Annotated in this window: 52 protein-coding genes and 1 pseudogene (2 of these 53 only partly in view); 37 read left to right on the plus strand and 16 right to left on the minus strand. The window is 73.5% G+C overall.

Annotation, left to right across the window (positions count from 1 at the left end):
- A protein-coding gene (locus AC07GB_RS08505; RefSeq protein WP_478842892.1) for an alpha/beta hydrolase crosses the window boundary here: on the minus strand, nt 1–695 show its start. The gene continues 892 nt to the left of window position 1, outside the view; only the first 695 of its 1,587 coding nucleotides appear in the window; the start codon lies at nt 693–695; its stop codon lies off the left edge, out of view.
- Nucleotides 696–838: 143 nt separating this feature from the next.
- Nucleotides 839–1,885, minus strand: coding sequence for an Rv2578c family radical SAM protein (locus AC07GB_RS08510; RefSeq protein WP_478842894.1), 1,047 nt, complete (start codon nt 1,883–1,885; stop codon nt 839–841).
- A gap of 157 nt (nt 1,886–2,042) precedes the next feature.
- On the opposite strand from AC07GB_RS08510, the gene AC07GB_RS08515 reads away from it, so the two are divergent.
- The 4 genes from AC07GB_RS08515 (at nt 2,043) to AC07GB_RS08530 (ending at nt 9,019) form a co-directional block, all read left to right on the plus strand.
- Entirely contained in the window at nt 2,043–2,486 is a 444-nt protein-coding gene (locus AC07GB_RS08515) for an SRPBCC family protein (RefSeq protein ID WP_478842896.1), read from the plus strand.
- A gap of 394 nt (nt 2,487–2,880) precedes the next feature.
- Complete coding sequence (locus tag AC07GB_RS08520; protein WP_478842898.1) at nt 2,881–5,298, plus strand: MFS transporter; 2,418 nt, start codon at nt 2,881–2,883, stop codon at nt 5,296–5,298.
- A gap of 299 nt (nt 5,299–5,597) precedes the next feature.
- The gene (locus AC07GB_RS08525; protein ID WP_478842900.1) at nt 5,598–8,045 is read left to right on the plus strand and encodes a SpoIIE family protein phosphatase; all 2,448 of its coding nucleotides are present in this window, start codon (nt 5,598–5,600) and stop codon (nt 8,043–8,045) included.
- A gap of 218 nt (nt 8,046–8,263) precedes the next feature.
- Nucleotides 8,264–9,019, plus strand: coding sequence for a class I SAM-dependent methyltransferase (locus AC07GB_RS08530; RefSeq protein ID WP_478842902.1), 756 nt, complete (start codon nt 8,264–8,266; stop codon nt 9,017–9,019).
- A 131-nt stretch (nt 9,020–9,150) separates the two neighbouring features.
- Here AC07GB_RS08530 and AC07GB_RS08535 read toward each other — a convergent pair.
- A pseudogene (locus tag AC07GB_RS08535) lies at nt 9,151–9,630 on the minus strand (DsbA family protein); the annotation flags it as partial.
- Nucleotides 9,631–9,773: 143 nt separating this feature from the next.
- Nucleotides 9,774–10,691, minus strand: coding sequence for a LysR family transcriptional regulator (locus AC07GB_RS08540; RefSeq protein WP_478842904.1), 918 nt, complete (start codon nt 10,689–10,691; stop codon nt 9,774–9,776).
- Between the two features lie 1,230 nt (nt 10,692–11,921).
- On the opposite strand from AC07GB_RS08540, the gene AC07GB_RS08545 reads away from it, so the two are divergent.
- Together AC07GB_RS08545 and AC07GB_RS08550 are read left to right on the plus strand one after the other, a co-directional pair.
- Complete coding sequence (locus AC07GB_RS08545; RefSeq protein WP_478842906.1) at nt 11,922–12,359, plus strand: hypothetical protein; 438 nt, start codon at nt 11,922–11,924, stop codon at nt 12,357–12,359.
- Nucleotides 12,360–12,729: 370 nt separating this feature from the next.
- Nucleotides 12,730–12,867: a hypothetical protein gene (locus AC07GB_RS08550; protein WP_478842908.1), complete on the plus strand. Its 138-nt coding sequence runs from the start codon at nt 12,730–12,732 to the stop codon at nt 12,865–12,867.
- A gap of 50 nt (nt 12,868–12,917) precedes the next feature.
- Here the strand turns inward: AC07GB_RS08550 and AC07GB_RS08555 are convergent, their stop codons facing one another.
- From AC07GB_RS08555 to AC07GB_RS08565, 3 genes are all read right to left on the minus strand, one after another.
- The gene (locus AC07GB_RS08555) at nt 12,918–14,573 is read right to left on the minus strand and encodes an FMN-binding glutamate synthase family protein (protein ID WP_478842910.1); all 1,656 of its coding nucleotides are present in this window, start codon (nt 14,571–14,573) and stop codon (nt 12,918–12,920) included.
- A gap of 145 nt (nt 14,574–14,718) precedes the next feature.
- The gene (locus AC07GB_RS08560) at nt 14,719–15,066 is read right to left on the minus strand and encodes a hypothetical protein (protein ID WP_478842912.1); all 348 of its coding nucleotides are present in this window, start codon (nt 15,064–15,066) and stop codon (nt 14,719–14,721) included.
- Nucleotides 15,067–15,190: 124 nt separating this feature from the next.
- Nucleotides 15,191–16,366 (minus strand): hypothetical protein, encoded by a 1,176-nt coding sequence (locus AC07GB_RS08565; RefSeq protein WP_478842914.1) that lies wholly within the window; start codon nt 16,364–16,366, stop codon nt 15,191–15,193.
- Nucleotides 16,367–16,906: 540 nt separating this feature from the next.
- On the opposite strand from AC07GB_RS08565, the gene AC07GB_RS08570 reads away from it, so the two are divergent.
- The 9 genes from AC07GB_RS08570 to AC07GB_RS08610 all read left to right on the plus strand — a co-directional run bounded on the left by AC07GB_RS08570 (nt 16,907) and on the right by AC07GB_RS08610 (nt 28,098).
- Nucleotides 16,907–17,749 carry a M55 family metallopeptidase gene (locus AC07GB_RS08570; protein WP_478842916.1) on the plus strand — a complete coding sequence of 281 codons (843 nt, stop codon included), beginning with the start codon at nt 16,907–16,909 and terminating at the stop codon, nt 17,747–17,749.
- Nucleotides 17,742–19,067 carry a M20/M25/M40 family metallo-hydrolase gene (locus tag AC07GB_RS08575; protein WP_478842918.1) on the plus strand — a complete coding sequence of 442 codons (1,326 nt, stop codon included), beginning with the start codon at nt 17,742–17,744 and terminating at the stop codon, nt 19,065–19,067. The genes AC07GB_RS08570 and AC07GB_RS08575 overlap by 8 nt, the downstream gene beginning before the upstream one ends.
- A gap of 67 nt (nt 19,068–19,134) precedes the next feature.
- On the plus strand, nt 19,135–21,135 hold the full coding sequence (locus tag AC07GB_RS08580) for a S9 family peptidase (RefSeq protein ID WP_478843290.1): 2,001 nt from the start codon (nt 19,135–19,137) through the stop codon (nt 21,133–21,135).
- Nucleotides 21,132–22,085, plus strand: a complete 954-nt coding sequence (locus AC07GB_RS08585) for a S66 peptidase family protein (RefSeq protein ID WP_478842920.1) — start codon at nt 21,132–21,134, stop codon at nt 22,083–22,085. The genes AC07GB_RS08580 and AC07GB_RS08585 overlap by 4 nt, the downstream gene beginning before the upstream one ends.
- A gap of 214 nt (nt 22,086–22,299) precedes the next feature.
- The gene (locus AC07GB_RS08590; protein WP_478843292.1) at nt 22,300–24,120 is read left to right on the plus strand and encodes a CocE/NonD family hydrolase; all 1,821 of its coding nucleotides are present in this window, start codon (nt 22,300–22,302) and stop codon (nt 24,118–24,120) included.
- A gap of 128 nt (nt 24,121–24,248) precedes the next feature.
- Nucleotides 24,249–24,491 carry a LapA family protein gene (locus AC07GB_RS08595; protein WP_478842922.1) on the plus strand — a complete coding sequence of 81 codons (243 nt, stop codon included), beginning with the start codon at nt 24,249–24,251 and terminating at the stop codon, nt 24,489–24,491.
- A gap of 27 nt (nt 24,492–24,518) precedes the next feature.
- On the plus strand, nt 24,519–25,109 hold the full coding sequence (locus AC07GB_RS08600) for a GNAT family N-acetyltransferase (protein ID WP_478842924.1): 591 nt from the start codon (nt 24,519–24,521) through the stop codon (nt 25,107–25,109).
- 58 nt (nt 25,110–25,167) lie between these two features.
- Entirely contained in the window at nt 25,168–26,064 is an 897-nt protein-coding gene (locus AC07GB_RS08605; protein ID WP_478842926.1) for an arginase family protein, read from the plus strand.
- Between the two features lie 96 nt (nt 26,065–26,160).
- Nucleotides 26,161–28,098 carry a DUF5107 domain-containing protein gene (locus tag AC07GB_RS08610; RefSeq protein WP_478842928.1) on the plus strand — a complete coding sequence of 646 codons (1,938 nt, stop codon included), beginning with the start codon at nt 26,161–26,163 and terminating at the stop codon, nt 28,096–28,098.
- Between the two features lie 397 nt (nt 28,099–28,495).
- On the opposite strand, the gene AC07GB_RS08615 is transcribed toward AC07GB_RS08610, so the two are convergent.
- The gene (locus AC07GB_RS08615; RefSeq protein ID WP_478842930.1) at nt 28,496–28,843 is read right to left on the minus strand and encodes a VOC family protein; all 348 of its coding nucleotides are present in this window, start codon (nt 28,841–28,843) and stop codon (nt 28,496–28,498) included.
- Between the two features lie 113 nt (nt 28,844–28,956).
- Here AC07GB_RS08615 and AC07GB_RS08620 point away from each other — a divergent pair, with 113 nt between their 5' ends.
- On the plus strand, nt 28,957–29,511 hold the full coding sequence (locus AC07GB_RS08620) for a phage holin family protein (RefSeq protein WP_478842932.1): 555 nt from the start codon (nt 28,957–28,959) through the stop codon (nt 29,509–29,511).
- 8 nt (nt 29,512–29,519) lie between these two features.
- The gene (locus AC07GB_RS08625; protein WP_478842933.1) at nt 29,520–30,599 is read left to right on the plus strand and encodes an SDR family oxidoreductase; all 1,080 of its coding nucleotides are present in this window, start codon (nt 29,520–29,522) and stop codon (nt 30,597–30,599) included.
- Here the strand turns inward: AC07GB_RS08625 and AC07GB_RS08630 are convergent.
- On the minus strand, nt 30,558–31,118 hold the full coding sequence (locus AC07GB_RS08630; RefSeq protein WP_478842935.1) for a hypothetical protein: 561 nt from the start codon (nt 31,116–31,118) through the stop codon (nt 30,558–30,560). The genes AC07GB_RS08625 and AC07GB_RS08630 overlap by 42 nt on opposite strands.
- 29 nt (nt 31,119–31,147) lie before the next feature.
- Nucleotides 31,148–32,275, minus strand: a complete 1,128-nt coding sequence (locus tag AC07GB_RS08635; RefSeq protein WP_478842937.1) for an enolase C-terminal domain-like protein — start codon at nt 32,273–32,275, stop codon at nt 31,148–31,150.
- A gap of 285 nt (nt 32,276–32,560) precedes the next feature.
- Between AC07GB_RS08635 and AC07GB_RS08640 the strand changes: the two genes are divergently transcribed.
- The 13 genes from AC07GB_RS08640 to AC07GB_RS08700 all read left to right on the plus strand — a co-directional run bounded on the left by AC07GB_RS08640 (nt 32,561) and on the right by AC07GB_RS08700 (nt 42,442).
- Nucleotides 32,561–33,940, plus strand: a complete 1,380-nt coding sequence (locus AC07GB_RS08640; protein ID WP_478842939.1) for an NAD(P)/FAD-dependent oxidoreductase — start codon at nt 32,561–32,563, stop codon at nt 33,938–33,940.
- Between the two features lie 6 nt (nt 33,941–33,946).
- A complete protein-coding gene (locus AC07GB_RS08645) occupies nt 33,947–35,818 on the plus strand; it encodes a transketolase (RefSeq protein ID WP_478842941.1) in 1,872 nt (623 codons plus the stop codon).
- Between the two features lie 13 nt (nt 35,819–35,831).
- Nucleotides 35,832–36,782: a non-homologous end-joining DNA ligase gene (ligD, locus tag AC07GB_RS08650; protein WP_478842943.1), complete on the plus strand. Its 951-nt coding sequence runs from the start codon at nt 35,832–35,834 to the stop codon at nt 36,780–36,782.
- A 56-nt stretch (nt 36,783–36,838) separates the two neighbouring features.
- The gene (locus AC07GB_RS08655) at nt 36,839–37,159 is read left to right on the plus strand and encodes a gas vesicle protein GvpO (RefSeq protein WP_478842945.1); all 321 of its coding nucleotides are present in this window, start codon (nt 36,839–36,841) and stop codon (nt 37,157–37,159) included.
- A 67-nt stretch (nt 37,160–37,226) separates the two neighbouring features.
- Entirely contained in the window at nt 37,227–37,658 is a 432-nt protein-coding gene (locus tag AC07GB_RS08660; protein WP_478842947.1) for a gas vesicle structural protein GvpA, read from the plus strand.
- On the plus strand, nt 37,655–38,413 hold the full coding sequence (locus tag AC07GB_RS08665) for a GvpL/GvpF family gas vesicle protein (RefSeq protein ID WP_478842949.1): 759 nt from the start codon (nt 37,655–37,657) through the stop codon (nt 38,411–38,413). Before AC07GB_RS08660 ends, AC07GB_RS08665 begins: the two co-directional genes overlap by 4 nt.
- A gap of 9 nt (nt 38,414–38,422) precedes the next feature.
- A complete protein-coding gene (locus AC07GB_RS08670) occupies nt 38,423–38,704 on the plus strand; it encodes a gas vesicle protein GvpG (RefSeq protein ID WP_478842951.1) in 282 nt (93 codons plus the stop codon).
- A complete protein-coding gene (locus AC07GB_RS08675) occupies nt 38,701–39,411 on the plus strand; it encodes a DNA primase (RefSeq protein WP_478842953.1) in 711 nt (236 codons plus the stop codon). Before AC07GB_RS08670 ends, AC07GB_RS08675 begins: the two co-directional genes overlap by 4 nt.
- Nucleotides 39,404–40,597 (plus strand): SRPBCC family protein, encoded by a 1,194-nt coding sequence (locus AC07GB_RS08680; RefSeq protein ID WP_478842955.1) that lies wholly within the window; start codon nt 39,404–39,406, stop codon nt 40,595–40,597. The genes AC07GB_RS08675 and AC07GB_RS08680 overlap by 8 nt, the downstream gene beginning before the upstream one ends.
- The gene (locus tag AC07GB_RS08685; protein ID WP_478842957.1) at nt 40,594–40,992 is read left to right on the plus strand and encodes a gas vesicle protein; all 399 of its coding nucleotides are present in this window, start codon (nt 40,594–40,596) and stop codon (nt 40,990–40,992) included. The genes AC07GB_RS08680 and AC07GB_RS08685 overlap by 4 nt, the downstream gene beginning before the upstream one ends.
- A gap of 58 nt (nt 40,993–41,050) precedes the next feature.
- Nucleotides 41,051–41,896 carry a GvpL/GvpF family gas vesicle protein gene (locus AC07GB_RS08690; RefSeq protein WP_478842959.1) on the plus strand — a complete coding sequence of 282 codons (846 nt, stop codon included), beginning with the start codon at nt 41,051–41,053 and terminating at the stop codon, nt 41,894–41,896.
- Entirely contained in the window at nt 41,893–42,165 is a 273-nt protein-coding gene (locus AC07GB_RS08695; RefSeq protein WP_478842961.1) for a gas vesicle protein, read from the plus strand. Before AC07GB_RS08690 ends, AC07GB_RS08695 begins: the two co-directional genes overlap by 4 nt.
- A gap of 13 nt (nt 42,166–42,178) precedes the next feature.
- A complete protein-coding gene (locus AC07GB_RS08700; protein ID WP_150513831.1) occupies nt 42,179–42,442 on the plus strand; it encodes a gas vesicle protein K in 264 nt (87 codons plus the stop codon).
- A 23-nt stretch (nt 42,443–42,465) separates the two neighbouring features.
- Here AC07GB_RS08700 and AC07GB_RS08705 read toward each other — a convergent pair whose 3' ends face one another.
- From AC07GB_RS08705 to AC07GB_RS08715, 3 genes are all read right to left on the minus strand, one after another.
- Nucleotides 42,466–42,642 (minus strand): DUF5670 family protein, encoded by a 177-nt coding sequence (locus tag AC07GB_RS08705; RefSeq protein ID WP_478842963.1) that lies wholly within the window; start codon nt 42,640–42,642, stop codon nt 42,466–42,468.
- Between the two features lie 72 nt (nt 42,643–42,714).
- Nucleotides 42,715–43,563 carry a class I SAM-dependent methyltransferase gene (locus AC07GB_RS08710; RefSeq protein WP_478842965.1) on the minus strand — a complete coding sequence of 283 codons (849 nt, stop codon included), beginning with the start codon at nt 43,561–43,563 and terminating at the stop codon, nt 42,715–42,717.
- 97 nt (nt 43,564–43,660) lie between these two features.
- Complete coding sequence (locus tag AC07GB_RS08715) at nt 43,661–45,148, minus strand: phosphatase PAP2 family protein (protein ID WP_478842967.1); 1,488 nt, start codon at nt 45,146–45,148, stop codon at nt 43,661–43,663.
- Nucleotides 45,149–45,353: 205 nt separating this feature from the next.
- On the opposite strand from AC07GB_RS08715, the gene AC07GB_RS08720 reads away from it, so the two are divergent.
- From AC07GB_RS08720 to AC07GB_RS08730, 3 genes are all read left to right on the plus strand, one after another.
- Nucleotides 45,354–46,982 carry an ABC-F family ATP-binding cassette domain-containing protein gene (locus tag AC07GB_RS08720; protein WP_478842969.1) on the plus strand — a complete coding sequence of 543 codons (1,629 nt, stop codon included), beginning with the start codon at nt 45,354–45,356 and terminating at the stop codon, nt 46,980–46,982.
- A gap of 52 nt (nt 46,983–47,034) precedes the next feature.
- On the plus strand, nt 47,035–47,997 hold the full coding sequence (locus AC07GB_RS08725) for an AraC family transcriptional regulator (protein WP_478842970.1): 963 nt from the start codon (nt 47,035–47,037) through the stop codon (nt 47,995–47,997).
- A 439-nt stretch (nt 47,998–48,436) separates the two neighbouring features.
- Complete coding sequence (locus AC07GB_RS08730) at nt 48,437–49,018, plus strand: TIGR03086 family metal-binding protein (protein ID WP_478842971.1); 582 nt, start codon at nt 48,437–48,439, stop codon at nt 49,016–49,018.
- A 13-nt stretch (nt 49,019–49,031) separates the two neighbouring features.
- On the opposite strand, the gene AC07GB_RS08735 is transcribed toward AC07GB_RS08730, so the two are convergent.
- Together AC07GB_RS08735 and AC07GB_RS08740 are read right to left on the minus strand one after the other, a co-directional pair.
- Nucleotides 49,032–51,149 carry a catalase gene (locus tag AC07GB_RS08735; RefSeq protein ID WP_478842973.1) on the minus strand — a complete coding sequence of 706 codons (2,118 nt, stop codon included), beginning with the start codon at nt 51,147–51,149 and terminating at the stop codon, nt 49,032–49,034.
- Nucleotides 51,150–51,258: 109 nt separating this feature from the next.
- Complete coding sequence (locus AC07GB_RS08740) at nt 51,259–51,696, minus strand: CBS domain-containing protein (protein WP_478842975.1); 438 nt, start codon at nt 51,694–51,696, stop codon at nt 51,259–51,261.
- A gap of 188 nt (nt 51,697–51,884) precedes the next feature.
- Here AC07GB_RS08740 and AC07GB_RS08745 point away from each other — a divergent pair, with 188 nt between their 5' ends.
- The 4 genes from AC07GB_RS08745 (at nt 51,885) to AC07GB_RS08760 (ending at nt 56,524) form a co-directional block, all read left to right on the plus strand.
- A complete protein-coding gene (locus tag AC07GB_RS08745) occupies nt 51,885–52,034 on the plus strand; it encodes a hypothetical protein (RefSeq protein WP_170316535.1) in 150 nt (49 codons plus the stop codon).
- Nucleotides 52,035–52,273: 239 nt separating this feature from the next.
- The gene (locus tag AC07GB_RS08750; RefSeq protein ID WP_478842977.1) at nt 52,274–54,514 is read left to right on the plus strand and encodes an MMPL family transporter; all 2,241 of its coding nucleotides are present in this window, start codon (nt 52,274–52,276) and stop codon (nt 54,512–54,514) included.
- 7 nt (nt 54,515–54,521) lie between these two features.
- Complete coding sequence (locus AC07GB_RS08755; RefSeq protein WP_478842979.1) at nt 54,522–55,838, plus strand: sensor histidine kinase; 1,317 nt, start codon at nt 54,522–54,524, stop codon at nt 55,836–55,838.
- Nucleotides 55,835–56,524 (plus strand): response regulator transcription factor, encoded by a 690-nt coding sequence (locus AC07GB_RS08760; RefSeq protein WP_478842981.1) that lies wholly within the window; start codon nt 55,835–55,837, stop codon nt 56,522–56,524. Before AC07GB_RS08755 ends, AC07GB_RS08760 begins: the two co-directional genes overlap by 4 nt.
- 6 nt (nt 56,525–56,530) lie before the next feature.
- On the opposite strand, the gene AC07GB_RS08765 is transcribed toward AC07GB_RS08760, so the two are convergent.
- On the minus strand, nt 56,531–56,689 hold the final stretch of the coding sequence (locus AC07GB_RS08765; RefSeq protein ID WP_478843294.1) for an FAD-dependent monooxygenase. 1,020 nt of this gene lie beyond the right edge of the window; 159 of the gene's 1,179 nt are visible here — the last part of the coding sequence; the start codon falls outside the window, past its right edge; the stop codon is at nt 56,531–56,533.

Raw genomic sequence — 56,689 nt, forward strand, 5'->3', positions numbered from 1 at the left:
CGTACGCGGTCGGGGAACAGCCGCGCGTGGACGGCGCCCAGATAGGTGCCGTACGAGTACCCGAAGTAGTTGATCTTCCGGGCGCCGAGCGCCGCACGGATGGCGTCGATGTCCTTGGCGGCGCTGACCGTGTCGATGTACGGCAGGACGTCGGCGTGCTTCTTCGCGCAGGCCTTGGCGAACGCTCGCACGCGGTGCAGGTTCGCGCTCTCCAGGGCGGGCGTCGCCGGCACCGAGTCGGGCCGGACCGGGGCGGCGTGCCCGGGGCGGCAGTTGAGGGCCGGGGTGCTGCGGCCGACGCCGCGCGGGTCGAAGCCGACGACGTCGTACTGTGCGGCCACCTTCTTCGGCAGGGACGCGGCGACGGATCCGGCCATCGTCAGGCCGCTGCCGCCGGGGCCGCCGGGGTTGACCAGGAGGGGCCCCTGGTACGTCTTCGCGGTGTGCCGCACGCGGGAGAGGGCGAGCGTGATCTGCCGCCCGTGCCGGTGGTCGTGGTCGAGGGGCACCTTCAGGGACGCGCACTCCAGGCGCGGGTGGTCGGGCGTCGCGCACTTCTTCCACACGAGGGTCTTCGGCGGGTGCGGGGTGCGCGGCGCGGTCCGGGTGTCGGCACCCGCGGCGGCGGGCACCGCCGCGACGAGGCCGGCCACCAGGGCGGCGACACCGCACAGAGAGACGGCGCTTCTTCTCATCGAGCCTCCCGGGACGGAGGGTTCGGGGCCGTGCGGCCACGGCCCCCGCCGCATGGTCCCGGAATCCATGCCCGGAAGAGGGTGTTCTGACAAGAAATGACCTGAAAGGAGCACGGTGGGAACGGGTGCTCACCACCTGCCGGTCACAGCAGCGTGAGCTGCGTGGCACCCGGTGCGGACGGGGCCTCCTGGGGCGCCTCCCGTGGCGTGCGGATGCGGCGCGCGGCACCCGCGCGCGTGGGGCCGATGCCGAACTCCTCGGCCAGCTCATGCACGTGGCGGGTGATCCGGCGCTGGTACCACTTGGGTGCGTAGGCGCCCTCTGCGTAGAGCCGTTCGTAGCGCCGCACCAGATGGGGGTGGTGGTGCCCCAGCCACTCCATGAACCACTCGCGTGCGCCGGGGCGCAGATGCAGCACGAGCGGGGTGACCGATGTCGCCCCGGCCTCGGCGACGGCCCGCACCGTGGCGCGCAGCTGGTCCGGGTGGTCGCCGAGGAAGGGGATCACCGGCGCCATCAGGACGCCGCAGCCGATGCCGTGCTCGGTGAGCGTGCGCACGACCTCCAGGCGCCGCGCGGGCGCGGGCGTGCCTGGCTCGACGGTGCGCCACAGGGTGTCGTCGAGGAAGCCGACGGACACCGAGATGCCGACGTCCGTGACGGCGGCGGCCTGCCGCAGCAGGTCGAGGTCGCGCAGGATCAGCGTGCCCTTGGTGAGGATCGAGAAGGGGTTCGCGTGCTCGCGCAGGGCCTCGATGATGCCCGGCATCAGGCGGTAGCGGCCCTCCGCGCGCTGGTAGCAGTCGACGTTCGTGCCCATCGCGATGTGATCGCCGTGCCAGCGGGGCGAGGCGAGCTGGCGGCGCAGGAGGTCGGGCGCGTTCACCTTCACGACGATCTGGCTGTCGAAGCCGAGCCCGGTATCGAGGTCCAGATAGCTGTGCGTCTTGCGCGCGAAGCAGTACACGCACGCGTGCGTGCAGCCGCGGTAGGGGTTGACCGTCCACTCGAAGGGCATGCGCGAGGCCCCGGGCACACGGTTCACGATCGTCCTGGCCCGGATCTCGTGGAAGGTGATCCCCCGGAACTCGGGCGTGTCGAAGGTCCGTGTGGTCACCGCGTCCGCGCCGAACAGCGCGGCGTCCGCGGTGCCCCGGCGCGGCCCGTCGGACAGGTTCTCCCAGCGCATGACGCCTCCTCGGTAGCACTGACCACAGAATAGAACACATGTTCCCTTGATCGTGCGAACGTCATCCCCGAGCTGAGGGGGACCCGATTTGGGGCGCCGCCGCACGGGGTGGTTGGGTGACGGTCGAACCCTTGAGACACCAACGGGAGGAAGTGTCATGGCGCAGGTCGAGGCGACCACGGAGCGGATCATCACGGCGCGGCCGGAGGACGTCTTCGATGCGCTCGCCGACTACAGCGGCACGCGCGAGAAGGTCCTGTCCGAGCACTTCAGCGAGTACGAGGTGCGCGAGGGCGGCGACGGCGAGGGCACCCTCGTCCACTGGAAGCTCCAGGCCACCAGCAAGCGCGTGCGTGACTGCCTGCTCGAGGTGAGCGAGCCCACCGACGGCGAGCTGGTCGAGAAGGACCGCAACTCGTCCATGGTCACCACCTGGCGCGTGACCCCTGCGGGCGAGGGCAAGGCGCGCGTGGTCGTCACCACGGTGTGGAACGGCGCGGGCGGCATCGGCGGCTTCTTCGAGAAGACCTTCGCCCCCAAGGGCCTCGCCCGCATCTACGACGCCGTCCTCGACAAGCTCGCCGCCGAGGTCGAGAAGTAGCCGAAGGCGTCACCGGCCGGGGCCCCGACGAGCCGTCCGGGCCGCGCGGCCGGGGTTGAGGAGCGGTGGCGAGAAATCGCCTCACCCGGCACGGGGGGTGGGGGGGGGGGGGGGGGGGGGGGGGGGGGGGGGGAAGACACCCCCCCCCCCCCGCCCCCAGCCCCCCCCCCCCCCCCCCCTCCCCCCCCCCCCCCCAACTCCCGTTTAAGCCATCAGGGTTGTTCGCACGCTCACCGTTTCGGGTGGTTTCCCGCGCGGGCCGGTCGTGCGCCGTAGGGCTCCCACCGGCGCTTACGTGCGCCGGTGCACCTCTCGGGGGGACTCGTCGCGCTTGCTCGCAGTTGTCGCGTAATGCGAGAAATGGGCGGCGCAGGCGTGACGAGGGGAGCATCAGGTGGGTGGGACGACGCTGGCGATGAGCGCGGAGCACGGCGAACGGAAGGCCACCCGGGCCCCGGAGGCCGGCGCGGCACAGGAGCCACCTCCCCCGGAGGTCTGGGGGCCGCCCCCGCGGGAGCTGAGCCCCTCCCGGGTCCGCATGGTCTTCTTCGCCCTGATGCTGGCCCTGCTGCTCGCAGCGCTTGAGCAGATGATCGTGGCCACGGCCCTGCCGAAGATCGTCGGCGAGCTGCACGGCCTGGACCGGATGTCGTGGGCGATCACGGCCTATCTGCTCACGTCCACCGTCGGCCTGCCTATCTACGGCAAGCTCGGCGACCTCTTCGGGCGCAAGGGCGTCTTCCAGTTCGCGATCGTCGTCTTCGTGATCGGCTCCGCGCTCGCGGGCTGGTCGCGGACCATGGACCAGCTCATCGCCTTCCGCGCCCTCCAGGGCGTCGGCGCGGGCGGCCTGATGATCGGCGTCCAGGCGATCATGGCGGACATCGTGCCCCCACGCGCGCGGGGCCGCTACATGGGCGTGATCGGGGCCGCCTTCGGGCTCGCGTCCGTAGCCGGCCCGCTGCTCGGCGGGTTCTTCACCGACCACGTCTCCTGGCGCTGGTGCTTCTACTTCAACGTGCCGTTCGGCCTGGTCACCCTGGTCGTCGTCGCGCTCGTGCTCAAGCTTCCCAAACCTGCCGCCCGGGGGCGCCTCGACGTACTCGGCGCGCTGCTGCTCACGGCGGCGTCCACCTGCCTGGTGCTCCTGACGAGCTGGGGCGGCACCGAGCACGCCTGGGGCTCGCGCGTCATCCTGGGGCTCGCCGCCGGCGCGGTCGTGACGACCGTGCTCTTCCTGGTGGTCGAACGGTTCGCGGCAGAACCGATCATCCCGCTCCGCCTGTTCCGTGATTCTGTCTTCAACATCACGGGTCTTGTAGGGCTCGTCGTGGGAATCGCCCTCTTCGGAGCGGCCAGTTACCTGCCGACGTTCCTCCAGATGGTCGACGGCGCGAGCGCCACGGAATCCGGGCTCCTCATGCTGCCGATGATGGGGGGCGTCGTCGGCGCGTCGATCGTCGCCGGGCAGCTCATCAGCCACACCGGGCGCTACCGGATCTACCCCATCCTCGGCGGCGTCCTGTCGGTGATCGGCATGTACTTGCTCTCACGCCTGGAGGCCGACACGCCCCGGCTGCACTACAGCGTCTGGATGGCCGTCCTCGGCGCCGGTGTCGGCCTGGTCATGCCCGTGCTGGTCCTCGCCGTGCAGAACACCGTACGGCCCGCCGACCTCGGCACCGCCACCAGCGCCAACAACTACTTCCGGCAGATCGGCGGCAGCGTCGGCGCCGCCGTGTTCGGCACGCTCTTCGCGAACCGGCTCACCGACGCGCTGGCCGACCGGCTGCCCGACACCGCCGGCCTGCCGGACCCCGAGTCGATCACCCCGCAGGTCGTCCACGTGATGCCCGCCCACCTGCGCGAGGGCTACATCCAGGCGTACGCCGACGCGATGCCCCGGATCTTCCTCTACCTGGTGCCGGTGCTCGTCCTCGGCCTGCTGTTCGCCTTCTTCCTCAAGGAGACACCCCTGTTGTCCAGTGCCGCGTCCACCAACGCCTCCCTCGCCGAGCCCCCGGTCATCCCCGAGGCCCGCTCCCCGTACGTCGCGGGCGTGCCCGTCTGCGGGACCGTGCAGCACCCCGACGGCACCGTCGTGCCCCGCGCCGCCCTGACGCTCATCGACGTCGCGGGCCAGCAGATCGGCCGGGGCGCGAGCGGCGACGACGGGCGGTACGCGCTCGCCACCCCCGGGTCCGGATCGTTCGTGCTGATCGCGGCGGCGGGCGGGCACCAGCCGCAGGCCGTCACCGTGACCGTCGGCGAGCGGCCGGTGGAGCTGGACGTCGTCCTCGGCGGCGCCGGGCGGCTCGCCGGGACCGTGCGCACGGCTGACGGCACGCCCGTACGGGACGCCGCCGTGACCCTGACCGACGTCCGCGGTGACGTCGTCGCCACGGCCCGCAGCGGACGCGAGGGCGGCTATGTGATCACGGAGCTGGTGGCCGGTGAGTACACCCTCGCCGCGAGCGCCCCCGCCTTCCGGCCGGCGGCCCTGCCGGTCAGCGTCCAGGCCTCCCGGGAGACCCGCCAGGACATCGAGCTGGCCGGCGGCGCCGTGCTGCGCGGGACCGTGCGGGCCACCGGCGGACGGCCCGTGGAGGACGCGCGCGTGACGCTCCTCGACGCCGCGGGCAACGTCGTCGACACGCTCACCACCAGCGTGGACGGCACCTTCCGGTTCGTCGACCTGTCGTCCGGCGAGTACACCGTGATCGCGGCGGGCTACCCGCCGGTCGCGACGGTGCTTCAGGTCGCCGGGGGCGGCCGGACGGAGCGGGACCTGCAATTGGGCCACGAGGACTGACCGGCCGAGGGGGGGGCGGCCGGGCCGCCCGGATCGAGAGGGCCCAGCGGACCGAGCGGCGGGACCGGGCCGAGCGGCGGGACCGGGCCGAGCGGCGGGACCGGGGCGACCGACGGGTCCGCGCCGACCGGCGGGGCCGGACCGAGCGGCGGGACCGGGCCGAGCGGACCGAAAGGATCGGACAGTATCGCTCCCCGGGCGGTCAATTCGCGCAAGGCAGCGCGTGACAACCCGTACCGGCCGTACGGTGGTTGAGGGGCGGTGCAGATCTTGCCGCGCCGTGGGAAGGAGCCTTGGCCATGGAGCGTGGGACCCCGGACGGCGGACCCGCGACGCACAGCGTCGCGTCCGGCCGCATCCCCCTGGCCGTCGTCGTGATCGACGGCGCCGGACTCGTCTCCCACTGGAGCGTCGGCGCACGCCGCCTGTTCGGCTACGCCAAGGACGACGCGGTGGGGCATCCGGCGGGCGACCTGCTGCCCGTGTCCGGCGCGCTGCCGCCGCAGGACGGCACGCGCTACGGCACGTACGACGCCTTGGGACCGGACCTGGGGAACTCCCTGGACGGGCACATCTCCTACCCGGCCGCGGGCCGCGCCCGGCTGACGCCGTCGGCGAGCGGCGGCGGCCGCGGCGAGCGCGTGGACGTGCTGTGGTGGGCCTATCCGCTGGTCGGCCCGGGCCCGGAGCGGATGCTCGTGCTCGCGGCGGACGCGGCCCGGCTCGCCCGGGGCGACGGCGTGGACCGCGCCCATGTGGAGCGCATAGCGCCCGGGTTCGCGCTGCACACCGACTTCCCCGGGGCGGACGACCTCGCGGAGCGGCTCCCGGAGATCCTGCCCAGCATGAGCGTGTCCGAGAGCGCCCGCATCGTCTCGCAGATCCTGGAACTGGGCTATCCGGTACTCGAATTCAGCCAGCACGACCGGGTGCCCGTCACGCCCGACTGGGGCGTGCCGCGCCGGACCGAGCGCCAGGCGCGCAAGCAGCGCGCGGCGGAGGCGGCAGCCGCCGGGCTTGCGCCGGGCTCGGAGAGCGCCGACGACGCCGACGACGCCGAAGACCTGGAGTACGCGGCGGTCCGCGAGCACCTGGAGTTCCTGAACGAGGTGAGCGCGCGCATCGGCTCCTCGCTCGACCTGGCCCGCACCATCCAGGAAGTCAGCAAGGCGGTCGTGCCGCGCTTCACCGACGTCGCGGGCACGTATCTGCGCGAGCAGGTCGTCGCGGGAGAGGGCTTCCCCGAAGGCGTGCCGGACGAGACCACGCTGTGGCACCGCGTCGCCGTGGAGCACACCGACGAGCCGGGCCGCTGGGACGACGTCGTGCCCGTCGGCGAGTCCATGCCGTTCCCCTCGCACACGCCGTTCTTCCAGTGCATGACGTCGGGCGATCCGGTGCTCGTCCCGCGCATCACCGAGGAGATGGGCAACGCCATCGCCTCGCAGTTCGAGAAGCGCGACATCCGCCCGCTCATCAACCACCGCTCGATGCTGATCGTGCCCCTGAAGGCACGCAATGTGGTGCTCGGCTTCATGATCCTGCTGCGCCACCGGGAGCGGCCTGTCTTCAACGACATGGACCGCGTGACCGGGGCCGAACTGGCCGCCCGCGCGGGCCTCGTGCTGGACAACGCGCGCATGTACACGTACCAGGAGTCGGTCGCCGACACCCTCCAGGACAGCATGCTGCCGCACATAGAGCCCCGGATGTCCGGCTGCGACATCGCCACCCGCTATCTGCCGGGCACCCTGCTCGGCCGCGTCGGCGGCGACTGGTTCGACTCCGTGAAGCTGCCCGGCGCGCGGACGGCGCTCGTCGTCGGCGACGTCATGGGCCACGGCCTGAACTCGGCGGCGATGATGGGCCAGTTGCGCACCGCCGTGCAGACCATGGCCGCGCTCGACCTGCCGCCCGCCCAGCTCCTGCGGAACCTGGACGACCTGGCGCAGCGCCTCGGCGAGCACTACCTGGCGACGTGCCTGTACGCGGTGTACGACCCCATCGCCGGCGACCTGCACCTGGCGAACGCGGGCCATATCCCGCCCGTCCTGGTCCGGGCCCGCTCCGGCCGCAGCGAACTCCTCGACCTGCCGACCGGGGCGCCCATAGGCGTCGGCGGCGTGCCCTTCGAGTCCGTCCGGGTCCGCGTCGCGCCCGGCGACCGGCTGCTGATGTGCACCGACGGGCTCGTGGAGGTGCGCGGCGAGGACATCGGCGTCGGCCTCGCCACGCTCGTCGAATCCGCGGCCCACCCCGCCGCGTCCATGGACGCGGCCTGCGACACGATCATCCGCGCGCTCAACACCCGCGGCGGCCGCAAGGACGACGTGGCCCTCCTGATGGCCCGCCTGAACGGCGTCGCCTCCGAGGACGTCGGACACTGGCGGCTCGCGGCGGACCCCTCCGAGGTCAGCAGGGCCCGCGACCTCGTGCGCCGCCAACTGCGCGGCTGGGGCCTCGACGCCCTGGAGGACACCGCGACCCTGCTGGTCAGCGAACTCGTCACCAACGCCGTACGGCACACGCGCGGCGGCCGCATCGGGCTGCGTCTGGTCCGCTCGGGACGGATCCTGTGCGAGGTCGACGACACGGACCCGTCGCTGCCGACACTCCTGAACGCCGGGCCCGGCGACGAGTTCGGGCGCGGCCTGCGCGTCGTGACGCGACTCGCCAAGGAGTGGGGCACGAGCAGCGGCAGCGCGGGCAAGACGGTGTGGTTCGAACTGGAGTCGCCGCGCCGCTAGCTCCCCCTGGGGCGCGCACCGCGTGCCGCGCCCCGTCACGCGTGCCGGTACGCGGGCACACGCCGGGGAACGCGTATCGAAAGCGCCGTGAAGGTACGCGCGTGTGACTTGTCGAGCGCCCCCCTGAGCGGTAGACCGATCTTGTCGCCGGTTTCGGCGGCACCGGCCGCACCGGTCGCACGCACCGGTCACACCGGACACACCTTGGGGAGCTGGGCATGAGCGTCACGAGTCGGTACCGGGAAGCGTGGGAGGGCTTCTGGAGCGAGGCGCCCGAGGACGAGGGCGCCGTCTTCTGGGACGCCGAGCCCGCCCTGACCGTGGGCCTCCACCTGGCCCTGTTCGAGCCGTACGTGACCGCGCGCGGCCTGCCGGTCGTCGACGTCGGCTGCGGCAACGGCACCCAGACCCGCTTCCTCGCCGACCGCTTCCCGCGCGTCCTCGGCCTCGACCTGTCGGCCGCCGCGATCGAGCACGCCCGGCGCGCGGACCCCGCGGAACAGGCCGAGTACCGGCAGCTCGACGCGGCCGACAAGAGCACCGCCGAGCAACTGCACGCGGAACTCGGCGACGTGAACGTGTACATGCGCGGCGTGCTTCACCAGTGCGAGCCCGACGACCGGCAGCCCCTGGCCGACTCCCTCGCCGCGCTCACCGGCGAGCGCGGCCGGGCCTTCCTCGTCGAGCTGTCCGAGGCGGCACGGCCGGTCCTGGCCCGCCTGGCCCAGGACGCCGACGGCCCACCGCCCAAGCTGGCGCCGGTCTTCGCCCACGGCCTCACGCCCGGCGAGGTCGCCGACGCGGCCCTCCTCGACCACATCCACGCGGCGGGCCTCACCGTCCTGGCCAGCGGCGAACTCCCGCTGGCCACGACCGAGTTCCTGCCCGACGGCACCCGCGTCGAACTGCCCTCCACCTGGCTGGTGGCGGGCCGCGGCGAGTTGTCCACAGGCCCCAGTGGTCTGAACCAGTGAGAGTTATCCACAGGCCTGGCACGGGGTCGGCGCGACCGCGTACGGTTTCGAGGCATGGAGATCCTCATCTCTGAGGACGGCGGGGGTGGCCTTGATGCTGTTCTGCTTGTCGAAGGCGAGCTGGTCTTGGAGACCCAGGTGTCGTGGGTTCCCTCCTTGACGGCTGTGAAGAATCGTGTCGTGGTGAGATGCCGGGCTTCTTTCGCCAGGTCGATCAGGACTTGTTCGTCGCCGAAGGTGTCGCTGCTCTCGTCGGGTGCGTGGGCGTACAGGACGTCGTGGAGTTCGCGGAACCGCCCCTCGTCCTGGGCGGCGGCCAGTGCGCTGGCCGCGTTGCGCGATCCGCGGCCGCCGGTGATGCGGTCGACGAACGACAGGATGTGGTACTCCGCGCGGGGCCTGCCCTCGTCCTCAAGCTTGCTGACGGCCTTGTGGAGGACCTTCTCGGTCTCCGCGCATCCCGGGCGGCGGAGGTCTTCGTAGACATCGAGGGTGGCGGGAGCGTCCTCCCGGCCCGCGGGGATGACGAAGCCGTCCTTGCCGATGGCCCCCGCGGCCGACGTCGTGGATGGTGTTCCCGACCCGGGGTGTGGAATCCGGCGCGTGTCGATCGGTGAGGGACATGGTCACCTGGGCTCACTGGTGGGGTGGGAGCCGATGTCGGCAGGGCTCCGAGGTGCAGGGGCCGGTGGTCGGGGAAAGGGCTGAGGGTGCGACCCAGTGCCCGGTTGAGGGCGTGAAGTGCCGGCCGTGTTCAAGGGCGCGGCGTGGAGCGGCAGGCGATCGTGTACAGCTCCCGGGCGGCGCCGACGAGGCGCTGGCCGGTGGGCCACACCGCCCGCAGTGACCTGGAGGGCTCGAAGCCCTGGACCGTCACCGCTGTCAGTGACCCGGCGGCCAGTTCGCGGTGGACCGCGAGTGAGCTGAGTATCGCCGAGCCCGCCCCGCACGCCACCGCGTTCTTGATGGCGGTGTTGGAGGACAGGGCGAGCAGGACGCGCGGTTGCCAGGCAGGCACCCGTGTCACGAGGGTGGATTCGAAGACAGCACGCGTCCCGGAGCCGGTTTCCCGCTGGATCAGCGGGGCCTCCGCCAGCTCGGTCACGGTGATCGCGGTGCGTCGTGCCCATGGGTGCTGCGGTGCCACGACGGTCACGAGCCGGTCCCGTGCCACGACGTGGGTGTCGAACTCCGGGGCGGCCTTGGGCCCTTCGACGAAGCCGATGTCGGCGTGTCCGGCGAGCACGGCCTCACCTGCCTCCCGTGAGTTGCACGCCATCAGCGTCACGGTGGTGTCCGGTGTCCGCTCCTGGAGGGCTGTGAGCCACTTGGGGAACAGGTGGTCGGACACGGTCTGGCTGGCTGCCACCTGCAGGTGCGAGCCACGCTGTGAACGCAAGGTGGAGGCGGTCATCTCCAGACGGTGGGCCGCGTCGACCACCTCCTTCGCGCCCGCCGCGATCAGTTCCCCCATGGGCGAGGGTCGGGAGCCGCGCGCGGAGCGTTCCAGGACCGGTACGCCGACCGTCCTCTCCAGCTGCTGTATGCGGGAGCTGGCGGAAGGCTGGCTGATGCCGTGAGCCTGTGCGGCGCGCCCCAGGCTGCCGAGTTCGATGACGCTGAGCAGCAGGTCGAGAGCGGGAAGGTCCGGGATGCGAGTGGACAACGGCATGGAGCTATCCCCCAAAGGGTGAAGTGCGGGCCGTCAGCGGCGCTGGGGCGAGGGGGCGTGACACGGGGCGGCGGGGCCCACGTGGAGGCGCCCGTGGGCGCGCACGGCGGAGGTTCGGTGCTGATGGCGCGTGATCGTTGCCATGCCCTCATGCTCGATCCGGCGCGATACGGGCGGTAGGAGGCATTTCGTTAATGGGTCATCACATGCGCTTATGGCTTTAGGCGTGGTCGCGGAACTCGACACCTGTCACCGGGCAGGCGGAAGCGAAGGCGGGAGGCGGGCGAGGGCCGTGTCCAGGGCCGCGGGGGCTGCCGAGGGCTATGGATCCATCGCTCGGCGCCCCCTACCGACGCGGTGCGCTCCGGCTGAAGGCTAGGGGCAAGATCACCAAGGAATCGGACAGACGGAGACCAGACGATGACACGCGAGCCACAGGCGAACGAAACCCACCCCCCGGCCGTCGCAGCGGCTTCAGACCCGGGGCTCCCGGACAATGCGGGCACCTCATCGGCTGAGCGGACGCGCGCCGGACAGCAAGCGCTGATGGCTGCCGTGAGCGAAGGAGCGGGGCGCGTGGCGGAGGCCGTGGCCGCCTCCCGCGAGGGAAGCCGGCGGGACGGCGGATCAGCCGTCTCGCGGCTCGAGGCCGAGGCGGTGTCGGCGGTCACGCGTCACCAGGGCCGCTCCGCCGACACCGGTCCGTCGCGCACCGCCGATGGACGGGCGGAGGCAGGCCGAGCTAATGGAGCGAGCGACGCTGAACAGCTGGACCACCAGGCCTGTCGGAACCCTCAGACCTGTGAGGACCCTGCAGTCTGCGAGGACCGTGAGGCCCGGCAGGACCCGCAGGCCCGGCGAGACCATCAAGCCTGACGGATAACGGAGAGGCGTACGGAGCGAAGAGGCCGCCGCCTGCGCCCGCCCAAGCCCCTGCGTGTGGATTGTCTGCCCATGCGCAGGGGCTTCGTGGTGGATGGTGTGCGGGTGACACAGGTGCCCGGAGTGAGCCCTCGGCAGGGTGCGGTGTGCGTTCGACGCCCAGCGGGCATCGCCGCGCGGCTGGTCGTGGAGGGCTCGCCGGGTGCCGTTGATGTGCGTGATCGTGAGTGAGGAAGAGCTCGGATGCTTGTGTGGTGGGAGGCGCGGCCCGACGGCGCACGGCCGCAATGGAGTCTGGAGCCGTTCGTGAGCGTGGGGCCCCTGCGCTTCGGGATGAGTCCCGGTGACGTGACTGCGGTGTTGAAGGAATGCGCGACGGGTGCGAGGCAGTACACGCGTCCTGTACTGACCGAGGGCCGGTACGGCACGGTGCGGGGGGACTGCTGGTCGTTCGGCCTGACGCTGTACTACGGCCCGGCGGGCGGACTGCGGGGTGTCTCGGTCGACGCGCTCAAGGGTCCCCAGATCCGTATGGACGACAAGGCGCTCGTGGGCCGGGCGCCATCGGAACTCGAACAGTGGATGATCAACCGGTGTGGGCGCCGCGAGCCTGGTCTGGAACTGGTCTATCTGGATCCTGGCCTCCTCGGTTCACAGGACTTGGGCGTGGTGGTCGGTTTGCAGCGCTCCGGTGACCGGCTGCTCTCCCGGCCCGTCTTCCTTCCCGCCGAGGCCATGGACGACCCCTTCTCCTTCCTCCCCGCGGAGGTGTGGCCCACCCGCTGAACCGGTTCACGGGGGGCCGCTTCCTCTGCACAGGTCAACACCTCTGCTCAGGGGGCCATGGGTCCAAGGCGCAGGCCCCGTCGGCCGAGGAGCCGTCGGCCGCGGCCGCGTTGCCCCGTACGGCGTCGGAAGGGAAGACCGCCCATGCCGAACCGCGGAACACCGGGGAGGGGCGGGCTGACACGAGCCGCCGGTCGAATCTGACGGCGGAGCCGGTCGGACTTCCCGGCACCTTCATACCGGGTGCCGATTGGCGGGAGTTCGACCTCGTCCTGGACAATCTCACGGGGCAGGGGCTGGACGGGCGTTCGCTGTGGGCCTGCTGACAGTTGATGTCGGTGCCAGCCCCGACCTGGTCGCGATACTGCCCTTGACGGAGATCACTCTGCCGCTGGGCCAGTCCACTTTCCGGATGCGGATGAAGTTCGCCGCGGACACTCCACTGACGGAGTTCTTCATGGCGCCCAGGCCGGACATCAACAACGACGGAGGCCCTGTCGGCAACTGAGAGCCGTCGCCGACTCCGGCGGCGCGGCGAGTGCGCCTTGGGCACGCGGCCTAGGACGGCTGGTCGCCGGGCAGCGCGGGCCAGGGCGTCTTCGCCAGGTACTCCGGTACGGGGGAGAACGTGTCGGGGTCCGCCTGGGCCCAGTCGACCGCCCAGGAAGGAGGCGGGTAGGCGAGGAGCTCGCCGTGGTCCAGCCACTCGTAGAGTTCGAAGTAGGAGCGGGTGAGCCCGGAGTCCAGTCGTCGCCGGAGCAGGCTGGGGTGCAGTTCGCCGGGGTGTCGTACGCCCAGAGTGGCCATGATCTGCTGGGCGCTGTGCACCGTCGCCTGCTGGAAGCGCCGCACGCGCTGGGCCTTGTCTCCCACGTGAAGGGCCCGGGCCCGCTTGGGATCCTGGGTGGCGACACCTGTGGGGCAGGCGTTGGAGTGGCACTGCTGGGCCTGGATGCAGCCCAGGGCGAGCAACATCGCGCGTGCCGAGTTGGTGAAGTCGGCACCTTGCACGAGGCGGGCGACGACGTCGCCGCCGGTGGCGATCTTGCCACTGGCGCCCAGCGTGACGCGGTCGCGCAAGCCGGTGCCCACCAGCGCGTTGTGCAGGGTGATCAGGCCGTCGGTCAGTGGCATGCCCAAGTGGTCGGTGAATTCCAGGGGGGCCGCACCGGTCCCGCCTTCCGCTCCGTCGACCACGACGAAGTCCGGAGCGGAGTCTTCCGCCAGCATCGCCTTGCAGAGGGCCAGGACCTGGTGGCGCGATCCGACGCACAGCTTGATCCCGACGGGCTTACCGCGTGCGAGCGTACGCAGGCGGGCGACGAATCGGATGAGTTCCCTGGGGGTGCGGCACTCGGGGTGCCAGGCGGGTGAAACGACGGTCTCACCGGGGACGACGCCCCGGGCGCGGGCGACCTCCGCGTTCACCTTGGCGGCCGGAAGCACGCCTCCCATGCCGGGCTTCGCTCCCTGGGACAGTTTGAGCAGGACGCACTTGACGTTCGGCAGGGCGGCGGTCACCTTGAACTGCTCGGGGTCGAAGCGCCCCTCAGGGGTGCGGCAGCCGAAATAGCCGGTGCCTATCTGCCAGATCAGATCGCCGCCGGACAGGTGATGGCGGGACAGGCCGCCCTCGCCGGTGTCATGGGCGAAGCCGCCCCGGAGCGCCCCCTCGTTCAGCGCGCGGATCGCGGGGCCCGACAGCGCGCCGAAGCTCATCGCCGACACGTTCAGTAGCGCCATGTCGTAAGGCTGGAGGCAGTCGGGGCCGCCGACGCGCACGGTGAGCGGCTCGTCGGGGACCGGCTCGGGGGCCATCGACGTCACGAAGAACTCGTGGCCGGTGGCGTAGACGTCCCGCTCCGTACCGAAGGCCTTCTGAGCCGTTTCCCCCTTGGCCCGCTGGTACACCAGGCTGCGCACATCGCGGGAGAACGGCCTGCCGTCCAGGCTCGACTCGACGAAATACTGCCGTATTTCAGGGCGGATCCGCTCCATCGCGAACCGCAGGTGCCCCAGCAGGGGGTAGCTCCGCAGGATCGCGTGGCGTCGCTGGCAGACGTCGTAGAGGCCGCGGACGGTCAGCGCCGCGGACATCGCGGAGACCACCCACCACCAAGGCGATACGGCAGCGGCGAGCAGGCCGCTGAGGACGGCGATCGCGGTCACCCCGGCAAGAGCGGAGTACCGGGCTGTGTACGGGAGGGATGTCATGTGCGTGAGTCGATCCTCGGCAGACGGCTACGGGCATTCACACCCTCTTGCCGCCCGCGCGCGTTGCGGAAGCCGGTGCCGGTCTATGCGTCCATAGACCCGGCCTGGGACAGCGCGAGATGCCCGAGCACCCTCCTGTCGCGGCTCAGAGGTCGGATATGACGAGTCCGACGAGGAAAGACGCGACCTCGGCCCGGTCGATCTGGACGAGGGAGCCGCGTGCGACACCGTCGTTCAGCGCGAACATCAGGGCGAAGCCGAGGGGCTGGACGGTGACGCCTTCACTGGTGACGGGGCTGGTCAGGGCATCCAGGAGCGCGCTGTACGAGAAGCCCCACGTGGTGATCTCACAAGCCCGCTCGTCGACGCAGCGCAGACGTACGAACCACGGATCCTCGGGGCTGGACGAGGCGGTCACCAGGACTTCGACGGGGTGCTGCCCCGGGGCCGAGCGATGGCCGGTGAAGATGGCGTGTCTGGGCGCGCTGGGCATACTGCTTCTCCCTTCGAGGTCATGCTCGTACGGCGGATCGCCCGGCCTACGTCAGGCGGCCCGTGACCTGGGCCCAGCGGCGAGGTCTGGCTGGCAACTGGTGACATGCGCACTCGGCCAAGGGTCAGACCTGACGGCGGCGATGCCTTCCGGCCCCCGCAGCGCAGGCGGCACCCAGCACGACTGCGCTGCCGCCAATGCCGAGTGCCCAGCTCACAGCCTTGTCCGCACCAGTGTGCGCGAGGGCGCCGGACGAGTCCTGCCCGCCGGAGTGGTCGCCATGGGCGGCTTCACCATGAGCGGGCGTCACGACGTCCTTCTCGGGAGCATCGGTTCCGGGACCGGGGGCAGGCTTCTTCCCTTGGCCGTCGGGGTCTTTTCCGTTCCCGGGGTTTTCTCCGCTTCCGGGCTTCTCCTCGCTTCCGGGGTCCTCTCCGCTTCCGGGGTCCTCCCCGTTCCCGGGGTCCTTTCCGTTCCCGGGGTCCTTTCCGTTCCCGGGGTCCTCCCCGTTCCCGGGGTCCTCCCCGCCACCGCTCAAAGCTACGATCTTCGACTTTTCCCAGTAGTCCTCGGGGCCCACGTTGACCTCTGTGTCCGGCCGGGGCCCGAGGTAGAAGTAGGTCAGCGGAGCGTCCGAGGTGAACTTGAGCCGCATCGGGAAAGTCGTCTTCCCAGGGGCCACCGTGGTGCCGAGTACAGGCAGGATCGCGCCAACGTCGCGCTCCCGACCCGCCACTTGCAGGTCGGCATCGAGCCACGACCCATCGACAAGCATCTGAAGGTTCATGTGCCGCGGCACGAGAGCTGGGTCGGGGTAGAGGGTGTTCACCTCCATGTAGAGGAGGGATTCGTCCCCGTCCATGTCGTGTCCCGTGGTGTTGCTCAGGACCAGGTCGAACTCGCCCCAACCGCCGCCCGCCACGAACTCGGCGGGAACGCCGGTCAGTACTGCCTCCAGGCCGAGCTGCGGCTTGTCGGACCGGTCCTCCACAGCGGTCGGCGGAACGGTGCGCGAAGATTCCCCGCGCTGCGACGACGGGGGCGGGGACAGCGAAGGGGCCTCGGGCGCCGCCGAGTCCTTTCCACGGGCCGGGTCACTGGCAGGCGGTTCCTTTTCCTCCGGGACCTCGGAGGCCTCCGGTTCCGGAGCGGGTGCTGCCATGGAAGGCGCCGAGGGCTTCCCCTCTTGCGCGGCTGCGGGCATGACGGCCCAGATCGTCGGGGTGGCCACGGAGAAGGCGGCGAGGACTGCCATACGTAGGGGTTTCAAGGGAATGCCGATTTCTTTCAGAACGAGCAAGGTACGGCCCTCACTCTTGCCGCAAAGTCAGAGCGCTCATAGACCTTGTTCACCTCTGGGGCCATAAGCGCGACCTATGGCGGCGAGCGTCCCCGCAGGTGTCGAGGGAGGGGCAACGAGCGCCCTGTGGACCACGTCGGCCAACGCCCGGGGCCGGATGAGCGACTCCCGCAGCGGGTGGCGCCCTTCACGCACCCGCCGGGGTTCACTTACAGGTGGGCTCGGTCGGCAGTCAGCGCCCGGGCCCTGCTGGGGGACGGGGCCAACAGGACGATGGCGGGTGCGTACGCCCTCGCGGAAGAGTTCGCCGCCCATCCCGGTGATCACGCTCTCCCGGGCCTCGCGCGCGAAGCCGCGACACCACGATGACCGTCGGCACCCACGCCGCGCTCCAGGCCCAGCGTGAGGCATGGGACACGGCCGGCGTCGCCCTGCTCGGAGCTGGTGAAACCGTGTCATCAACTGATGCCAAAGGTATGGTCCCTTGATGGTCGCATGGCTCCTGGCCTGGGAAATGAGCGGCGAGTACGGTGGTGCAGCATGAAGATCCTCATCAGCGCCGACATGGAGGGCGCCACAGGTGTGACCTGGCCGGCTGACGTGCTGCCGGGCACGCCGCAGTGGGAGCGGTGCCGGTCGATGTTCACCTCGGACGTGAACGCGGCGGTGCTCGGCTTCTTCGACGGCGGCGCCGACGAGGTGCTCGTCAACGAGGCGCACTGGACGATGCGCAACCTCCTGCTCGAAGAGCTGGACGAGCGCGTGCAGATGCTCACCGGCCGCCACAAGGAACTGTCCATGGTCGAGGGCGTCCAGCACGGCGGCGGTCAGGCCGTGGACGGCATCGCCTTCCTCGGCTATCACGCGGGCGCCGGCATGGAGGGCGTCCTCGCGCACACCTACCTTGCGAACCAGATCACGGGTGTGTGGGTCAACGGCGTCCGTGCCAGCGAGGGCCTGCTGAACTCGCACGTGGTGGCCGAGTTCGGCGTCCCCGTCATCCTCGTCACCGGCGACGACCTGGCCTGCGAGGACGCCCTCGGCTATGCGCCAGGCGCGCTGAAGGTCGCCGTCAAGGACCACGTGTCGCGGTACGCGGCGGTGTGCCGCACCCCCGCCCGCACCGCCGCCGACATCCGCGCCGCCGCGAAGGAGGCGGCGACCCTCGCCGTGCGGCACGAGCCGGTGGCGGGCGGCCCGTTCACCGTGGAGGTCGAGTTCGACGCCGAGCACCTGGCGATGGCCGCGACGGTGGTTCCTGGAGTGCGGCGCGTGGCGGAGCGGAAGGTCGCGTACACGAGCGGGACCATGTACGAAGGCATTCGCACGTTCAAGGCGGTCACCACGATCGCCTCCGCCGCGGTGGAGGAGCAGTATGGCTGAGCAGGTGGACTCATCGGCACTGGACGAGGTCGTCCGGTTCACCTCCGATCTCATCCGCATCGACACCACCAACAGGGGCGACGGCGAGTGCCGCGAGCGCCCCGCCGCCGAGTACGCCGCGGCGCTGCTCGCCGAGACCGGCCTGGAGCCCACCCTCCTGGAGCGCACCCCGGGCCGTACGAACGTGGTCGCCCGCATCGAGGGCACGGACCCGGGCGCCGACGCGCTGCTGGTCCACGGCCACCTCGACGTCGTGCCCGCCGAGGCAGCCGACTGGAGCGTGCCGCCGTTCTCCGGCGAGATCCGCGACGGCGTCGTGTGGGGCCGCGGCGCCATCGACATGAAGAACATGGACGCGATGATCCTGGCCGTGGTGCGCGGCTGGGCGCGCGCCGGAGTGCGGCCCCGGCGCGACATCGTGATCGCGTTCACCGCAGACGAGGAGGCCAGCGCGCGCGACGGCTCCGGCTTCCTCGCCGACGAGCACCCCGAGCTGTTCGAGGGCTGCACCGAGGGCGTCAGCGAGTCCGGCGCGTTCACCTTCCACGACGGCCGGGGCAATCAGCTCTATCCGATCGCCGCGGGGGAGCGCGGCACCGGCTGGCTCAAGCTCACCGCGCGCGGCACAGCGGGCCACGGCTCCAAGGTCAACAAGGAGAACGCGGTCAGCAGGCTCGCCACCGCCATCCACCGCATCGGGGAGCACCGCTGGCCGGTCCGGCTCACCCCCACCGTGCGGGCGGCCCTGGTGGAGCTGGCCGGGATCTACGGCCTGGAGGCCGACCCGGACGCCCCCGGGTTCGACGTCGACGGCTTCATGGAGAAGCTCGGCCCCACCGCCGCCCTGGTCGAGCCCACGGTGCGCAACAGCGCCAACCCCACGATGCTCCGCTCCGGTTACAAGGTGAACGTGGTCCCGGGCGAGGCGACCGCCTACGTGGACGGCAGGTTCGTGCCCGGCGGCGAGGAAGAGTTCCGCACCACCCTTGACCGGCTGACCGGACCGGACGTCGACTGGGAGTTCCACCACCGGGAGGTGGCGTTGCAGGCGCCGGTGGACACGCCCACGTTCGCCAAGATGCGCGCGGCCGTGGCCGAGTTCGCCCCGGACGGCCGCGTCGTGCCGTACTGCATGTCGGGCGGCACGGACGCCAAGCAGTTCTCGCGGCTCGGCATCCGGGGCTATGGCTTCTCGCCTCTGAGGACGCCGGAAGGCTTCGACTACCAGGCGCTCTTCCACGGAGTGGACGAGCGGGTGCCGGTCGAGGCGCTGCACTTCGGCACGCGGGTACTCGACCGGTATCTGCGCACGGCCTGACCGGCCGACCGAGCACCTGAAGGACCGAAGGACCGAAGGACCAATGGGGGAACGGACTATGGGGGAGATGATCGACATGGCGCAGACCAAGCCGTACGGCTCGTGGCGGTCCCCGATCGACGCCGGGCTCGCCGCGGCGCACGACGGCCGCCCCGCCTTCGCGGGCTTCGTGGGCGGCGAGGCGTGGTGGACGGAGCCGCGCCCCCTGGAGGGCGGCCGGCGCGCGCTGCTGCGCCGCCATCCCGACGGCCGCGAGGAGTCGGTGCTGCCCGCCCCGTGGGACGTCCGCAGCCGGGTCCTGGAGTACGGCGGCCTGCCCTGGGCCGGCGCCGAGCGCCACGGGGACCCGCGCGGCCCGCTGATCGTCTTCACGCACTTCCCCGACCAGCGCTTGTACGTCCACGAGCCGGACGTCCCCGGCGCGGAGCCGAGACCCCTGACCCCGGTGTCGGAGGTGGGCGGCGGGCTGCGCTGGGCGGACCCGCGGATCCACCTCGACCGGGGCGAGGTGTGGTGCGTCCTGGAGGAGTTCACCGGAGAGGAGCAGACCGACGTGCGGCGGGTGGTCGCCGCCGTGCCCCTCGACGGCTCGGCCGCAGGGGACCGGGCCGCGGTGCGGGAGCTGTCCGACGGGCGGCACCGGTTCGTCACCGGTCCGCGCCTGGCACCGGACGGCGCACACGTCGCCTGGCTCGCCTGGGACCACCCCCGGATGCCCTGGGACGGCACGGAGCTGATGGTCGCCGAGGTCGGCGCGGACGGCGCCTTCGGCGGCGCGCGCCGGTTCGCCGGTGGCCCGGAGGAGTCGATCGCGCAGGTCGAGTGGGCCTGCGACGGGCGGCTGCTGTTCACCAGTGACCGCACGGGCTGGTGGAATCTGTACCGCGCGGGGCTCGACGGCGCCCCCGTCGCGCTCTGCCCGCGCGAGGAGGAGTTCGGCGGGCCGCTGTGGCAGATCGGGCTCAGCTGGTTCGCGCCGCTGGACAGCGGCCTGATCGCGGTCGTGCACGGCACGGGCGCCACCGCCCTCGGTGTGCTCGACCCGGAGACGGGCGAGGTCGTCGACGCGGCCGGGCCCTGGACGGAGTGGTCGGCCTGTGTCGCCGTCAGCGGCACCCGCGTCATCGGTGTCGCCGCGAGCCCCCGCAGCGCGTACGAGGTCGTGGAGCTGGACACCCGCACCGGCCGGGCCCGCGTCGTCGGCGCGGCGCACGACGACCCGGTGGACCCCACGTACTACCCCGAACCGCAGATCCGGACGTTCCTCGGCCCCGACGGCCGGGAGATCCACGCGCATGTGTATCCGCCGCACCACCCGGGCCACCTCGCCCCCGACGACGAGCTGCCGCCGTACGTGATGTGGGCGCACGGGGGGCCCACCTCGCGCGCGCCGCTCGTCCTCGACCTGGTGATCGCCTACTTCACCTCGCGCGGCATCGGCGTCGCCGACGTCAACTACGGCGGCTCGACGGGTTATGGCCGTGAGTACCGCGACCGCCTGCGTGAGCAGTGGGGCGTCGTCGACGTCGAGGACTGCGCCGCCGTCGCGGTCGCGCTCGCGGAGGAGGGCACCGCCGACCCCGCGCGCCTGGCGATCCGGGGCGGCAGCGCGGGCGGCTGGACCACGGCCAGCTCCCTCACGACGACGGACGTGTACGCCTGCGGCACGATCGTCTACCCCGTCCTCGACCTCACGTCCTGGAGCGAAGGGGAGACCCACGACTTCGAGTCGCGCTATCTGGACACGCTGATCGGGCCGCCGGACGAGGTGCCCAGCCGGTACGAGGAGCGTTCGCCCACGTGCCACGCCGATCAGGTCACCGCGCCGTTCCTGCTGCTCCAGGGCCTGGACGACGTGATCTGTCCGCCCGCGCAGAGCGAGCGGTTCCTGGAGCGGATGGAGGGCCGCGGGGTGCCGCACGCGTACCTCGCCTTCGAGGGCGAGGGGCACGGCTTCCGGCGGGCCGAGACCATGGTCCGGGCCCTCGAAGCCGAACTGTCGCTGTACGCGCAGGTGTTCCGGCTCGATCCGGCGGGCGGGCTGCCGCCGCTGGAGCTGACGACGTGAGCGCGGTGACCGCACGGCCGACGTGGCCGACGGGGCTGACGCGGCCCCCGCGGCTCGCCCCGGGTGCCCGGGTCGTGGTCGTCGCGCCCAGCGGGCCCGTCCCCGAGGACGGGCTCGCGGCGGGCCTGGACATCCTGCGCGGCTGGGACCTCGACCCCGTGGCCGCCCCGCATGTCCGGGACACGCACCCGCGGTTCGACTATCTCGCGGGCACGGACGAGGACCGGGCGCGGGACCTCCAGAGCGCCTGGTGCGACCCGTCGGTGGCGGCGGTGTTCTGCGCGCGCGGCGGGTACGGGGCGGCGCGGATGGTCGACCTCCTCGACTGGGAGGCGATGCGGGCGGCGGGGCCCAAGGTGTTCCTGGGGTTCAGTGACATCACCACGCTGCACGAGGCGTTCGCGTGCCGCCTGGGGATCGTGACGCTGCACGGCCCGATGGTCGCGGATGTCGGATTCCTGAAGAACGCGCGGGCGCAGGAGCACCTGCGGGCCACCCTCTTCGAGCCGGAGTCCGTGCGGGTGCTCGCCTCCGCGGGCCGGCCGCTGGTGGGCGGGCGGGCCCACGGGGTGACGCTGGGCGGCTGTCTGTCGCTGCTCGCGGCGGACGTGGGCGCGGCGGGGGCCAGGGCCGGCGCGCGCGGCGGGCTGCTGCTCCTGGAGGACATCGGCGAGAGGACGTATCACATCGACCGCTTTCTGACGCAGCTGACGCGGGCGGGCTGGCTCGACGGTGCGGCCGGGGTGGTGCTCGGCTCGTGGGTGGAGTGCGAGGCGTACGACAGGCTGGGGCCGCTGCTCGCGGAGCGGCTCGAAGGGCTGGGGGTGCCGGTCGTGGAGGAGTTCGGGTTCGGGCACGGTGACGGGGCGCTGACGGTGCCGCTCGGGATACCGGGGCACCTGGACGCGGACGCGGGGACGCTGACGATGGACATACCCGCGCTCGTCTAGGGAGCGCGCGCGGTCGTGTGTGGCGTGCGCCCCGTTCGCTGAATTTCCGTCAAGAATCCAGTGCCACGGGCGTCGACCCCGCAGGACGCGTGTCTCAGCACGAGCGCGAGCCGGTGCCTGCCGGGCGGGGTCGGGTGCCCACACCGTGGAGGCCCCCTTGTTCTGTCATGCCGTGCCGCCGTTCCGCACCGCGCCGCGGAGCGATGCCGCATCCGTGAGGGGCGGTGGGGCGAGAGCGCGGACACCGCTCGCGCTGGTCGCCGCCGTGCTCGCCGCGCTGCTGCTCGTCGCCGCGTCCGGGCCCGCGTCCGGGGCGGGGGAGCGGGGCGGTGCCGGGGCCGGGAGCGGCCGGTTCACCGTCACGCCCCTCACGTTCACGGTGGCGGCGGGGGAGCGGCGCTGCACCGTGGACGCCGATCTGTACCGCCCGAGTGGGGTGGACCGGGCGCACCCCGCGCCCGCCGTGCTCGCCACCCACGGCTTCGGCGGCAGCAAGGACGAGGCCTCCACCGCCGCCATCGGCAAGATCGTCGCGCAGCGCGGCTATGTCGGCCTCGTCTACTCCGGCCTCGGCTTCGGCAAGTCCGGGTGCCTGATCTCGCTCGACGATCCAGAGATCGACGGCCGGGCGGCCTCGGGCCTCCTGGACTTCCTCGCCGGGGAGCGGGCGGCCGACGACGGCACCAAGGCCGGCTTCGTCGTCGCGGACGCCCCGGGCGACCCGCGCGTCGGCATGATCGGCGCGTCGTACGGCGGTGCGATCCAGCTGGCCACGGCGGCCGTCGACCACCGCGTGGACGCGCTGGTCCCGCTGATCACCTGGCACGACCTCGCCTACTCCCTCGCGCCGAACAACGCCGTGGACCGGATGGCCGCGGGCCGCGAGGTGCCCGGCGCCGCCAAGTGGCAGTGGATGAACGGCTTCTACCTCGTCGGCGAGGGCCAGCCCCTGCTCGCGCCGAACCTCGACCCGTCCCGGATCAACCGACTGGACTGCCTGCACTTCGTCACCCGGGCCTGCGAGACCATCCGCACGCTCAACTCCGGCCGTTATCCGGCGGACAGGACGCGGCGGCTGCTGGAGTACACGCGCAGCGTGTCACCGGTGTCGTATCTGCACCGGGTCAAGACGCCGACGCTGCTCGTGCAGGGCCAGGCCGACACCCTGTTCAACCTGAACGAGGCGGAGGCGACGTACCGCACGCTCAAGAAGCACGGCACCACGGCCAAGATGATCTGGCAGTCCTGGGGGCACAGCGGCGGCATGAACGGGCCCGCCGCCGGTGAGCTGGACCTGGGCAAGGGCGATCTGGAGTCGACGTACGTCGGCCGGCGCGTCCTGGCGTGGTTCGACCGCTATCTGCGGCACGACGAGAGCGCCGACACCGGGCCCGACTTCGCCTACTACCGCGACTGGATCAAGGACCCGCAGCGCACCTACGCCACGGCGTCGGACGTCCCCGCGCCCCGGCGGGAGCTGTACCTCTCCGGCGACGGCACGCTCGTGGACGACCGCGCGCGCGTGGTGCCCGGGAGCCGGACGTACCGCAACGGGCCGCTGCCCACGAGCCACTCGGAGAGCGCGTCGGCCAGGACGGCCGGGGTGCCCGACCCGGCGCCGTACGACACCAGGGGCACGTACCTCGGCTGGACCACCGGGCCGCTGAAGCGGCCCGTCGAGGTCGTGGGAGCGCCCGAGGCGACCCTTGAGGTGCGCTCGCCCCGTGCCGAGCGGGCGCAGCGCTCCGCCGACGCCGCCGACAAGCTGGTGCTGTTCGTGAAGCTGTACGACGTGGCGCCGGACGGCGGGCAGACGCTGGTGCACCGCCTGGTGGCGCCGGTGCGGGTGCCGGACGCGCGGAAGCCGTTCACGGTCCGGCTGCCGGGGATCGTGCACCGGTACGACAAGGGGCACCGGCTGCGGTTCGTGATCGCCGCGAGCGACGGGGCGTACGGCGGGAACCGCGGCCTGAAGCCGGTGACGGTGAGCAGTGGGCCCGGCCGCGCCGGGGTGCTGAGGCTGCCCGTGGTGTAGCCGCCGTCACCTGTTCGGCCCACGGACCCACCCGCCCGCGTCACCCGCCGTGCGCCGTGTGCCGCCGCTGCCCATCCTGGCGGGACGGGCAGCGGCCGGCGCTGCGACGGATACGGAAGGGTTCCGCCATGAGCAGTTCCACGGGCGGCAAGAGCCCCTCGAAGGGCGGCGTGGCCGGGCTGATGACGCCCGGAAGGATCACCGTCGCCGTCATCGCCCTGCTCACTCTCGTCTTCATCTTCGAGAACACCCGCAGCACCAAGATCCGGCTGCTGATCCCCGAGGTGACCATGCCCCTGTGGATGGCGCTGTTCGGCACGGCGGTGATCGGCGCGCTGTGCGGGGCGTACTTCGTCCGACGGCGCAAGTGAGCCGGGTGGCCCGGTAACGTGGGGCGGATGCGCCAGCCGAGCCACCGTCACCTCGCCGAAGGCCCCCGGGTGGGGATACGCCACTTCACGCCCGCGGACGGAGCCGAGTTCACGGCGCGGGCGCGGGAGAGCCAGGAGTTGCACCGGCCCTATCTGTTCCCGCCGACCACCGAGCAGACCTATACGGCGTACGCGCGCTCGCTCGTCGCGGACCCCGCGAAGGCCGGGTTCCTCGTCTGTGTGCGGGAGTCGGGGGCGATCGCCGGGTTCATCAACATCAACAACATCGTCCAGGGCGGCTTCCGCTGCGGCGCGCTCGGTTACGGCGTGTTCGCGCACGCCGCCGGGCGCGGCCTGATGCGGGAGGCGCTCGGGCTCGTCGTGGACCACGCGTTCGGCGAACTGGGCCTGCACCGCCTGGAGATCAACGTGCAGCCGGACAACGCCGCGTCGATCGCGCTCGCCCGGCGCCTCGGCTTCCGCCTGGAGGGCTTCTCGCCGGACTTCCTGTTCATCGACGGGGCGTGGCGCGACCACGAGCGGTGGGCGCTGACCACCGAGATGCGGGCCGCGTCGACCGGCGGCCACGCGGCGGGATCCGGTGCCCGCGGGGAGTGACGTCGGCCACGGGCAGGGCCATTGAAGGCGGTGGCCCGCGTCGCCGAGGATGGACCGCATGCGGAACATCGTGGTCATCGACGCGCCGTCCAACCTGGGCCTGCGCCCGCCCGCGCCGGGCACCGTGCCCGGCTGCTACAAACTCGCCGGGGCGCTGCGCGAGCGCGGCATCCTGCGGCGCCTGAACGCCTCCGATGGCGGCGTCGTCGTACCGCCGCGCTACGACCGGGGCGACTGGAAGGAGGGCGACGGCGTGTTCAACGCGGCCGCCATCGCCGCGTACACGCCCCGGCTCGCCGACCGCGTCGAGCGCCATCTGCGCGCCGGTGACCTGCCCGTCGTCCTCGGCGGTGACTGCTCCATCCAGCTCGGCGCGTCGCTCGCGATGCGCCGCATGGGGCGTTACGGCCTCGCGGCGATCGACGCGTCCGCGGACTTCCGGCACGCGGGCAACTCCGACCGGGTCGGCGCGGCGGGCGGCGAGGAGCTGGCGCTCGGCACCGGGCGCGGCCAGGCGGACCTCACCGACCTGGAAGGCCTGCGGCCGTATCTGCGGGACGAGGACGTACGGCTCTTCGGCCTGCGGGACTACGACGAGGACCGCGCGGAGCTGGGCGCGTTGAAGATCCCGACCGTGACCGTCGGCGAACTGCGGCAGTGGGGCGCCGCCGACGTGGCCCGCTCGGCCGTCGCCGCCCTGGAGCACGAGAGCCTGGACGGCTTCTGGGTGCACCTGGACGCCGACGTGCTCGACCCGTCCGTGATGCCCGCCGTCGACAGCCCCGACGAGGACGGCCTGCACCCGGACGAACTCCTCGCGCTGCTGCGCCCCTTGGTCCGCTCGCCGCGCTGTGTCGGGCTCAACGTCACCATCTACGACCCGGACCTGGACCCCGACGGCACGGCGGGCGACGTGCTCACGGACGTCGTGGTGGCGGCCTTCACGGCGGCGTGATCGCTCTCGGCGTCATCACAACCGGGCGGAGCCCCTGGTCGGGGCGGCGTTCAGCGTGTTCCATGGTCAGCGACCCGATGACCTGAGGAGACCGCCGTGGCGACGACCGTGCGACGCGACGTACTGACCCTGCCCGCCGCCGCGTTGGGGCCGGACAACCCGCTGCCGGCCTTGCGCCTTCCGCGCGAGCCGCACCGGGTCGACGACCGCGCGCGGCAGGGGCTGCCGCGCGACATGGCGCGGCAACTCGGGTACGAGCCGCTGCGCTCGGTGCTCCCCACACCGCTGCGCGACGGCTACGGCCGGCACCGCACGCCCACGGCGTTCGACGTGCTCGTCCTGGAGAACGAGCGGCTGCGCGCCACCGTCCTGCCCGGCCTCGGCGGCCGCGTGCACTCCCTGGTGCACAAGCCCGGCGGACGCGAACTGCTGTACCGGAACCCAATATTCCAGCCTGCTTGCTTCGCGCTGAACGGTGCCTGGTGCGCGGGCGGCATCGAGTGGAACATCGGCGCCACCGGGCACACCACCCTGTCGTGCGCGCCGCTGCACGCCGCCGTCGTGACCGCGCCCGACGGCGGTCCGATGCTGCGCCTGTGGGAGTGGGAGCGGCTGCGCGACGTGCCCTTCCAGGTGGACCTGTGGCTGCCGGAGGACTCCGACTTCCTGCACGTGGGCGTGCGGATCCGCAATCCGCACGAGAAGCCCGTGCCCGTCTACTGGTGGTCCAACACCGCCGTGCCCGAGGAGCGCAGGGTGCTCGCGCCCGCCGACGAGGCCTGGCGGTACGACTACACGCGCGCCCTCGCCCGGGTGCCGGTGCCCGAGCCCCACGGCCCGTACGCCGCCGACCACTTCTACGACGTGCCGGACGGCGCGCGCCGCTGGATCGCGGCGCTCGACGCCGACGGGCACGGCCTTGTGCAGACGTCCACGGCCGTGCTGCGCGGGCGCAAGCAGTTCCGCTGGGGCGCGGGCAGTGGCGGCCGGCGCTGGCAGGAGTGGCTGACCGGACCCGACGGCGGCGGGTACGCGGAGATCCAGGCGGGGCTCGCGCGGACGCAGCTGGAGCATGTGCGGCTCGACGCGGAGAGCGAGATCGCGTGGCTGGAGTCGTACGGTCCGCTGTCGCTCCCCGCGGACGTGGCGCACGGGGACGACTGGGCGGCGGCCCGCGCCGCGGCCGAGGAGCGGCTCGCCGCCGCGTTGCCCGCGTCGGCGGTGGACGCGGCGTACGAGCGGTGGCGGCCGTACGCGGACGAGGAGCCGGGGGAGTCCCTCGCCGTCGGGTCGGGCTGGGGCGCGCTGGAAACGCTGCGGGGCGAGTACAAGCTGCCGGGCACGCCGTTCGCGGAGGCAACGCTCGGGCCCGAGCAGGAGCCGTGGCTCGAACTGCTGCGTTCCGGTGCCGTGCCCGAGCCGTCCGGGGGCGGGGTGCCCGGGCCCACGCTCGTCGCCCGGTACTGGCGGGACATGCTGGAGACAGCGCCCGCGCGGCCCCACGCCGAGTACCACCTCGGGGTCGCGCAGTGGCACGCGGGGGACCGGGCGCAGGCGGTACGCAGCTGGGAGCGCGGGCTCGAAAGGGCGGCGGTGCGCTGGCCCCTGCTGCGCTGCCTGGCGGTGGCCGACCTGGAGTCGGGGCACGGGGAGCGGGCCGCGGACCGGTACGCGGAGGCCTTCGCCGGGCTCGGCGATTCCGAGGCCGCGGAGGTGGTGGGGGCGCTCGGGCGGGAGGCCCTGGAGGCGCTGCTCGCCGTGGGGCGGGCCGGGGCGGCGCGTGATGTCTGGGAGCGGCTGAGCCCCGAGGTGCGGGGGCTCGGGCGCTTTCGGTTGCTCGAGGTGCGGCTGCTGGTCGCGGAGGGCGACACGGCCGGGGCGCGGAAGGTGCTCGACGAGGGGTTCGAGGTGGCGGATCTGCGCGAGGGGGACGAGGGGTTGGGCGAACTGTGGGCGAAGGTGGCACCGGGGGTGCCGGTGCCCTCGTGCTACGACTTCCGCATGAGCCCCGCCCCGGAGCCCGACGGGGCCTGAGACCTCGACGCGGGAGGGAGGGGCCCGGGCTGCGGGCTGTTGGGCCGTCGTGCGGGGCGGGTGGGTCCGGCCGTGGTGGCGGCCTACGTGCTGCGAGGCCTCCGTGCGGGGCGGGTGGGTCCGGTCGTGGCGGTGGCCTGCGGGTTGTTGGGTCTCTGTGCGGGGGCGGGTGGGTCCGGCCGTGGTGGGGGCCTACGTGCTGCGATGCCTCCGTGCGGGGCGGATGGGCCCGATCGCGGCGGTGGCCTGCGGGCTGTTGGGTCTCTGTGCGGGGGCGGGTGGGTCCGGCCGTGGTGGGGGCCTACGTGCTGCGATGCCTCCGTGCGGGGCGGATGGGCCCGGTCGTGGCGGTGGCCTGCGCGCTGTAGGGCCCCCGTGCGGGGCGGGTGGGGGTGGGCTACGTGTTGCGGTCCACGTACTCGAAGACCGTGCCGTCCGGGTGCATCGCGATCAGGTTGCGGCCCGCGGGGGTGGGGACGGGGCCGGCGATGACGCGGGCCCCGGAGGCGGTCAGCGTGGCGTGGGCCTCGTCGACGTCCTTCACGGCGATCGTCGCCGTGACCTTGCGCAGGATCTCCAGCTCGTGCTCGGGCCCGCTCATCAGCAGGAAGCACCCGACCGACGCGACGGAGACGCCGCCCCGCTCGAAGCGCATCGCTGTGCTGCCCGTGAGGCGCTCGTAGAAGGAGACGGACGCCTCCAGATCGGTCACGCAGACACGCAGCACGGTTCCCAGGATGTCCATATGAACGAGCCTAGTTGGGCAAGGCCCCGCAAGAGATCCATTCGGCCGAGGTCACTCGCCTCACGGCGGGCCGGGGGCCGTTACGCGCCGCGGCCGGAGGGTACCCGGTCGCCATGACTGCATCGGACCATCCTCAGCAACCCCTGGGCCACGCTCCGCGCACACCCGGCAAGGGAGCCACGGGCCTCGCGTCCCCGGAGACGGCGCTGAGCGACGCGCTCGCGCAGGTCGTCCAGGAGGCGGTACGCGCCTCCTTGCGCGAGACCGTGCGGGAGGAGCTGCGCACCGAGATCCGCGCCGAGCTGGCCGACGTGGCGCGCAAGCAGCGCCGCAGGGCCTCGCTGTACGCGGCGGCCGGAGTCGTCGCGCTGTACGCGGGCGCCGCCGCCGCGCTCACCCTCGGCCTGGTCATCGCGCTCGGGCTGCCCGGCTGGGCGGCGGGCCTGATCGTCACCGCGCTGCTCGTGGTGGCGGCCGTGGTCCTGCGTAACGCGGCGCGGCCCACCCGCGCGAAGCCCGGCACGAAGCCCGGCGCGGGCAGCCACGCCCCCGCCCCGGCCGCCACGCCGCAGGCTCCCCGCAGCGCCCCGGGCACCGCAGACTTCCCCGCGGTCCCCGCGGACCCGCCGCCCACCGCCCCCGAGGCGCCGAACCCCCGGACGCGGTGAGGCGCGCCGTGCGGCACCGCGGCGCGACGGTCGTGGTGACGGGGGCGAGCGGCGGCGTCGGCCGGGCCACGGCGCGGGCGTTCGCCGCCCAGGGCTGCAAGGTCGCGCTGCTCGCCCGCGGCGGCACGGGCCTCGCGGAGGCGGCCGACGACGTGCGCCGCGCCGGTGGCGAACCCCTCGTGGTCGCCGTCGACGTGGCGGACGCGCGGGCCGTCGAGGACGCGGCCCGGCGCGTCGAGGCGGGCCTCGGCCCCATCGACGTGTGGGTCAACAACGCCTTCGCCGGGGTCTTCGCGCCGTTCACGGAGATCTCCCCGGACGAGTTCCGGCGGGTCACCGAAGTGACGTACCTGGGCTGCGTGTTCGGCACGACGGCCGCGCTGCGGCGGATGGTGCCGCGTGGCCGCGGCACCGTGGTGCAGACCGGCTCCGCGCTCGCCTACCGCGGCATCCCGCTCCAGAGCGCGTACTGCGGGGCCAAACACGCCATCCAGGGCTTCAACGAGTCCCTGCGCTGCGAACTGCTGCGCTCGGGCACGCGGGTGCGCACGACGATGGTGCAGCTCCCGGCGCTCAACACCCCGCAGTTCGACTGGGTCCTCAGCCGGCTGCCGGGGCGCCCGCGCCCGGTGCCGCCGCTGTACCAGCCGGAGGTCGCCGCACGGGCCATCGTGCACGCCGCCTGGCATCCGCGGCGGCGCGAGTACTGGGTGGGCGGCTCGACCGTGGCGGCCCTCGTCGCCAACGCCGTCGCCCCCGGGCTCCTCGACCGCTACCTCGCGCGGACCGCGTACGACGCCCAGCAGGCACCGCCCGACGGCGGCGACCCCACCGCCGGGGACGCGCCGGGCAACCTCTGGACGGCGTGCGACGGCGCCCGGGGCCGGGACCACGGCGCGCGCGGGCGCTTCGACGCCGAGGCCCGCGACGGCAGCCGCCAGGCCTGGCTGTCGCGGAACCGGGGCCGCGTGGGACTCCTGGTGGCGTCAGCCGCCGTCGGCGCCGTGATCCGCGCCGGAGCGCGCCGCGCCCCCGCCCCTCGTACGTCAACCCGCCGCCGCACCCCGCGGCCAGCCCGTCGCCCGTAGGACCTCCGCCGCCACCTCGGTCACCGTGCGGCCGTCCGTCGCCACCCGGTGGGTGCCGGCGGGGACGCGCGTGTCCAGGTGCCGCGCCATGTACGCGCTGCGGCGCAGGTGCCGTACCAGCTCCGAGCCCCGCTCGCGGGCGGTCAGGCGCTGCTCGGCCGTGGCGTCCGACGCCGTGAGCAGGACACGGGTGAGCCGAGGGGACCCGAGGGCCTCGGTGAAGATCCACTCCTCGCTGCCGAGGACGGCCGCCGTGTTCGTGTAGACGAGCCGGCGGCAGCCGAGTTCCGCGTAACCGGCCCACAGCGCAGCCAGGTTGCGGGCGGTGAGCCGCGAGCGGTCCGGGTCGCCCGGCGGCGCGGGGTGCACCGCGTCCAGGACGTCGCCCTCGATCAGGGCGTGCCCGACGCCGGCGGCCCGGAACCGCGCCGCGACCTCCCAGCCCACGGACGACTTGCCCACCCCGGAACGGCCGCCGATGAGCAGGACGTCCGGCTGTGCTTCCGCTGGCGCGTTCATGCCCGCGAGCCTCGCAAACCGGGGCCGCCTCACGCCACGCGATATTCCTGTACGTCACCTGTCCGCAGCGCGAGGCCGTGCCCCGGGCCCCCGTCCGGCCGCACCACGCCGCCCGTCGGGTCGAGCGCGCCGTCGAAGAACATCGACTCGATCCGCACGTGGTCGTGGAACCACTCGACGTGCCGCAGGTTCGGCACGCACGCCGCGACCGCCGCGTGCGCGTGCGGCGCGCCGTGCGCCGACACCTCAAGGCCGTGGGCCTGGGCGAGGGCCGCCGCGCGCAGCCACTCGGTGAGGCCGCCGCAGCGCGTCGCGTCGACCTGGAGGCAGTCGACCACGGGGACCATGCGGGCGAGGTAGGGCAGGTCGTAGCCGTACTCGCCGGCCGTCACATCACAGACGAGCGCGTCCCGTACGAGGGCGAGCCCGCGCAGGTCGTCGGACGACACCGGCTCCTCGAACCAGCCCACGCCGTGCTCGGCGAGGACCCGGCCGACGCGTACCGCCTGCTTGCGGGTGTAGCCGCCGTTCGCGTCGACGTACAACTCGGCCTGCCGGCCGATGACCTGGCGGGCCGCGCGGACCCGGGCGACATCACGGGCCGCGGCGCGCCCCCACGCCTCCCCGACCTTGATCTTGACGCGGGGGATGCCCTGGCCGTGCACCCAGCCGTTGAGCTGGGCCGCCAGATGCGTGTCGTGGTACGTGGTGAAGCCGCCGCTGCCGTACACGGGCACCTCGTCGCGGGCCGCGCCGAGCAGCCGTACCAGCGGCAGCTCCAGGAGGCGGGCCTTGAGGTCCCACAGGGCGATGTCGACCGCCGAGAGCGCGCACGCCGCGACCCCGGGACGGCCCGCGTCGCGCACCGCCTTGGCCATCGCGTCGTGCGCCGCCGGGATGTCCAGGGCGTCGCGGCCCGTGAGGACCGGCGTGAGCTGCTCGCGCACCACCTCCAGGGTGGCGGTGGGCGCGTAGGTCCAGCCGGTGCCGACGGCGCCCGCGGCGCGGATCTCCACCACGGCGATCGTCGTGGTGTCCCAGGCGAACGTGGCGTCGGCCTCCGGCGCGTCGGCGGGCACCGTGTACGCGGACACGGCGGGCGGCTCCAGGCAGGCCGCGTCCGAGGAGGCCGGCGTGGACGGACCGGGCGGTTTCATCGGGCGGCCTCCCTCGCGACGGGACCCCTGCCGCCCGCGCGGCCGCCACGGCCGACGCGGGCGGTCCGCGCGGCCCGTGCGGGCCCGGCCGGCGGGGCCGATCCGGCCCCCGACGGGTAACCCGTGCTTCCGCGCGGCAAACGGCGGGGCGTTTCACCGCGGCGGCCACGGGCACCTGGGAGGTCCGTGCGGGAGCACAACGCACCGGCGCCCGCACCGGCAGCCCAGAGGCATCCGTGCGGAACACCGCACGGATGCCGTGCCGCACTCCACCGGAGGCGCTACGTGAGCCGAGAATCCCACCGCCCGCACATCGTGATCGTCGGTGCCGGCTTCGCCGGGTTCCAGGCCGCGCGGACACTCGCGCGCCTCGCCCGTCGCCGGGCCGACATCACCCTGCTCAACCCCACCGACTACTTCCTCTACCTGCCCCTGCTGCCCCAGGTCGCCGCGGGCGTCCTCGAACCGCGCCGCGTCACCGTGTCGCTCTCGGGCACCCTCAAGAACGTCCGCCTCGTCCTCGGCGAGGCCGACGGCGTCGACCTGGAACGCCGCGCCGTGCGCTACACCGGACCGGAGGGGGAGCGCGGCGAGCTGACCTACGACCGGCTCGTCCTGGCCGTCGGCAGCGTCAACAAGCTGCTGCCCGTGCCCGGCGTCGCCGAGCACGCGCACGGCTTCCGCGGCCTGCCGGAGGCGCTCTACCTGCGCGACCACGTGACCCGGCAGATCGAGCTGGCCGCCGCCGCGCCCGACGCCGAGACCTGCCGGGCCCGCTGCACCTTCGTCGTCGTCGGCGCGGGCTACACCGGCGTCGAGGTCGCCGCGCACGGGCAGCTCTTCACCCGCTCCCTGGTGCGGGGCCAGCCGCTGCGCGCCGGGATCCGACCCCGCTGGCTGCTCCTGGACATCGCCCCACGCGTCCTGCCGGAGCTGGACCGGCGGCTCTCCACGACCGCCGACCGCGTCCTGAGCGGGCGCGGCGTGGAGATCCGCACGGGCACCTCCGTGAAGGAGGCCACGCACGAGGGCGTGCTCCTCGACGACGGCGACACGATCGACACGCGCACCCTCGTGTGGTGCGTCGGCGTGCGCCCCGACCCGCTCGTCGCCGGGATCGGCAAGCCCCTGGAGCGCGGCCGCCTCGTCGTCGACCCGTTCCTGAACGTGCCCGGCCACCCCGAGGTGTTCGCCTGCGGGGACGCGGCGGCCGTGCCGGACCTCGCCAAGCCCGGCGAGTTCACCGCCATGACCGCCCAGCACGCCTGGCGGCAGGGCAAGGTCGCGGGCCGCAACGTGGCCGCCTCGCTCGGCATCGGCCGGCGTGCCTCCTACCGCCACCACGACCTCGGCTTCACCGTCGACCTCGGCGGCGTCAAGGGCGCCGCCAACCCGCTCGGCGTCCCGCTGTCCGGGCCGCTCGCCGGGGCCGTCACCCGCGGCTACCACCTGGCCGCGATGCCCGGCAACCGCGTGCGCGTCGCCGCCGACTGGCTCCTCGACGCGGCGCTGCCCCGCCAGGGCGTCCAGCTCGGCCTCGTCCGGTCGTGGTCGGTGCCCCTGGACACCTCCTCGCCGGAGCTGGCCCGGGTGCCCGGCGGGCCCGCGGGACATGCCCCCGACGCCGGCCACGAGACCGAGACCGCGTCCAAGCCCGAGGAGTGAGCGACCATGACCGAGACCACCCCGAGCGGCGCCCCCGGACAGGACCAACTCCACGAACTGGCCCGGCAGCTGCGCGTCGACTCCGTGCGCGCGGCGGCCGCCGCCGGCTCCGGGCACCCCACCTCGTCCCTGTCGGCGGCCGACCTGATGGCGGTGCTCCTCGCCCGCCACCTCCAGTACGACTTCCAGCGCCCCGACCACCCCGGCAACGACCGGTTCATCCTCTCCAAGGGGCACGCTTCACCGCTGCTGTACGCCGCGTACAAGGCGGCGGGCGCCCTCGGCGACGACGAACTGCTCACCTTCCGCGGACAGGGCAGCCGCCTCGAAGGGCATCCGACGCCGCGCCGCCTGCCGTGGGTCGAGGTCGCCACCGGCTCGCTCGGGCAGGGGCTCGCCGTCGGCGTCGGCATGGCCCTGTCCGGCAAGCGCCTCGACCGCATCCCCTACCGGGTGTGGGTGCTGTGCGGCGACAGCGAACTGGCCGAGGGCTCCGTGTGGGAGGCCGCGGAGCACGCCGCGTACGAGCACCTGGACAACCTCACCGCGCTCGTCGACGTGAACCGGCTCGGCCAGCGCGGGCCCACCCGGCACGCCTGGGACCTCGACGCCTACGCGCGCCGGTGGAAGGCCTTCGGCTGGCACGTCGTCACGGTCGACGGGCACGACATCGAGGAGGTCGACCGCGCCCTGCACGAGGCGCGCTCCACCGCGGGCCAGCCCACCGTGGTCCTCGCCCGCACCGTCAAGGGCAAGGGCGTCGCGTCGGCGGAGGACCGCGAGGGCCTGCACGGCAAGCCGCTGCCCGACGCCGACGCCGCGGTCGCGGAGCTGGGCGGGCCCGGGCGGGTGCGCGTCAACGTCCAGGTGCCCCCGGCGGCCCGCGTGCTGCGCGCCACCCGCAGCGGACACCTGGAGCTGCCCCGGTACGAGCAGGGCGCCGAGGTCGCGACCCGGGACGCCTTCGGCCAGGCGCTCGCGGCGCTCGGCACGGCACGCGGCGATGTCGTCGCCCTCGACGGCGAGGTCGGCGACTCCACCCGCGGGGAGCTGTTCGCCAAGGAGCACCCCGAGCGGTACTTCGAGTGCTACATCGCCGAACAGCAGCTCGTCGCCGCGGCCGTGGGCCTCGGCCGACGCGGCTGGGTGCCGTACGCGTCCACGTTCGCGGCGTTCCTCACCCGCGCCCACGATTTCGTGCGCATGGCGGCCATCAGCGGCGCGGGGCTCAGTCTCGTGGGCTCGCACGCGGGCGTCGCCATCGGGGAGGACGGCCCGTCCCAGATGGGCCTGGAGGACCTGGCGATGTTCCGCGCGGTGCCCGACTCCACCGTCCTGTACCCGTGCGACGCCCCGCAGACGGCGCGCCTCGTCGCCGCCATGGCCGACCTCGACGGCGTGCGCTACCTGCGCACCACGCGCGGCGCCACCCCCGTCCTCTACGGCCCCGGCGAGGAGTTCCCCGTCGGCGGGTCCAAGGTGCTGCGCTCCAGCGACGCCGACCGGCTCACGGTCGTCGCCGCCGGAGTGACCGTCCACGAGGCGCTCGCCGCCGCTGGGATCCTCGACCGCGAGGGCATCCCGGTGCGCGTCGTCGACCTGTACTCCGTCAAGCCCGTCGACCGGCGCACACTGCGCGAGGCCGCCGAGCGGACGGGCTGCCTGCTCACCGTCGAGGACCACCGGCAGGAGGGCGGCATCGGCGACGCCGTCCTCGACGCCTTCAGCGACGGCAGCCCTGTGCCCCGCCTGGTGCGCCTCGCGGTGAGCGGCGTACCGGGGTCCGCGACGCCCGCCGAGCAGCTGCGGGCCGCCGGCATCGACGCGGAGTCGATCGCGGCTGCCGTACGGCTGCTCGTGGAACACGTGGTGCGATGACGGGGGAGCGGGCATGAGCGAGACACGCACCGTGCGGGCGGGCCGCCGCACCGTCGCACTCCACCGGCCCCACAAGCCCTTCATGCCCGAGAGCACAGGCTCCGCCGCGGACGGCGCCGCGTACACGAAGGGGGACCTCTTCGACTACTACCGATCCATCGCGCCCTTCATGCTGCCGCACCTGCGCGGCCGCCCGCTGATGCTGGAGCGGCACCCGGACGGGATCTCCGGGCCCCGCTTCATGCAGAAGGACACGCCGGACCACTACCCGGACTGGATCACCCGCGCCGAGGTGCCCAAGGAGGGCGGCACCGTCACGCACACCGTGTGCGACGACAGCGCCACCCTCCTCTACCTCGCCGACCAGGCCTGCGTCACCCTGCACCGCTGGCAGTCCCGCGTCGGACACCTGGACCGGCCCGACCGCATGGTGTTCGACCTGGACCCGGCGGGGGACGGCACCCCGCAGGACGCGTACGGCCCGGTGCGCGAGGCCGCCCGGCTGCTCGGCGAACTCCTCGACCAGGTGGGCCTGCCGTCCGCCGTGATGACGACCGGCTCGCGCGGCCTCCACGTGGTCGTGCCGGTCAACGGCCGCCATCACGTCGACGACGTCCGCGACTTCGCCAAGGAGCTGGCCGAGGTGCTCGCCGCCGCGCACCCGGACCGGTTCACCACAGCCGCCCGCAAGAAGGACCGGGGCGGGCGGCTCTACCTCGACGTGCAGCGCAACGGCTACGCGCAGACCGCCGTGGCGCCCTTCTCGGTGCGGGCCAGGCCCGGCGCGCCGGTGGCCGTGCCGCTCGCCTGGGAACAGCTCGACACCCCCGGCACCCACGCGGCCCGCTGGACCATCGCCGACGCCGCCGAGCAGGCCCGCACCGACCCCTGGGCGGGGCTGCTGCGCTCGCCCCGCGCGCTCGGCCCGGCCCGCCGCAAGCTGCGGGCGCTGCGCGGTGGCTGACCGGCCCGTCGAGGTTTGCCGCAACACGACCCGGTCACTCGGTTCAGGAGGTGACCATGACGCATACGTCCCGTAAGCAGAACAACACGACAGCCGAGTCCGACGACCTGCCCGGCCCCATTCAGGTGCTGCGGCACGCGAGGGAGCAGCTCACGGAACTCACCGGCCTCGCCGCCGAGTCCGTCTCGTCGTTCGAACGCACCGACGACGGCTGGGACCTCGAGGTCGAGGTCCTCGAACTCGCCCGCGTGCCGGACACCATGAGCCTGCTCGCGACCTACGCCGTGAGCCTGGACCCGGGCGGCGAACTCACCGGCTACCGCAGGGTGCGCCGCTACGAACGCGGCCGCGCGGACCCGCACCGCTCGGGCGGCTGACCGGCACCCCGAAAACCATGCAGGACATCCCGGAAACCCACACCCAAGGCAAGGAGGATCGGTCGGCATGACCGTCGTCCCAGCACAGCAGAGCGGTGGCGCAGGCGGCACCAGCGGCCTGTACGACGTCATCGAACTCATCCTCGACCGCGGGCTCGTGATCGACGCGTTCGTGCGTGTCTCGCTCGTCGGCATCGAGATCCTCAAGATCGACGTGCGCGTGGTCGTCGCGAGCGTCGACACCTATCTGCGCTTCGCCGAGGCCTGCAACCGCCTCGACCTGGAGGCCGGGCCGAACCGGAGCCCGGGCCTGCCCGAGATGGTCGGCGAGATCACCGAGTCGGGCGCGCGCGGCAAGTCCAAGGGCGCGCTCAGCGGCGCCGCCCAGACGGTGTCGGACGCTTTCAAGCAGGCACGCGAGGAAGGCCGCTCCGGTGAGGAGGAGGCCCGGCCGCGTCGGCGCAGCACGTCGCGGTCCCGGAAGGAGGAGTCGGAGTGACCACGTACATCTACGGAATCGCCCACAACGGCCACCCGTCGCTGCCGGACGGCATGGGCGGCATCGGTGAGCCGGCGCGCCCGGTGCGCGTCCTCAGGCACGGCAAGCTCGCCGCGCTCGTCAGCGACAGCCCCGAGGACCTGCGCCCCAAGCGGCGCGACCTGCTCGCCCACCAGAGCGTCCTGGACGAGGCGGGCGCGGGCGGCCCCGTCCTGCCCATGCGCTTCGGCAGCCTCGCGCAGGACGACGACGCCGTCGTCGAGGTCCTCGACGAGCTTTCCGACCACTACGAGGAGCGGCTGCGCTCCCTGGAGGGCATGGCCGAGTACAACGTGAAGGCCGCCCACGACGAGCAGGCCGTCCTGCACCAGGTGCTCGCCGAGAACCCCGAGCTGCGCGCCATGGCCGAGGCCAACCGCAAGGCGGGCGGCGGCACCTACGAGCAGAAGCTGCGGCTCGGCGAGCAGCTGACCGCCGCCGTGCAGGGCCGCGAGGCCAGTGACGGCATCGAGGTGCGGCGCGCGCTCGAACCCTGCGCGGAAGCCGTCAGCTCCGGCCCCGAGGGCACGGGCTGGCTGGCCAACTACTCGTTCCTGGTCCGCCGCGAGTCCGCCGAGGGCTTCGTGGCCGCCGTCGCGGAACTGCGCAAGACCCAGCCGCACCTGGACGTGCGCGTGACCGGCCCGCTGCCCCCGTACAGCTTCGTCGACCCCGGCGTCGCACAGCCCGCGGACGACGCGGCGCAGGTGCGGTGAGGCCCGCCCATGGGACTCGTCGGTGAACTGCTCGCCCTGCCTCTCGCCCCGGCCCGCGGCTCCCTCTGGGTGCTGCGCCAGGTGGTCGCGGAGGCGGAGCGGCAGTACTACGACCCCTCGGCCATCCGCGCCGAACTCGCCCGGATCACCGAGCTGTTGGAGGCGGGCGAGATCGACGAGGCCGAGTTCGACCGCCGTGAGGACGAGCTGCTGACGCGGCTCGGCTACGGCGCCCAGCAGGGAGCGGCTCCGGAGTCCGCTCCGGAGGAGAACAGGACGGCGACACGATGAACCGTTTGGCAGTGGGCCTCGGCGTAGGCGCGGGGTACCTCTTGGGACGGACCAAGAAGGCCAAGCTGGCCTTCGCCGTCGGCACCATGGTCGCGGGCAGGAAGCTGAAGCTGAGTCCCGCGTCCCTGGCGCGCGCGGTGACCGGCCAGCTGGAGAACAACCCGCAGTTCAAGGAGATAGGCGACCAGCTGAAGGAGGACCTGCGGGGCGTCGGCAAGGCGGCGACCGGCTCCCTCCTGGACCGGCGCCTGGAGTCCTTCGCCGACCGCCTGCACGACCGCACCCTGGACGTCCGGGACCGGATGGCGGGGGTGACGCCCGGGGCGGACGAGGAACGGGACGACCGCGAGGAACGCGGCGACCGCGATGACCGTGACAGCCGTGACAGCCGTGACAGCCGTGACAGCCGTGACGATCGTGATGACCGTGACGAGCCCGATGAGCGCGACGAGTCCCGTGGGAAGGGCGGCGCGGCCGCCAGGAAGACGCGATCGGCGGCGAAGAAGGCCACACGTACCGCTGGCGGCAAGAGCGGCGGCACGGGGTCCGGGCAGGCCCGGAAGAAGAGCCCCGCGCCCCGCAAGACCGCGTCCGCGCGCGGCACCCAGAGCCGGGACACCGCGAAGCGGAGCACGGCGAAGAGGGCCCCCGCGAAGCGGTCCGCGACGCAGAAGTCCGGCCGCGCGAAGGGAGGCGACGATGCCTGACACGCGTGAGCAAGCCCGCGGCGCCGCGCACAACGGTTCCGGCGGCGCGCTGAGCGAGGTCCTGCACGGCCCGGGCGCCGACCGCCTGAAGGACGAGGCGCGGGACTACCTCATGGCGCAGGCCGAACGCGCCCTCGTCGGGGTCGGCCGCAAGCTCGGCGACGCCACCGTCAAGCTCAACGACGTGGCGGAGGGCCGCAGTCCGGGCTTCGCCCGCCTGGCCCTCGACGGCGGCCGCAAGCTCGCCTCCGGCAAGGGCCCGCTGCGCAGCGCCGTGGAAATCGGCGGCGGCCGCCTCAAGGACGCCGTGACCGGCTCCGTCAAGGGCGCCCTGGACAACGCGCGCGGCAAGGGCGGCAAGAGCGGGAGCGGGCAGAAGCCCACCGTCATCATGGAGCACGTCGACATCGGCGTGCCCGTGCGCGAGGCGTACGAGCAGTGGACGCGGTACGAGGAGTTCGCCACGTTCACCAAGGGGGTGCGGGACGCCACCGAGGTGAGCGACACCGAGTCCCACTGGAAACTCAAGGTCTTCTGGTCCAGCAGGAGTTGGACGGCACGCGTCATCGACCAGGTGCCCGAGGAGCGCCTCGCCTGGACGTCGGAGGGCGCCAAGGGCACCACGAAGGGCGTGGTCACCTTCCACCCGCTCGGCGAGCGCCTGACCCGGGTCGTGCTGGTCATCGAGTACTACCCGAAGGGCCTGTTCGAGCGCACCGGCAACCTCTGGCGCGCCCAGGGCCGCAGGGCCCGCCTCGACCTGAAGCACTTCGCCCGCCATGTGTCGCTGCGCTCGGCGACGCAGGACGCCGACACCTCCGGCGACGATGACGGGATTGACGAGGAGGGCGTGGAGCCTGAGGAGGACGCCGAGGACGTGGCGTACCACGAGGACGACGACTCGTACCGCGAGGAGGACTCCCACGACGAGGACGCCGAAGGCGCCGAGGACGCCGAGGATGTCGAGGGCGATGAGGGGTACGAGGCCTACGAAGACTCCGCTGACGCCGAAGACACCACGGATTCCGTGGACGAGGACGGCGCGTACGACGAGGACGACGACGGCGTGTACGAGGAGGACGAGCACGGCGAGCCCCTGGACGCCGATGAGGAGGCCGACGAGGAAGCCGACGACGAAGCCGACGAAGCCGACGAACCCGTCGCGGCGGCCCGGAGCCGCCGATGACGACCGCGAGCCGGCTGCCCGATTCGTACGGCCAGGGCGGCGGCACCAACCTCGCCGACGTCCTGGAACGTGTCCTGGACAAGGGCGTCGTCATCGCCGGGGACATCCGGATCAACCTGCTCGACATCGAGCTGCTCACCGTGAAGCTGCGGCTCGTCGTCGCCTCGGTGGAGCGCGCCAAGGAGATGGGCATCGACTGGTGGGAGGACGACCCGGCCCTGTCCAGCAAGGCGCGCAGGTCCGAACTCGCGCGTGAGAACGCCGAGTTGAAGCAGCGCCTGGAGCGCCTCGAACTGGAGCGGGGCGAGGCCGCGCCCGAGAGCGGAAGTGAGCGTGAACGTGACCGCGGAGGTGAACCCGAACGTGACCGCGGAAGTGAGCCCGCAGGTGGGTGATGACGTAGGCGACGACGTGCGTGACGATGTGGCTGCGGGTGAGGGTGCGGCCGATGGCGTGAGCGGCGAGCTGTGCTACGTCTACGCGGTGTGCCGCTCCCTGTCCGGGCCGCTGCACGCCGACCTCACCGGCGTCGGCGGCGTGCCGCCCCGGCAGCTGGCCCATGCGGGCCTGGTGGCCGTGGTCGGCCCTGTCCCGGCCCGGGACTTCGGCCTCGAACCGCTGCGCGCGCATCTGGAGGACCTGGACTGGGTGGCCGAGACGGCCCGCGCCCACCAGCACGTGATCGGCGCGCTCACCGCTGTGACCTGCCCGTTGCCGCTGCGGCTCGGGACGGTGTTCCGGGACGACAGCGGCGTACGCGCCATGCTGGAGAGCGAGAACGAGCGCCTGCGCCGGATCCTCGACCGCATCGACGGGCACATCGAGTGGGGGGTGAAGGTGTGGCTGCACACCGAAGCCGAGGCCGCCGCCGAGCCGGCCCGGCCCCGCGCCGCCCCCGCGTCCGGACGCGACTACCTGCGCAGGCGCAAGGAGCAGCGCACGGCGGGCGAGGAGGCCGCCGCGCGGGCCGAGGTGTTCGCGCGGCGGCTGCACGCCGAGCTGGCGCGGTCCGCCGCCGCGTCCCGGCAGCACCCGCCGCAGAGCCCGGCCCTCGCCGAAGCGGGCGCCGGCGTGAACATCCTCAACACGGCCTATCTGGTGCCTCGTACGGAGGCCGAGGAGTTCCTGGAGCTGATCGGCCGTACCGAGAGCAGTCAGCCCGGCCTGCGGGTGGAGGTGACGGGCCCCTGGGCGGCGTACTCCTTCACGGACGACCCGGACAGCGAGGCCGGCGCGGAGAAGAGCGCGGAGAGGGCCGCGGAGAACGCGGAGAAGAGGAAGGACGCTGAGGCCGGATGACGGCGATCGAGCCCCTGCACGGTCGCGAGATCGCGCTGGTCGACCTGCTCGACCGGCTGCTCGCCGGCGGCGTGGTCATCGCCGGTGACCTCACCCTGCGCATCGCGGACGTGGATCTCGTCCGCATCGACCTGAAGGCGCTGATCAGCACGGTCGGCGCGGCGGTGCCTTCGCCCTGGCCCGAGCACGCGGAACCGGCGTACGCGGAGTCGGCGTACGCGGAGCCGGAGTATCCGCGGCGCGGGGCCGTCGTACGTGAGCCGAGCTGACCGGGAGCCGACCGTGGACCTCGAACCCCAGACCGTGGAGCGCGACCTCGTCGCCCTCGTCCTCACCGTGGTGGAACTGCTGCGCCAGCTCATGGAGCGCCAGGCGCTGCGCCGCTTCGACACCGGTGAGCTGACGGAGGACCAGGAGGAGCGGATCGGGCTCACGCTGATGCTCCTGGAGGAGCGGATGACCGAGCTGCGCGAGCGCTACGGACTGCGGCCCGAGGACCTGAACCTGGACCTCGGGCCGCTGGGGCCGCTGCTGCCCCGGGAGTGAGGAACCCTCCCGGGGTCGGCCGGCTACCACCGGTACCAGTGCGGGCGCGTCCCGGACGCGCCGGGGCCCGCGCCGCGCAGCAGGAAGCCGAGCAGCCACACGACGAGCAGCACCACGGCGATCCACCACAGCGCCTTGATCGCGAACCCGGCGCCGGCGAGCACCAGGACGAGCAGCAGGACCAGAAGAAGGGGAACCATAGTGTGCACCTCCTGCCGTCCGGGTCTCCCCGAAAGGCCTGATCACACCCGGGACCGGTGGCGCGCCCCGGCTCACCCCCGGCAGAGCACCTCGCCGTGCAGCACGGCGAACCAGCCGTCCGGTGCGCACCCCCACTCCCGCCAGGCCTCGGCCACGGCCCGCAGCGTCCCGGTGTCGGCGTGGCCGCTCTCGACCGCGCGGTCCGCGTACGCGGACGCCACCGTACGGTCCGCCCACAGGCCCGCCCACCAGGCGCGTTCCTCGGGGGTGCTGTAGCACCAGGTGCTCGCCCCCGCGGTGACGTCGGGGAAACCGGCTGCCAGGGCCCAGGACTTGAGGGCGCGGCCCGCGTCCGGCTCTCCGCCGCCTGCTCGGGCCACGCGCCGGTACAGGGCGAGCCAGTCGTCGAGGCCGGGCGTGCGCGGGTGCCACGTCATCGCCGCGTAGTCGCTGTCGCGGGCGGCGACGACGCCGCCCGGCGCGCAGACGCGGCGCATCTCGCGCAGCGCGCGCACCGGGTCGCCCACGTGCTGGAGCACCTGATGGGCGTGGACGACGTCGAAGGAGCCGTCCGGGTAGTCCAGGGCGTGGACGTCACCGACGGCGAACTCCACGTTGCCGAGGCCTCGTCCGGCCGCCGTCGCCCGGGCCGCGTCCAGGATCTCCGGCGCCCGGTCGACGCCCGTCACGTGCCCGTCCGGGACGAGTGCCGCCAGGTCGGCGGTGATGGTGCCCGGCCCGCAGCCGATGTCGAGCACCTTCATGTGCGCCTGGAGCGAGCCGATGAGGTACGCGGCGGAGTTGGCGGCGGTGCGCCAGGTGTGGGACCGCAGGACCGACTCGTGGTGGCCGTGCGTGTAGACGGCCGCGTCGCGTCGCGGCCCGTCCGCCGACGCTTGCTGAGGCATGCGCTGTGACATGCCTCGACCGTACGCCGCCGTACCGGATGATGAGACCCCCGTATCAGGATGCGGACCACGCCTGGGCGTGATCGCGCGGCCTGGCGGGGGTCCCCGCTCACGCCAGCGGCGAGGGGCGGTACACCGTCAGCGCCTCCGGCAGCTTCTCGATCAGCAACTCGCCCTCGACCGGCGTGATCTCGCCGTCGTACGCGACCATGGTGCCGGGCGCGAGCCCCGCCACGCGCAGGGTGCGGCGGCGGATGGCGGTCTGGACGGGGGAGCGTTCCACCGGCGCGGTGAGGGCGGCCGCGAGCAGCCGGGCACCGGGCCTGCGCCCGCCGTGCACGATGCGGACGTCGAGGAGCCCGTCGGCCAGGTCGAACCGCCGCGAGGGCGCGAGGCCCAAGCGGTTGTACACGCAGTTCCCCGCGAACAGCAGCCACAGCGCCCGCTCGGTGCCCTGGAACTCGGCCCGCAGGGGCTGCCGGTCCGAGCGCAGCACGCGGGTGGCCGCGAGGACCCCGGCGGGCCAGCCGCCGATCCGGGGGGACCACCGCTCGCGCTCGCGCACCAGCTCGGGATAGACGCCGAGGCTGAAGGTGTTGAGGAAGTAGCCGTCGCCGTGGCCCGCGCTGAACCGCCCCACGTCCACCGCGACCGCGTCGCCCGCCTCGATCGCGGCGGCGACCTCGCGCGGGTCCTCGGCGCCCAGGTCCTGCGCGAAGTGGTTCAGGGTGCCGCCCGGCACCACCACGAGCGGGAGGTCGTGCCGCAGGGCGGCGGCGGCCGCCGCGTTGACGGTGCCGTCGCCGCCGCACACGCCGAGCACCCGCGCGCGCTCCGCCGCCTTGTCCAGCTCGGCCGTCACCTCGTCCGGGGCACACCGCACGACCTCGGCGTGCGGCAGCGCGTCGAGGAGCGGACGCACCCGCTCCGGGGTGCGCGCGCCCTCGTTCACGACCACCACCAGGCCGCGCCCGCCGGGCAGGGCGGGGGCGTCCACGCGCGGGCGGCCCGGCGGCGGCAGCTGGGACCGGGTCGGCACCAGGCCGCGCACGGCGTAGGCCGCGCCCACGCCCAGGGCGGCGCCCGCGAGCACGTCGCTCGGGAAGTGCACGCCCGTGTACACCCGCGACAGGGCGACCGCCCCGGCGAGCGGGGCGACGGCCGCGCCCAGGCCCCGCGACTCCAGGGCCACGCCCGTGGCGAAGGCGGCGGCGGACGCGGAGTGGCCCGAGGGGAACGACGTGGTGATGGGCTGCCGCTTGAGCCGCCGCATCAGGGGCACGCCGTCGAGGAGCGGCCGCGCGCGCCGCACGGAGCGCTTGCCGAGGGTGTTGATGGTCGCGGACGCGAGCGCGAGCGAGGCCACGCCGCGCACGGCGGCGCGCCGGGCCCGGGGGTGCCGGGTCGCCGCGAGCGCGGCGCCCGTGGCGAACCACAGCACGCCGTGGTTCGCGGCCCGGCTCAGACGCGGCAGGACGTGGTCGGCCCCGGGCCAGTGCCGCTCGGCCACGGCGGTGAAGACCTGGCAGTCCAGGGAGGCGAGACGGGCCTTGGGCCCGCGGGCGGGGGGCAGGGGAAGCTCGGCGTCAGGGCTCATGGTGCCCGGGTACCCGGGGAACGCCGCGGCCAACGGCCGAGTGATCCACCCCACCTCGCGGGCCTTGGAGGACGGCCCAGGACGGCCCGGGACAGCCCTGGAGAGCGGCCCAGGACGGCCCGGGACAGCCCTGGAGAGCGGCCCAGGACAGCCCTGGAGGTAAACCGTTTGCCGCCCACGAGCGCGCCCACGGACAATCGCCCCCATGGGACATCTAGAGGCCGCGCACATCGAGTACTACCTTCCGGACGGCCGGGCGCTGCTCGGAGATGTCTCCTTCCGTGTCGCCGAGGGCACGTCGGCCGCGCTCGTCGGGCCGAACGGCGCGGGCAAGACGACCCTGCTCAAGCTGATCGCGGGCGAGCTGCGCCCGCACGGAGGCACGGTCACGGTCAGCGGCGGCCTCGGCGTCATGCCCCAGTTCGTCGGCTCCGTGCGGGACGGGACGACGGTGCGCGACCTGCTCGTGTCCGTGGCGCACCCGCGCGTCCGCGAGGCCGCGCGCGCCGTCGACGCCGCCGAGCACGCCCTCCTCACCGTCGACGACGAGGCGGCCCAGCTCCAGTACGCGCAGTCCCTCGCCGACTGGGCGGAGGCCCGGGGGTACGAGGCGGAGACGCTGTGGGACATCTGCACCACGGCCGCGCTCGGCGTGCCGTACGAGAAGGCGCAGTGGCGCGAGGTCCGCACGCTCTCCGGCGGCGAGCAGAAGCGCCTGGTCCTCGAGGCGCTGCTGCGCGGCACCGACGAGGTCCTGCTCCTCGACGAGCCCGACAACTACCTGGACGTCCCCGGCAAGCGCTGGCTGGAGGAGCGTCTGAAGGAGACCCGCAAGACCGTCCTGTTCGTCAGCCACGACCGCGAGCTGCTCGCCCGCGCAGCCGACCGGATCGTCAGCGTGGAGCCCAGCCCCGCGGGCTCGGACGTGTGGGTGCACGGCGGCGGCTTCGCCACGTACCACGAGGCGCGCCAGGAGCGCTTCGCGCGCTTCGAGGAGCTGCGCCGCCGCTGGGACGAGAAGCACGCCCAGCTCAAGAAACTCGTCCTCGACATGCAGCAGTACGCGTCGCGCAGCGACGAGATGGCCTCCCGCTATCAGGCGGCCAAGACCCGCCTTCGCAAGTTCGAGGAGGCCGGTCCTCCGCCCGAGCCGCCGCGCAAGCAGGACATCACCATGCGCCTGCACGGGGGCCGCACCGGCGTGCGGGCCGTGACCTGCAAGGACCTTGAGCTGACCGGCCTGATGAACCCCTTCGACCTGGAGGTGTTCTACGGCGAGCGCGTGGCGGTGCTCGGGTCGAACGGCTCGGGCAAGTCCCACTTCCTGCGCCTCCTCGCGGGCGATGTCGAGCACCCGGTGGCGCACACGGGCCAGTGGCGGCTCGGCGCTCGCGTCGTGCCGGGGCACTTCGCGCAGACCCACGCCCACCCGGAGCTGGAGGGCCGCACCCTCCTCGACATCCTGTGGCGGGAGCACGCCAAGGACCGTGGCGCGGCCATGTCACGGCTGCGCAGGTACGAGCTGACCGCGCAGGCCGAGCAGCGCTTCGAGCGGCTGTCCGGCGGCCAGCAGGCCCGCTTCCAGATCCTCCTCCTCGAACTCCAGGGCGCCACCGCCCTGTTGCTCGACGAGCCCACGGACAACCTGGACCTGGAGTCGGCGGAAGCGCTCCAGGAGGGCCTTGAGGCGTACGAGGGCACGGTGCTCGCGGTCACCCACGACCGCTGGTTCGCCCGCTCCTTCGACCGCTTCCTCGTCTTCGGCGCCGACGGCCGGGTCCGCGAGACCCCGGAGCCCGTCTGGGACGAGCGCCGGGTCGAGCGCGCGCGGTAGCGTGGCCGACAGCGCAGGGAAGTCCGCCGTACGCTGCGCGGTTGGAGACACCGTGTCCGTGAGGACGTCCTTCAGGACGGGCGACGTCGACGAGGCAAGGCAGCTCATCGAGGCCACGTACTACAGCAACTTCATGGACGTGTGCGAGGGGCCGCGGCCCTTCAGCGCGCGCTACGACATCGGGGAGCTGGGCGCGCTCACCGTCGGCGACATGAGCTGCGGCGCCGACGTCCGCATGCGCTTCGGCGAACTCGGCGCCTACCACGTCAACATCCCGCTCAGCGGGCACCTGACCTGGCGGCAGGGGACCGCGCCGGGCACCACGGCCGGCGTCGGCAGCGCGGCGGTCTACCTACCGGTCGGCGACACCGTCCTGGACCGCTGGTCCGGCGACTGCCGCCTGCTCGCAGTGAAGGTGGACCGCGCCGCCCTCGAAGGGCGCCTGGAGCGGCTCACGGGCAGGCCGGTGCGCTCCCCGGTGACCTTCGGCCCGGTCTTCGACACGCGGCGGGGCGCCGGGCGCGGCTGGGCGCGGCTCGTGCGGACCGTCGCGGCGGACCTGCGCGAGGACGACGGCGTCCTGACCCACCCGCTGGTCGCCGAGCCCCTCCAGGAGGCCCTCCTGAACGGGCTGCTGCTCGCCGCCGACCACCGCTACCGCGACCGGCTCGCCGAGCCCGTGCGCCAGCTGCGCCCCGCCCCCGTCAAGCGCGTGACGGACGCCGTCCAGGCGCGCCCGGAGCACCCGTTCACCACCGCGTCCCTCGCCGCCGAGGGCCGCGTCGGCGCGCGCTGGCTCCAGGAGGCCTTCCGCCGCTACGTGGGCATGTCCCCGATGGCGTACGTACGGGACGTGCGCCTGGGGCGCGTCCGCGAGGAGCTGCTCGGGGCCGGGCCCGGCGAGCGCTCGGTGAGCGAGGTCGCGCACCGCTGGGGCTTCACCCACCTCGGCCGGTTCGCCGAGCAGTATCGGACGCGGTTCGGCGAGCTGCCGTCCCAGACGCTGCGACGCTGACCGGGACGGAGGCCGGACAGGGTACGCGGTCAGGAGGCGGCGCGCGGCCCTGAGGCGATGGCGGGCGCTGTCCGGACGCGGTGCGCTATGTGGACAGACCGTGCGCGCAGCGGATCGTCGGCGCCCCGCGGCCTGCCTAACGTAGCTCTGTCGCCGGGTGGACCGGCCGCGCCGCGGGGGTCCTGGCTTTCTCCCGGGGTGTGGGCCGTGGACGGAAACCCCGGCACCTCCGGCCCGGCTCCGCTGAGCGCCGGGCCGGTTCGGACCGGCGGGCCCGGTCGTTCCCCCTGGCATTCCCCCGTGTGCCATCGGGCCCGCCCCTCCGAACACCGCCGCGGACACCTCCGCGCCCCGCGCGCCCCCTCCCCGGTGGTTCGCGCCCCGTATCCCGGTCAGACTCGACAGCACACGGCAGGCGGAGCGAGGAACGGGAGACGGCATGAGCCACGGCGAGGACCAGCGGGTCCTGGAGCGGCACGGCCAGGCCCTTGAGCAGTTCACCGACCGCGTCCACGCGGTGCGGCCGGACCAGTGGGACGCCGCGACGCCCTGCGCCGGCTGGACGGTCCGCGACCTCGTCAACCACCTGGTGTCCGAGCAGCTGTGGGCGCCGCCGCTGGTCCGCGGCGCCACCGTCGAGGCGGTCGGCGACACCTTCGACGGCGAGCTGCTCGGGCCCGACCCCGTCGCCTCCTGGGACACCGCCGCCGAGGCCTCCCGCGCCGCGTTCCGCGCACCGGACGCGCTCACCGGCACCGTCCACCTCAGCTACGGCGACACCCCCGCGCGCGACTACTGCGCCCAGATGACCACCGACCTCGTGGTGCACACCTGGGACCTCGCCCGCGCCATCGGCGCCGACGAGCGCCTGCCCGACGACCTGGTCGCCGCGGCCGCGCACGAGGTCGCCCCGTACGCGGCCGACCTGGCGAAGAGCGGCGTGTTCGCCCCGGCGGTGCCGCCACCGCCGGGGGCGGACGCGCAGACACGGCTCCTGTGCCTGCTCGGCCGCACCCCCTGAAACCGGCCGCTGCTCAGCGCCGGGCCGGCGGCCGGTCCCAGTGGCGGTGTGTCGCGATCGCGCCGACGAACTCCCGCAGGAACTCCTCCCCGGCCACGCCCGGTGAGGTGTCCGTGACCACGCCCCGGTCGGCGACCGGGCGCCCCGCCTGGGCGGAGAGCCGAAGGCCGGCCGCGTCGAGTGCGGCGAGCACGCCGACGCCCGAGCCGAGGGCACCCACCGGCTTGCCGTGCCGGTAGGCGTCGCGCACGAACCGCACCGCGTCCGGGTCGTCCGCCACCGCGGGGGTGCCCGTCGGTCCGCCCGGCACGAGCACCGCGTCGTACAGGACCGACGCCACCGTGGGCAGCGCCCGGTCCACCGCGTATCGCTCGCCGTCCGCGCCGGTGACCGTGCCGTCGCGCGGCGCGAGCGCCTCGACGACCGCGCCCTCGGCGGCCAGCGCCCGCCGCACCGACGTCACCTGTTCCGCGTCCACGCCGTCGCACACCAGGACCGCTATCTGCCGGGTGCGGATCGAGCCGTCGCCGCGCTGGTTGTCCAGGCTGAGCGCGGGTGAGGTGCCCGCCTTGGCGGGCTGCCCGCCGGTGCCGTCCGGCGCGGGCACGCCGATGCCCGCCGCCACCCGCGCCGCGAGGTCCTGGTCGACGTGGGCCAGCTCCGCGACCGTACGGGCCCGCACGGTGCGCGCCTGGACCTTGCCCAGCTCGAACCGGAAGGCCTCGACGATGTGCTGCCGCTCCCAGTCCGCCATGCTGTGCCAGAACAGCGCGGCCTGGCTGTAGTGGTCCCGGAAGCTCGGGCTGCGCTCCCTGATCTTCACCCCGTCGACCCGCTCCGCGTGGTGCCGGTAGGCGTGCGCGTCGGCCCCGGCGACCGCGGGACAGCCCGCGCCGAGCGAGTTCGGCGCGTAGTTGGTGCCGCTGTGCAGGGCGCTCTGGTGATAGCCGTCGCGCTGGTTGGTGCGCACCGGCGCCACCGGCCGGTTGACCGGCAGCTGGGCGAAGTTGGGCCCGCCCAGGCGGATCAGCTGCGTGTCCAGGTACGAGAAGTTGCGGGCCTGGAGCAGCGGGTCGTTGGTGAAGTCGATGCCCGGCACCACGTTCGCCGTGTGGAAGGCGACCTGCTCGGTCTCGGCGAAGAAATTCTCCGGGTTGCGGTCGAGGACCATCCGGCCGATCGGCCGCACCGGCACCTGCTCCTCGGGGATGATCTTCGTGGCGTCGAGCAGGTCGAAGTCGAAGGCGAACTCGTCCTCCTCCGGCACGAGCTGCACCCCCAGCTCGTACTCGGGGAACTCGCCCGCCTCGATCGCGTCCCACAGGTCACGGCGGTTGAAGTCCGGGTCGCGGCCCTGGCACTCCTGCGCCTCGTCCCACACCAGCGAGCGCGTGCCGAGCTTCGGTTTCCAGTGGAACTTCACGAACGTGCCGCGCCCGTCGGCGGTGACGAACCGGAAGGTGTGCACGCCGAAGCCCTGCATCATGCGGTAGCTGCGCGGGATCGCCCGGTCCGACATCAGCCACATGATCGCGTGCAGCGTCTCGGGCTGGAGCGACACGAAGTCCCACAGCGTGTCGTGCGCGGAGGCGCCCGTGGGGATGTCGTTGTGCGGCTCCGGCTTCACCGCGTGCACGAAGTCGGGGAACTTGATCCCGTCCTGGATGAAGAACACCGGGAAGTTGTTCCCGACCAGGTCGTAATTGCCCTCCGATGTGTAGAACTTGGTCGCGAAGCCGCGTACGTCCCGGACCGTGTCGGCCGAGCCGCGCGGCCCCTGCACGGTCGAGAACCTCACGAAGACCGGCGTCCGCACCGAGGGGTCCTGGAGGAAGGCCGCCCGCGTGAACTCGGCGCAGGACTCGTACGGTTCGAAGTAGCCGTACGCGCCCGCGCCCCGGGCGTGCACCACCCGCTCCGGTATCCGCTCGTGGTCGAAGCGGGTGAGCTTCTCGCGGAAGTGGAAGTCCTCCAGGAGCGTCGGCCCGCGCGCCCCCGCGCTCAGCGCGTCGTCGGTGTGGTCGACCTCCACGCCCTGGTCGGTGGTGAGCGGGCCGCCCGCCGGGTCGGCGGCCCGGTAGTGGTCGCGCTGCCGCTGCTTCGGGTCCTCCGGCGGCGGGTTCGATGTCATGTCGGTGCCTCCTCGGGGCCGGGGCCACGCGTGCGCATGGTCGACGTTCCTTTCCCCTGTGCTGTGTACTCGCTGCGCGCCCCGCGGCGGCGCGCAGCCGCGGCTCGCCTCACAGGGCGAGGCCCGGGCCGCCGTCCGGCGCGGCGCGGCTGATGTCGGCGAGCGTGGACGCCGGGTCCTGCTCGATCGCCAGGTCGCCGAGGCTCACCATGCCCACCGGGCGGCCGTCCTCCACGACCGGCAGCCTGCGCACCGCGTGGTCGCGCATCAGGCCGACCGCCGCCGCCACTTCGTCGTCGGGGCTCACCACCACCGGGTTGGGGGTGCACACGGACTGCGCGCTGACCGTCAGCGGGTCGGCGCCGTCGGCCACGGCCCGCAGCGTGATGTCCCGGTCGGTGAGCACCCCGACCACCTGGTCGCCGTGCGCCACGACGACGTCGCCGATGTCCTGGGCCCGCATCAGCTGCGCGGCCTCGACCAGCGAGGCGTCGGGCCTGACCGCGACGACTCCTGGTGTCATGACCTCCCTCACGTACTCCGCCATGTCCAGAGACCTCCTTCGTCCGTCGGCGATGCGACCCCGCCCGCAGTACCCCTGTGGTGCCCCTCCATGCCTCGCCGGAGCCGGGGGCGCGATCCGGCGCGCGGACGGGGTTTGCGCGGGTCGGCGGGGGAGACCCGGGGCGCGACCCCCCTCACATCGGAGTCTTCACACAGAGGGGAGGAGCGGTCATGGCGGTTCTCGCCGTGTTCATCCCGGTGCTGCTGCTGGGCGTGGTGCTCGCGCTCGGCCGGTACGAGGAGCTGTTGCTGCCACCCGCGGAGCGGTCCGAGGAACCCTTCGAGCCGTTCGTGGGCGACGGCGCGCACCGCGCCCTGTGACGGACGCGGCCGGGCGGTGCCAGGGCCCCACACCGGACGCCGCCCGGGTGACCGCCGACCCGGCCGCCCCCCGCTGATGTGGTGCGCGGGCACCAGGCCCCGCGCGTGCCTGGTCCGTACGCACCAGGCGAGGACGGCGGCGGGAGACGATGCCCGCGAGGGCACCGGAAGGCAACGGTAGGAGGCGCGCGCAGCCCGCGCGTTCCCCCTTGCCTAGCGGTGTCTGGAGTGATCGACAGGTGGCCACGTTTCTTTACCGGATCGGACGGTGGGCCTTCCGGCGGCGCCGGCTCGTGGGCGGGGTGTGGCTGGGCGCCCTGCTCCTCGCCGTGGTCGCCGCCGCCGTGGCGCCCTCCGGGGAGGAAGAGGACCTCTCCATGCCCGGCACCGAGTCGCAGAAGGCCTTCGACCTGCTGGACGAGCGCTTCCCGCGGGGCGACTCCCAGGGCGCCGAGGCCCGGCTGGTGTTCCGCGCCCCCGACGGGCAGCAGGTGACGGCCGACGAGAACAGGGCGGCCGTCCAGGACGCGCTCGCCCCGCTGGACGGCGGCGCCCAGGTCGCCTCGGCCACCGACCCCTACAAGACCGGCGCCGTCAGCAAGGACGGCACCACCGCATACTCCACGATCACCTACACCGAAGGCGCCGCCGACCTGACCGGGCCGACGAAGAGCGCCCTGGAGGGCGCCGCGGGACAGGCCAGGGACGCGGGCCTCACCGTGGAGATCGGCGGCTCCGCCCTGGAGTCGGAGGAGTCACCCGGCGGTACGACGGAGATCGTCGGCGTGGTGGTGGCGGCCGTGGTCCTCGTCCTCACCCTCGGATCGCTGGTCGCGGCAGGGCTTTCGCTCCTCACCGCCTTCGTGGGCGTGGCCATCGCCTTCGGCCTGATCTCCGCCCTCGCGGTACCGCTGGGCCTGACGTCCACCGTCGCCATCCTGGCGCTGATGCTGGGCCTCGCCGTCGGCATCGACTACGCGCTCTTCATCACCTCCCGCTTCCGCGACGAGCGCGCCCGCGGCAGCGAGCCCGAGGAGGCCGCGGGGCGCGCGGTGGGCACGGCCGGATCCGCCGTCGTCTTCGCCGGGGCGACCGTCTTCATCGCCCTGGCAGGACTCGGGGTCGTCGGCATCCCCGAACTCACCAGGATGGGCCTGGGCGGCGCGGGCGCCGTGGCCCTCGCCGTCCTCGTCGCCTTGACGCTGGTCCCCGCCCTGTTCGGCTTCTTCGGGCGCCGGGTGCTGTCCCGCGCCGCGCGGAAGCGGCGCCCGTCCCAGGGCGCGGAAGCGGCGCCCGCCCGGGCCGGGCTCGCCGCCCGCTGGGCGCGGTTCGTCCTGCGCCGCCCGGTGGCCGTGCTGCTGGTCGCGGGGCTCGGCCTCGCCACCGCCGCCCTCCCGGCGCTGAGCCTCGAACTCGGGCTGCCCGGCGACGAGTCCAAGTCGGTCCACACCACCCAGCGCCGCGCCTACGACCTGCTGTCGGAAGGTTTCGGCCCCGGCTTCAACGGCCCCCTGACCGTGGTCGTGGACACCGCCGCGGCCCCGGACGCGGACCCCCGGGCCACCACGGACCTCGCCGTCAGGACCGTACGGGCCCTGGACGGGGTCGCGTCGGTCGGCGAGCCGGTGCTCAGCCGGGCCGAGGACACGGCCGTCTTCACCGCCGTCCCGCGCACCGCGCCCCACAGCGGCGGGACCAAGGACCTGGTGCACGCGATCCGGGACGCGGTCTCCGGCGTCGAGGCCGACACGGGCGCCGGGATCCTGGTCACCGGCAGGACCGCGCTGAACATCGACATCTCCGAAGCCATGTCCGACGCCCTGCTCCCGTATCTGACCGTGGTCATCGGCCTCGCGGTGCTCCTGCTGACGGTGGTCTTCCGCTCGGTCCTGATCCCGGTCAAGGCCGCGCTCGGCTTCCTGCTGTCGGTGGGCGCCGCCTTCGGCGTCCTCGTCGCCGTCTTCCAGTGGGGCTGGGCCGCGGACGTGCTCGGCACCGAACAGACCGGACCGGTCATGTCGCTGATGCCGATCCTCGTCATCGGCATCGTCTTCGGTCTCGCCATGGACTACGAGGTCTTCCTCCTCACCCGGATGCGGGAGGCCCACGTCCACGGCGCGTCCCCCGGCGAGGCGATCGTCACCGGATTCCGGCACAGCGGACGGGTGGTGGCCGCGGCGGCGATCATCATGACCAGCGTGTTCGCCGGGTTCGTCGGGATGAACAGCCCGACCGTCAAGACGATGGGCGTCGGCCTGGCCTCCGCCGTCCTCTTCGACGCCTTCGTGGTGCGCATGGCGATCGTGCCCGCGGCCCTGGCCCTGCTCGGCCACCGGGCCTGGTGGCTGCCCCCTATCCTGAACCGTGTGCTGCCGAACGTGGACATCGAGGGCGAGAAGCTGAGCGGGCACGTCCCGGCCGCCGCGCCCGTGCCCGACGCCGCGGTGCCGCGGCTCCCCGTCGGCCGGCACCGGTACTGAGCCGGCCATGACGCACACGGGGGGCACCCTCGCGCGACCACGCCGCACGTGGGCGCGGGAGACAGCGATCACGGCGACGGCGTTCGCGCTCTGCCTGCTCGGCGGTGTGCTGGAGGACGACAGCAGCACGCTGTCACCGCCGTCCGCCGCCGCCTACCTCGTCGCCGTGGTGTCCTGCGCCGTGCTGCCGGCGCGGCACCGGTGGCCCCGGACCGCCATGGCGGTCACCACCGCGAGCGGCGTGCTCGTGCTGCCCCTGGGGCTCCTCCTCAGCCCGCTCGTGGTGGCGCCCGCCGTGATCACCGCCTACTCCTACTCGCTCACCGCGCGCAGCGAACGGCGCGCGGCGAGCGCGGTGTTGCTCATCTCCGCGGCCCTGCTCGTCGCCTCCGCCCCCCTGTTCGGGGAACTCTCGTGGAAGGACGCGAGCAGGGTGGGAGCGGTGTCGGCGTTCCCGCTGGTGGCCGGTGTCCTCGGGAACTCGGCCCAGAACCGGCGGGCCTACCTGGCGGCCGTGGAGGAGCGGGCCCTGCGCGCCGAGCAGAGCCGGGACAGCGAGGCGCGCCGCAGGGTGGCCGAGGAACGGGTGCGCATCGCCCGGGAGTTGCACGACCTCGTGGCCCATCAGATCACCCTGGCCAACGCGCAGGCCACGGTCGCCGCCCACCTCTTCGACACCCGCCCGGAGCAGACCCGCGAGAGCCTCAGGGAGCTGGTCGAGACCACCGGTGACGCGCTCGACGACCTGCGGGCCACGGTCGGCCTGCTGCGCCAGTCCGGGGACGCGGCCACGCCCGCCGAACCGGCGCCCGGGCTCGCCCGGCTCCCCACGCTCCTGGAGTCCTTCCGCCGCGCGGGCCTGGAGGTGACGGTGCGTCAGGAGGGCACGGCCAGGCCGCTGCCGCCGGGAGTGGACCTCACCGCGTACCGCATCGTCCAGGAGGCCCTGACCAACGTGACCAAGCACGCCGGAACCGGCAGCGCCCACGTGCGCCTCGCCTGGAACCGCGACCGGGTGACCCTCACCGTCACCGACGACGGAGGAGGAGGCCGTACGAAACCGAGCGCTGCTACGACGCCGAGTGCGGCCACGACAGGACCGGGCGCGGCCGCGGCGGCGGACCGTCCGCCCGGATACGGCCTGATCGGGATGCGGGAACGCGCCACCGCGGTCGGCGGCCACCTCGTCGCGGGCCGGCGCCCGGAGGGCGGCTTCCGCGTCTCCACCGAGCTGCCCCTCCCGCCCGCGAAGGGCCCGCGGACGGCCGACGCGGCGCCGGGCGACGGACGCACGGGCCACGGAGAGGCCGGGGACGCGCCGTGACGCTCCGTGTGCTGCTCGCCGACGACCAGGCCCTGCTGCGCCAGGCCTTCCGCCTTCTCCTGGACTCCGCCGACGACATCACCGTGGTCGGCGAGGCCGGCGACGGCGGGGAGGCGGTGCGCCTCACCCGGGAGCTGCGCCCGGACGTGGTGATCATGGACATCCGCATGCCCGAGGTGGACGGCCTCACCGCCACGACGCGGATCTGCGCGGACCCGGAACTGCGGGCCAGCCGCGTCCTGATCCTCACCACGTACGAGACCGACGAATACGTCGCCCAGGCGCTGCGCGCGGGGGCCGGTGGCTTCATCGGCAAGGGCATCGGGGCCGAGGACCTGCTCGACGCCGTGCGGACGATCGCCGCGGGTGACACGCTCCTGTCACCGGCCGCGACCCGCTCCCTGGTGGCCCGCTTCCTGGCCACGCCGGACGACGTGCCGCCGCGGCACTCCGAGCGGCTCGCCGTGCTCACCCCGCGCGAACGCGAGATGGTGGCCCTGGTCGCGACCGGCCTGTCCAACCAGGAGATCGCCGAGCGGATGTTCCTCAGTCCCTTCACCGTCCGCGCCCATGTGCAGCGCGCCATGACGAAGCTGGAGGCGCGCGACCGGGCCCAACTCGTCGTCATCGCCTACCGGACGGGTCTGGCGCGGGCCGCCCCCGAGAGCGGTGACGGCCCGGCGTAGTGCGGCTTAGAGCACGTCACCGGGTCGGGGTTCGGGCAGCTTCAGGGCCGAGTGCGCGGGGCGCGGGGGTGCGGAGGGCAGGGTGGCCAGGCCCCGCAGCCGGGCGTCGCGTTCCTCCAGGGCCCGCGCCGTGGTGGGCAGGAGCGTGGCGGCGCCGTTGCCGAC

The organism is Streptomyces sp. NPDC045778 (assembly GCF_056431945.1).

Coding starts and splice junctions, on each gene's coding strand:
- AC07GB_RS08510 (WP_478842894.1), bottom strand. CDS start 1,885: ATGCGCTGGGAGAACCTGTCCGACGGGCCGCGCCGGGGCACCGCGGAC.
- AC07GB_RS08515 (WP_478842896.1), top strand. CDS start 2,043: ATGGCGCAGGTCGAGGCGACCACGGAGCGGATCATCACGGCGCGGCCG.
- AC07GB_RS08525 (WP_478842900.1), top strand. CDS start 5,598: ATGGAGCGTGGGACCCCGGACGGCGGACCCGCGACGCACAGCGTCGCG.
- AC07GB_RS08530 (WP_478842902.1), top strand. CDS start 8,264: ATGAGCGTCACGAGTCGGTACCGGGAAGCGTGGGAGGGCTTCTGGAGC.
- AC07GB_RS08540 (WP_478842904.1), bottom strand. CDS start 10,691: ATGCCGTTGTCCACTCGCATCCCGGACCTTCCCGCTCTCGACCTGCTG.
- AC07GB_RS08555 (WP_478842910.1), bottom strand. CDS start 14,573: ATGACATCCCTCCCGTACACAGCCCGGTACTCCGCTCTTGCCGGGGTG.
- AC07GB_RS08560 (WP_478842912.1), bottom strand. CDS start 15,066: ATGCCCAGCGCGCCCAGACACGCCATCTTCACCGGCCATCGCTCGGCC.
- AC07GB_RS08570 (WP_478842916.1), top strand. CDS start 16,907: ATGAAGATCCTCATCAGCGCCGACATGGAGGGCGCCACAGGTGTGACC.
- AC07GB_RS08575 (WP_478842918.1), top strand. CDS start 17,742: ATGGCTGAGCAGGTGGACTCATCGGCACTGGACGAGGTCGTCCGGTTC.
- AC07GB_RS08580 (WP_478843290.1), top strand. CDS start 19,135: ATGATCGACATGGCGCAGACCAAGCCGTACGGCTCGTGGCGGTCCCCG.
- AC07GB_RS08595 (WP_478842922.1), top strand. CDS start 24,249: ATGAGCAGTTCCACGGGCGGCAAGAGCCCCTCGAAGGGCGGCGTGGCC.
- AC07GB_RS08600 (WP_478842924.1), top strand. CDS start 24,519: ATGCGCCAGCCGAGCCACCGTCACCTCGCCGAAGGCCCCCGGGTGGGG.
- AC07GB_RS08605 (WP_478842926.1), top strand. CDS start 25,168: ATGCGGAACATCGTGGTCATCGACGCGCCGTCCAACCTGGGCCTGCGC.
- AC07GB_RS08615 (WP_478842930.1), bottom strand. CDS start 28,843: ATGGACATCCTGGGAACCGTGCTGCGTGTCTGCGTGACCGATCTGGAG.
- AC07GB_RS08620 (WP_478842932.1), top strand. CDS start 28,957: ATGACTGCATCGGACCATCCTCAGCAACCCCTGGGCCACGCTCCGCGC.
- AC07GB_RS08630 (WP_478842935.1), bottom strand. CDS start 31,118: ATGAACGCGCCAGCGGAAGCACAGCCGGACGTCCTGCTCATCGGCGGC.
- AC07GB_RS08635 (WP_478842937.1), bottom strand. CDS start 32,275: ATGAAACCGCCCGGTCCGTCCACGCCGGCCTCCTCGGACGCGGCCTGC.
- AC07GB_RS08645 (WP_478842941.1), top strand. CDS start 33,947: ATGACCGAGACCACCCCGAGCGGCGCCCCCGGACAGGACCAACTCCAC.
- ligD (WP_478842943.1), top strand. CDS start 35,832: ATGAGCGAGACACGCACCGTGCGGGCGGGCCGCCGCACCGTCGCACTC.
- AC07GB_RS08655 (WP_478842945.1), top strand. CDS start 36,839: ATGACGCATACGTCCCGTAAGCAGAACAACACGACAGCCGAGTCCGAC.
- AC07GB_RS08660 (WP_478842947.1), top strand. CDS start 37,227: ATGACCGTCGTCCCAGCACAGCAGAGCGGTGGCGCAGGCGGCACCAGC.
- AC07GB_RS08670 (WP_478842951.1), top strand. CDS start 38,423: ATGGGACTCGTCGGTGAACTGCTCGCCCTGCCTCTCGCCCCGGCCCGC.
- AC07GB_RS08675 (WP_478842953.1), top strand. CDS start 38,701: ATGAACCGTTTGGCAGTGGGCCTCGGCGTAGGCGCGGGGTACCTCTTG.
- AC07GB_RS08680 (WP_478842955.1), top strand. CDS start 39,404: ATGCCTGACACGCGTGAGCAAGCCCGCGGCGCCGCGCACAACGGTTCC.
- AC07GB_RS08685 (WP_478842957.1), top strand. CDS start 40,594: ATGACGACCGCGAGCCGGCTGCCCGATTCGTACGGCCAGGGCGGCGGC.
- AC07GB_RS08695 (WP_478842961.1), top strand. CDS start 41,893: ATGACGGCGATCGAGCCCCTGCACGGTCGCGAGATCGCGCTGGTCGAC.
- AC07GB_RS08705 (WP_478842963.1), bottom strand. CDS start 42,642: ATGGTTCCCCTTCTTCTGGTCCTGCTGCTCGTCCTGGTGCTCGCCGGC.
- AC07GB_RS08710 (WP_478842965.1), bottom strand. CDS start 43,563: ATGTCACAGCGCATGCCTCAGCAAGCGTCGGCGGACGGGCCGCGACGC.
- AC07GB_RS08715 (WP_478842967.1), bottom strand. CDS start 45,148: ATGAGCCCTGACGCCGAGCTTCCCCTGCCCCCCGCCCGCGGGCCCAAG.
- AC07GB_RS08720 (WP_478842969.1), top strand. CDS start 45,354: ATGGGACATCTAGAGGCCGCGCACATCGAGTACTACCTTCCGGACGGC.
- AC07GB_RS08730 (WP_478842971.1), top strand. CDS start 48,437: ATGAGCCACGGCGAGGACCAGCGGGTCCTGGAGCGGCACGGCCAGGCC.
- AC07GB_RS08735 (WP_478842973.1), bottom strand. CDS start 51,149: ATGACATCGAACCCGCCGCCGGAGGACCCGAAGCAGCGGCAGCGCGAC.
- AC07GB_RS08740 (WP_478842975.1), bottom strand. CDS start 51,696: ATGGCGGAGTACGTGAGGGAGGTCATGACACCAGGAGTCGTCGCGGTC.
- AC07GB_RS08745 (WP_170316535.1), top strand. CDS start 51,885: ATGGCGGTTCTCGCCGTGTTCATCCCGGTGCTGCTGCTGGGCGTGGTG.
- AC07GB_RS08755 (WP_478842979.1), top strand. CDS start 54,522: ATGACGCACACGGGGGGCACCCTCGCGCGACCACGCCGCACGTGGGCG.